This window comes from Williamsia sp. 1138 (genome assembly GCF_002095435.2).
GTDB lineage: Bacteria > Actinomycetota > Actinomycetes > Mycobacteriales > Mycobacteriaceae > Williamsia.
Genome location: NZ_MJEJ02000050.1, coordinates 1 through 57,671, shown reverse-complemented (window position 1 = coordinate 57,671; position 57,671 = coordinate 1). Strand labels below are relative to the sequence as shown.

The window sequence follows — 57,671 nt, the reverse complement described above, 5'->3', positions numbered from 1 at the left end:
TCGTGGTGAGATCGCGATTCGTGCGTTTCGTGCTGCGTATGAGTTGGGTGCGGGCACGGTGGCGGTGTTTCCGTATGAGGACCGTAATTCTGTTCATCGGTTGAAGGCTGATGAGGCGTATCAGATCGGTGAGCCGGGGCATCCGGTGCGGGCGTATCTGTCGGTGCCCGAGATCATCGCCGCCGCCGAGCGTGCGGGTGCGGATGCGATTTATCCGGGGTACGGCTTTTTGTCGGAGAACCCGGACCTGGCGGCGGCGTGCGCGGAGGCGGGGATCACCTTCGTCGGGCCCAGCTCGGACATCTTGGAGTTGACGGGTAACAAGGCTCGGGCGATCGCTGCGGCTCGCGAGGCCGGTCTGCCGGTACTCGCCTCGTCGGAGGCCTCAGCTGATGTGGACCAGTTGATGGCTGCGGCCGAGTCGATGACCTTCCCGGTGTTTGTCAAGGCGATCGCCGGTGGTGGTGGCCGGGGTATGCGGCGGGTGGAGACCATCGAGGGTCTGCGGGAGGCGATCGAGGCCGCCGCACGGGAGGCTGATTCGGCGTTCGGTGATCCGTCAGTGTTCCTCGAACAAGCCGTCATCGAACCCCGCCACATCGAGGTGCAGATCCTGGCCGATCAACACGGAAATGTGATGCACCTGTTCGAACGCGACTGTTCGGTGCAGCGTCGGCATCAGAAGGTGATCGAGTTGGCGCCGGCACCCAATTTGCCGCCGGGGTTGCGGGAGAAGATCTGCGCCGATGCCGTCGCGTTCGCGCGCAAGATCGGATATTCGTGTGCCGGGACGGTTGAGTTTTTGGTCGACCGTGAGGGCCGGCATGTGTTCATCGAGATGAACCCCCGGATCCAGGTCGAGCACACCGTGACCGAAGAGATCACCGATGTCGATTTGGTGCAGTCGCAGATGCGCATCGCCTCCGGCGAGAGCTTGTCGGATCTGGGGTTGTCGCAGGACGCCGTGCAGATCCGGGGTGCGGCGTTGCAGTGCCGGATCACCACCGAGGACCCGACCAACGGGTTCCGCCCCGATACCGGTCGGATCACCGCGTACCGCACCCCGGGTGGTGCGGGCGTGCGCCTCGATGGTGGCGCCACATTGGGTGCTGAAGTGTCGGCGCATTTCGATTCGATGCTGGTCAAACTCACCTGTCGTGGCCGCGATTTCGAGACCGCGGTCGCGCGAGCGAGGCGGGCGGTGGCCGAGTTCCGGATCCGCGGGGTCGCCACGAACATCCCGTTCCTGCAAGCAGTGCTCGATGACCCGGACTTCCGCGCCGGGCGGGTCACCACCTCGTTCATCGAAGAACGCCCCCAACTACTGACCTCACGGGTGTCGGCGGACCGCGGCACCAGGATTTTGAACTACTTGGCTGATGTGACGGTCAACAAGCCGCACGGTGAACGCCCGGCGACGGTGTATCCGCGCGACAAGCTGCCCGATGTCGACATCTCGACGCCGCCCGATGGCTCGCGGCAACGTTTGCTGAAACTCGGCCCCGCCGGTTTCGCTGCTGATCTGCGGGCATCGACAGCGTTGGGGGTCACCGACACCACGTTCCGCGATGCTCACCAATCCTTGTTGGCAACCCGGGTACGGACCAGCGGTTTGGTCGCGGTGGCGCCGTATGTGGCGGCGCTGACGCCGCAACTGTTGTCGGTGGAGTGCTGGGGCGGCGCGACCTACGATGTGGCGCTGCGGTTTTTGAAGGAAGACCCATGGGAGCGCCTAGCCGAGCTGCGTGAGGCGATGCCGAACATCAACCTGCAGATGCTGCTCCGCGGCCGGAACACGGTCGGGTACACCCCCTACCCGGAATCGGTCACGACCGCCTTCGTGAAAGAGGCTGCGGCGACCGGTATCGATATCTTCCGGATCTTCGACGCCCTCAACAATGTTGATCAGATGCGGCCGGCGATCGACGCGGTCCGCGAGACCGGCACGACGATCGCCGAAGTCGCCCTGTCCTACACCGGGGATCTGTCGAACCCGGCCGAGGACCTGTACACCCTCGATTACTATCTGCGGTTGGCCGAGCAGATCGTCGAGGCCGGCGCACACATTCTGGCGATCAAGGACATGGCCGGTCTGCTGCGCCCGCAGGCGGCGTCGATCCTGGTGTCGGCGTTGCGGAGTCGGTTTGACCTGCCGGTGCATGTGCATACCCACGACACCCCCGGCGGGCAGCTCGCGACGTATCTGGCGGCGTGGACTGCCGGTGCTGATGCTGTCGACGGTGCGTCGGCGGCGATGGCCGGGACCACATCGCAGCCGGCGTTGTCGGCGATCGTCGCGGCGACGGCGCATACCGAGTACGACACCGGTCTGGATCTGGCGGCGGTGTGCGATCTCGAGCCGTACTGGGAAGCACTGCGCAAGGTGTACGCCCCGTTCGAATCTGGCCTCCCCGCCCCGACCGGTCGGGTGTACACCCACGAAATCCCGGGCGGGCAGCTGTCGAACCTGCGCCAACAGGCCATCGGACTGGGGTTGGGGGACCGGTTCGAAGACGTCGAAGGCGCCTACGCCGACGCCGATCACATGCTGGGCAGGTTGATCAAGGTCACCCCGTCGTCGAAGGTCGTCGGGGACCTGGCATTGACGCTGGTCGGTCGAGGCATTTCTGCGACCGAGTTCGCCGAAGATCCCACCGCCTACGACATCCCTGATTCGGTCATCGGGTTCCTGCGCGGCGAACTCGGCGACCCGGCCGGTGGCTGGCCCGAACCCCTGCGCACCCGCGCCTTGGAAGGGAGGGCTGAGCCCAAACCGGTTGTCGCGCTCTCGGATGACGACACTGCGCAGTTGGAGTCGCCCGAGGAGAACGTGCGGCGGGCGGCATTGAACCGGTTGTTGTTCCCCGGGCCGACTCGCGAGTACGAAGAGCACCAGAAGGCCTACGGCGACACCTCCAGGCTCTCGGCGAACCAGTTCTTCTACGGCCTGCGTTACGGCGATGAGCACCGCGTCGAACTCGAACCCGGCGTGGAGTTGTTGATCGGGTTGGAGGCGATCAGTGAACCGGACAAACGCGGGATGCGGACGGTCATGTGCATCCTCAACGGACAACTCCGCCCCGTCCAAGTCCGCGACCGGTCGCTCGATGTCACCGAAGCCGTTGCCGAAAAGGCCGAGGCCGCCAACCCCAAACACATCGCCGCACCCTTCGGCGGCGTCGTGACCATCGTCGTCGAACCCGGCGAACAACTGGCCGCCGGAGCCGCGATCGGGTCCATCGAAGCGATGAAGATGGAAGCCGCGATCACAGCCCCGCAGGGTGGCACCGTCAAACGCGTTGCCATCAGCTCGGTTTCGAGCGTCGAAGGCGGCGACCTCCTCATCGAACTCGAGTAGACCGCGCGACCGTCGGCCTCTTTGAACGGATTCACCGACTCCCGAACTGTGCCCTTCTGGCGAACAAAACCCCAGGTCGCGTCCGCCAGAAGGGCACATCATCGGTTAAGCCAGTTCGGCCCGGACCGCAGCGGTGGCGGCCACCAAATTCTGCAGCGACTCCTTCACCTCGGCCTGCCCGCGGGTCTTGAGGCCGCAGTCGGGATTGACCCAGAGTCGCTGGGCGGGAACGGCCTCGAGTGCGCTGCGCAGCGACTCGATGATCTCCCCGGTCGACGGGACGCGTGGCGAGTGGATGTCGTAGACACCCGGTCCGACGCTGTTCGAGAAACCGATGCCATTGAGGTCTTCGAGTACCTCCATGTGTGACCGGGCGGCCTCGATCGATGTCACATCGGCGTCGAGATCTGCGATCGCACCGATGACCTCACCGAACTCCGAGTAGCACAGGTGCGTGTGGATCTGTGTCGAGTCGGCAACACCCGACGTCGACAAGCGGAATGCACCGACGGCCCAGGCCAGGTACTCCGTCTTGTCGGATGCGCGGAGCGGCAACAACTCTCGCAATGCTGGTTCATCCACCTGGATGATCGCCACCCCGGCCGACTGCAGGTCCACGGTCTCGTCACGGATCGCCAGCGCGATCTGATTCGCGGTCTCGGCCAGCGGCTGATCATCGCGGACGAACGACCACGCGAGGATGGTCACGGGGCCGGTCAGCATGCCTTTGACCGGCTTGCTGGTCAACGACTGTGCGTAGGTGATCCAGTCGACGGTCATCGGCGTCGGGCGCGCGACGTCGCCGTAGAGGATCGGTGGCCGCACGCAACGGGTTCCGTACGATTGCACCCATCCGTTTGCTGTTGCGAAGAACCCGTCCAGCTGCTCGGCGAAATACTGCACCATGTCGTTGCGTTCGGGTTCACCGTGGACCAGCACGTCCAGCCCCAGCTCCTCCTGCAACGTGATGACATTGGCGATTTCAGACTGCATGCGCCGCTCGTATTCGGCGTTGTCGATCTCGCCGGACCGGCGCTGCGCGCGGGCGACCCGGATCGCCGACGTCTGCGGGTACGAGCCGATCGTGGTGGTCGGTAGCGCAGGCAGGCCCAGGCGCTCGGTCTGTTCGATCAGGCGCTCCGCGGCCGGACCGCGGGTCAGTCCACCGGAGAGCACCGACGACAACCGCGCACGGATGTCGTTGTTGCGCAGCCGGGGATCGGCCTCACGTGAGGCACGTGCCGCGGCCGATGCGGCGAATGCGTCACGCACGGTGTCGCGTCCGTGGCGCAGCGCCCGCGACAGCGTCACCACCTCGGCTACTTTCTCCGCCGCGAATGCCAGCCAACTCCGCAGCTCCTCATCGAGTTCGTCCTCGGGATCGAGGCTGTAGGGCACGTGCAGGGTCGAGCACGATGTGGAGACGGCGAGTGAACCGACGGAGCCGAGAAGCGTGCCCAGGGTGGCAAGCGCCTTGTCGAGATCTGTGCGCCAGATGTTGCGGCCGTCCACCACTCCCGCGACGACGTGCTTGGTCCGGAGTTCAGGGACGGCGGCGATGGCGTCGGGATCGGCGCTGACGAGGTCGAGACCGAGGGCTTCCACGCTGGTCTTGGCCAACACCGGCAAGGCCTCACGCAGGTCGCCGAAGTAGCTCGTGACCATGATGGCCGGCCGGCTGTAGTCGGCGGCGATCGCCTTGTACACCCGGCTGACGGCGGCAAGAACCTCCGGACTCAGGTCGGTGCACAGCGCAGGCTCGTCGATCTGCACCCAGGAGGCGCCGGCCTCCTTGAGCTTGCCGAGGAGATCCACATACAGCGGCGTCAGCTCGTCGATCCTGCTCATGGGATTGGTCGAGCTCCGCTGCGCTTCGTCTCCTGTCGGGTCGGCAGCGCCTCCGGTGGCCTTGCTGAGCAGCAGGAACGTGATCGGCCCGATGACGACGGGCCGGGCCGGAACACGCTGAGCACGAGCTTCTTCGAGCTCGGAGAGAACCTTCTGCGGATGCAGGGTGAAGCTGATCTCGTCACTGATCTCGGGGACCAGATAGTGGTAGTTCGTGTCGAACCACTTGGTCATCTCCAATGGAGCGACGTTGCTGGTCCCGCGGGCGGCGGCGAAGTAGCGGTCGAGGTCGTCGTCGATCCCGGCATACCGCTTCGGCAGCGCGCCGAGGAGCTCAGCGGTGTCGAGGACCTGGTCGTAATACGAGAAGGTGTTGACCGGCACCGAGTCGAGTCCTGCCATGCTCAGTGCAGTCCAGGTGTCGCGGCGCAGGCCGGCGGCCACCTTGTCGAGCTCACTGCGGTCGATTCGTCCGGCCCAATAGGACTCGGTGGCGCGCTTGAGTTCCCGGTTCGGCCCGATCCGGGCGGCGCCGGTGATGGTGGTGGTGAAGAGTTCGGCAGTCACGATGGACGTCCTCCAAAATTGCGACGGAATGGTCGCCACCTGAAGACGGACAGCCGAAGAAGCCCCAAAAGCCGCCACGGGTGGGCACAGCTCCGCCCATGGCTTGTCTCCGGCAACCCGCCCATTCCACGAGGCAGCAAGCCGCCGGACACGGCGTGTCCGGCACAGCGGGCAGGTCTTCGGACTCACGGCACTCGGCCTGCGCCACGGTGGACGCACCTGCCGAACCTACTGACCGTCGCTTCCCAGGTATTCCCCAGTGCTCTGACGGCGGTCGTTTCCGTATACCGCTGCGGGACAGTCCCGGATTCTCACCGGGTTCCCTCTCACGCCGTTACTCGGCGCTTCTCTGACGACAGTCGGTCACCGCGGGGCTCCGCACCAGACCTGGTTGTCGTCAAACCAACTGCACCGGCGAGTCTAACCCTATCGGCCTCCGGCCGGTTCAGGCGTCCGGGAAGTTGCCTGCCCGACCCAGCAGTGCGGGCACGTCCTTGTCGAGCCGCGCGCCCAGCCAGGTGGCGGCGTCGGTGAGTGTCCCGAGGGCGACTCCCGTACTGACGCCGGACCGGTTCAGCGCATAGATGAGATCTTCGGAGGCGATGTTGCCTGTGGCCGCAGGCGCGAAGGGGCAGCCGCCGAAACCGCCGATACTGGCGTCGAGGGCGTCCGCTCCGGTCTCGAGTGCGGTGAGGGCATTGGCGTACCCGGTGTTGCGGGTGTTGTGAAAATGCCAGCGCTGGGGCACATCTGGCGCGACCCGCCCGACACCTGTCGCCAGGGTGCGGACCTGTGCGGGTACCCCCACACCGATGGTGTCTGCCAAGGCGATCTCGTCAGGGCCGGCTTGGGCCAGTCTGTCGGCGAGTTCGATCACCCACGCGGGATCGACCTCGCCGGAGAATGGACAGCCGAACGATGCCGCAACGGTCACCGTCGTGCGGACCCCGGCTGCCCGGGCGTCGGCTGCGATGTCCTCCCAGGCCGAAATGCCCTCAGCCACGGTGCAACCCTGATTTCTGGTGCTGAACTCGTCGGTTGCGACCACCACTGCGTTGACCTCATCGACCCCCGCCGCCAAGGCGCGCTCGAGACCCCGGCGGTTCAGGACGAGCCCGATGTACGACACGTCGGCCGATCGAGGTACCTGCGCCATCACCTCTTCGGCGCCCGCCATCTGCGGCACCCTCTTGGGATTGACGAAACTCACGGCCTCGATGCGCTTCACTCCTGCGGCGACGCTGCGAGCGATCAGCTCGACCTTCTCGTCCACCGAGAGCAGGGTCTGCTCATTCTGTAGCCCGTCGCGCGGGCTGACCTCCACCAGAGTTGTCGCAGTCATTGGTCCATCTTGCCCGCGGCCTATGTTGTATGCAATAGGTCCCGCGAAATAAACATTTAACACCCGAAACCGGGACAGAATCGATTTCTCAACTTAGATTGTGAACAATAGCGAGAAGCGGAGATATCAATGACTCGTGCTGTCGACCGGGTGTACGCGCACATCCGGGATGCCATCGTCGATGGCCGCTACCAGCCCGGCGCCCGGCTCGGTGAGGTCGAGATCGCAGAGCTGACCGATACGAGCCGGACGCCGGTGCGTGAAGCTCTGCGCCGGCTGGAGATGGAGGGGTTGGTCGAGGTCTTGCCCCACCGCGGGGCGAGGGTCTACGAGTGGACAGCCGATGACCTGGAGGAGATATACGACCTCCGGATGACCCTCGAGGCCATGGCCGCGGTCCGCGCAGCGAGCCGTATCGACGGCAAGGACCTCGATCGCATGACCGAACTGTGTGACCTGATGGAGGTCGCCGCAGTTCCCGGATCCGGGCAACGTCTCGACCTCGTCGCGCAGCTGAACGACGAGTTCCACGCCATCGTGCGGGCTGCCGCTGCCAGTAATCGGCTCACCACCATGCTCGGTGCCGTCATCCAGCTGCCGCTGGTCATGCGCACGTTCCACCGTTATGCCCCCGAAGATCTCGCCCGCAGCTGTGCTCACCACCGGGATCTGGTGGCGGCGTTACGCAATCGCGACGAGGTGTGGGCCGAGTCGGTCATGCGAGCACACGTACGAGCCGCCAAATCAGTGCTGTTACAAGCGCTCACAGTAGATCCCGAGCCGGTCGTCGATGCCCGGCCGAGTGAGGAGTTCATGCGATGACAACTGCAGACGTACCCGCCGGACCGCTGACCGACCTCAGGGTCGTCGAGATGGGACAGCTGTTGGCCGGGCCCTTTTGCGGTCAGCTGCTGGCCGACTTCGGTGCGGAGGTGATCAAACTCGAATCACCGGGGGTGGGCGACCCGATGAGACAGTGGGGCCGCGAGAAGGCACATGGCAAGTCGCTGTGGTGGCCGGTCGTCGCCCGTGGCAAGAAGTCGGTGACCTGCAACCTCCGAAGTCCTGAAGGCCAGGATCTGGCCCGTCAGATCATCGCCGAGGCCGACGTGGTCGTCGAGAACTTTCGGCCGGGGACACTCGAGCGATGGGGCCTCGGTGTCGAAGAACTGCACAAGATCAATCCGGGGCTGATCGTCGCCAGGGTCAGCGGTTATGGCCAGAGTGGTCCGTATTCCGCCCGGGCCGGGTTCGGTTCGATCGGCGAGGCGATGGGTGGGATTCGTTATGTGACAGGTGATCCGACGAATGCCCCGTCCCGCGCCGGGATCTCACTCGGTGATTCCCTGGCAGCGGTCTTCGCGACGATCGGTGTCCTGGCCGCCCTGCACCATCGAGAAAAGACAGGTGTCGGGCAGGTCGTCGACTCGGCCATTTACGAGGCCGTGCTCGCCATGATGGAGTCGCTCCTGCCTGAATGGGCCATCGGCGGATATCAGCGTGAGCGCACGGGTTCGGTGTTACCGAACATCGCCCCGAGCAACGTCTATCCGACCAAGGAAGACAGCATGATCCTGGTGGCGGCCAACCAGGACAGTGTGTTCGGGCGTCTGGCGACTGCCATGGACCGGACCGATCTGATCGACGATCCGCGGTACCGTGACCACGCCTCGCGCGGGCTCAACATGGACGAGTTGGACGAGTTGATCGCGTCGTGGACCGTCGAGCGCGGCACCGACGAACTGCTTGAGTTGCTCCACGAGGCGGGGGTCCCGGCCGGCCGGATCTACACCGCGAGTGACATGTTCGCCGATCCGCACTTCGCGGCGCGTGAGGCGATCGTGAAGCTGGCCCACCCGGATTTCGGGGAGTTCCCCATGCACGGAGTGTTCCCCAAGCTGAGCAAGACCCCCGGCGCCGTCAGGCACGCCGGCCCCGCACTCGGTGAGCACAACGCCGACATCTACGGCGCACTGCTCGGACTCACCGACTCCGACCAGGCCGCGCTCGCCGAGCGCGGCACCATCTGACACCAGCCCTTCACACCCCAACCATCATTGGCCACACCCCAACCATCACGGGAGATCCGCATGCGTTATCGGCTCGGAGTTGACGTCGGCGGCACATTCACCGACGTGCTGCTGCTAGAAGAGACCTCCGGAACCACGTTCCGGGCCAAGACCCCCTCGACCCCCGCTGATCAGTCGATCGGCGTGATGAACGGCGTCACCAAGGTGTGCGCCGAAGCAGGTATCGACTTCTCTGAAGTCGGTCAGGTGCTCCACGGCACCACGGTCGCCACCAACGCGATCCTGCAGCACAAGGGCGCCAAGGTGGGGCTGGTGACCACCGACGGATTCCGACAGGTGCTGCAGATCGCCAGGTCCTTCGTGCCGGGTGGACTGGCCGGCTGGATCATCTGGCCCAAACCCGAACCGTTGGCCAAGCTCGAGGACACCGTCGAGGTGGTCGGCCGGCTCGCCGCCGACGGATCGGAGGTGACGGCCCTCGACGAAGGTCAGGCCCGTGCGGCACTGAGCTCATTGTCGGGGGCGGGGATCGAGGCGCTCACGATCTCGTTGATCAACTCCTACGCCAACGATGCCCACGAGAAGCAGGTCGCCGCGTGGGCCGCCGAAGAGTTGCCCGGCATCCCGGTGTCGATCTCCAGTCACGTGCTGCCCGAGATGCGCGAGTACGAGCGGACCCTGACCACGGTTGCGAACAGCTACGTACAGCCGGAGGTGTCGCGATACGTCCGCAACCTCGACGCAACCCTGCGGGACAAGGGGATCGAGGCCCCGCTGTCGATCCTGCGCAGCGACGGTGGGCTCGTCCAGTCGGCCAAGGCCGCGGAGGATCCCGTCTCCCTGCTGCTCTCGGGGCCTGCGGGCGGCGTGACGGGCGCTGTCTGGTTCGCCGAGCAAGCGGGATTCACCGATTTCCTGACCTTCGACATGGGCGGCACCTCCACCGATGTGGCACTCGTACTCAAAGGCGAGCCCCGCATCGGCCGAGAGACCAAGGTGGGTGATCTCGCGGTGAGGGCCACCAGCGTGGACGTCCGCACGGTGGGAGCCGGCGGCGGCTCGATCGCCCATGTCCCCGAGTTGACCAAGGCCCTGAGGGTGGGTCCGCAGTCCGCTGGTGCCGATCCCGGACCGGCGGCCTACGGCAGCGGGGGCACGGAACCGACCGTCACCGACGCCAACGTCGTATTGGGTTACCTGCCCAGCGAATTGGCGGGCGGTGAGGTCACGCTCGACGTCGACGCCGCGCGTACCGCGGTCGCAGGGGTCGCGGACGCGATGGGGCTGGAGAGTCCCGAGGTCGCTGCGGCGGGCATCGTCGATATCGTCAACGAGAACATGTTCGGTGCACTGCGGTTGGTCAGCGTTCAGCAGGGTTTCGACCCCAGGGAATTCGCGCTGGTGTCGTTCGGTGGCGCCGGTCCGCTACACGCCAACGCGCTGGGCAAGCTCACCGGATCGTGGCCCGTCATCGTGCCGCCCTCGCCGGGCGTGCTGTGCGCTTACGGTGACGCCACAACCTGTCTGCGCGACGAGAGCGCCCGCACCCTGATCCGCGCCTTCTCCGAGACCACAGACGACGAATTGCGTTCGGCGCTGGCGGAGTTGGCCGAGTCCGCCGCCGCCAGACTTGCGGCCGAGGGGGTGCCCGCCGACCAGCAGACCGCCAAGTATCAGGTGGATCTGCGTTACCACGGCCAGGGATTCGAGATCCCCGTCGATCTGGACCCGGAGGTACTGGCAGGGGGCGAGGTCCTCGCCGGACTCGGTGAGGCCTTCGACGCCGAGCACCAGCGGCTGTTTTCCTTCCTGTTGAAAAACGAGCGCGAGGTGATCAATCTGCGCGTCACGGTGAGTGGTCCGCGACCCGAGGTGGCGTGGAAGGCGTTGCCGGAAGGCGACGCCGACGCGTCCGCTGCGCTCGCCCGGACGAGTGAGGTCTGGATGGACGGCGCGCATGTCTCCGCCGGGATCTACGACCGTTCAAAGCTGCTGGCAGGCAACGTGGTCACCGGACCCGCCGTGATCACCGAGATGGACTCGACGACCCTGGTCCTGCCCGGACACGCCGCCACCGTCCACACCAGCGCAAGCCTGCTGATCCGCCCGGTCTGAGCTGACACAGGCCCGAACCCCCCAACCCGACCTGATCGAGATACACCACCTTCGTAGGAGATCTGATGGCCACCATCATCGAAACCAGCACCACCGGAGTGAACAAGGTGCCGGTCGATCCGGTCACCCTCGACATCATCGAAAATGCCCTGCGCAACGCCCGGTACGAGATGGACGAGGTGCTGTTCCGAACGGCGCTGTCGCCGGGTATCCGTGAGCAGCACGACGAGTTCCCCCTGATCGCCGATCCGAGCGGAAAAATGGTCGTGGGTCAGTTCGGGCTCTCCGTCCCCGACTTTCTCGACAACTTCAACGGCACCGTCGGCGAAGGTGACATCCTGCTGACCTCCGATCCCTACGCCTGCGGCGCCGCGATCAGCCATGCCAACGACTGGCTCATCGTGCTCCCCATCTTTCACAGCGGGCGGGTGGTCGGCTGGTCGTCGATGTTCGGACACATGTCGGATGTCGGCGGCAGCACCCCGTCGTCGATGCCCGCCGACGCCCACACGATCTACGAAGAGGGCGTGATCATCCCGCCGTTCAAGCTCTACGACAAGGGCCAACTCAACGACACCGCGCTCGACATCATCCTGAACCAGGTGCGGATGCCCGACTGGAACCGCGCCGACCTCAACGGCCTGGTCGCAGCGTGTACCACCGCCTCCAGGCGGATCGTCGAACTGTGCGATCGTTTCGGTGTCGATGTCTATCTGTCCGCGCTCGACGCGTTGCTGGACAGGAACTACCAGGCCATGAAGGTGCTTCTCGCGACGCTGTTCGTCGATGGCGAGACCATCGAGTTCAGCGACTACATCTGCGACGACGGCTGTGGTTACGGCCCGTACAAGCTGACGATCAAACTGACCCGGCACGGCGAGAAGATCCATCTCGACTTCAGCGCCGACGCGGCGCAGGCGGTCGGGCCGATCAACTACTTCATCAACGAGAATCTCGTGCGGATGTTCTTCGGCATCTACGTGATCACCATCGCCGATCCCCAGATCCTCTGGAACGACGGGTTTTATCCGCTCATCGACGTGACCATTCCGGAGGACTCGTTCTGGAAACCGCGATTCCCGGCCGCGCTCAACGGTCGCAACCACGGTATCGGCCGGGTCTTCGACCTGTTCGGCGGGCTACTGGGCCAGGGAAACCCGGAGATCCTCAATGCCGCGGGGTTCTCGTCGTCGCCACACTTCATGTATTCCGGTCACTACGACGGTGGTTCGCGGGATGGCGAGTGGTTCCAGCTCTATTCCATCGGTTTCGGCGGGATTCCGGGCCGCCCGATCGGCGACGGACCGGACGGGCACTCGCTGTGGCCGTCGTTCGTGAACATCCCGTGCGAGTACCTCGAGTCGTATTACCCCCTGCGGGTCGAGCGCTGGGAGACCATCGCCGACACCGGCGGCGCCGGATTGCATCGTGGCGGTAACGGTGTCGACGTCGCGTACTACTTCGAGGAGCCGGGAACCATTGCGATACACGACGATCGCTGGCTCACCTATCCGTGGGGTGTCAACGGGGGCAAACCCGGTGCGCGCGGGACGAAATGGATCAAACGTGTCTCCGGTGAGACCGAGGTGCTGCCCAGCAAGATCCACGATGTCGAGGTCGCGCGCGGCGACGTACTGCACTTCATCACCTGGGGCGGCGGTGGCTGGGGTGATCCGCTCGATCGGGATCCCGAGATCGTGGCGCTGGAGGTGCGGCGTGGTCTGGTCAGTGTCGAGGGAGCGGCCGACGGCTACGGCGTCGTGTGCACCGCGAAGGGAGAGGTCGACGGCACGGCGACCGAGGCCCGCCGGAACGCCATCCGCTCCGAGCGCGGTGAACTCCAGACCTTCGACATGGGCCCGTCGATCCCCGAGATCCTCGAGCGGTGCGAGGCTGAGACCGGATTGCCGGCCCCGAGGCCGCCGGTGAACGTGCGGAAGGCGGTGCGGGCGTGAGCGATACGCTCGCGTCGTACCACGAGTCAGGGTTCGCCGGAGAACTCGGTCCGGGCCGTAGGCCGGCAGTGCTGGCCATCGATCTGGCGATGGCCTACCTGGACGACTCCTCGCCGTTGCGGGCGCCGGTCGACGATGCTGTGGCGGCATCGGCGGCACTGGTGGGCGCGGCTCGCGCGGCGGGGCTCCCGGTGATCTTCACTCGCGTCAGCTATCAGCCCGGCGGACTCGACGGCGGATTGTTCGTGCGGAAGATCCCCGCTCTGAAGGTGTTCGAAGAGGGATCGCCGCTGGCCGAGTTCGTTCCGGATCCTCGCCCCGAGCCAGGGGAGACGGTGATCACGAAGCAGTATGCCAGCGCTTTCTTCGGGACGTCACTGGCCGCGACCCTGACCGCGGCCGGCATCGACACGCTCTACATCTGTGGTCTGAGCACCTCCGGTTGCATCCGCGCCAGCGCCACCGACGCGTTGCAGCACGGATTTCGCCCCCTGGTGGTCTCGGATGCCTGCGGAGACCGAGAACCGCAGCTGCACGATGCCAATCTTCTCGACCTGCAAGCGAAGTACGCCGATGTGCTCACTCTCGCGGAGGCCCTGACCCAGCTGACGCCCCAATAATGGGTTGTTGTGGCGAACAAAACCGCAGGTGGGGTTCGCCACAACGACCCATCATGGGGAGGGGGTTAACCGAGCCAGGCCCTCTGCTGCGTCCATGACGGCCCGGCGTCAGGGGCATCGTCGCGGGTGACGGTGGCCTGGATCAAACCGTAGGGACGGTCGTCGGCGTTGAACACCTCTTTGTTGTTCTCCACGCCGAAGGGGGAGAGGTCGTAGACGAAGTGATGGATGTTCGGAGCGGACAACTTGACCTCGGCGATGTGGTCGTAGGTCTCGAGGATGGTCTTGCCCATCTGATAGAGCGTCTGCTGCAATGCCAGTGACTGCACGGTGGCGAACGTGTCGACGATGATCTGCTTGATGGCGGGATAAACCGCTTCCCAATCGACGTCGGTGGTGGTGAAGCGCCACTTCGCGACCAGGGATGTCGACATCACCCGGTCGGTGGTCGGTTGCAGGATGGTGTACTCGTCTTCGAGGAAGTCGTGGAACTCCGACCCCGTCGACTTCAGGACCACCAGATCCTTCAGACCTCCGATGACCCAGGTCTTTTGGGCATCGCCCTTGCCTTCGACGGTGATGTCAGCGGTACGGACCTCCTGGCCTTTGCGTACCCAGGTGTGGTCGTGTTCCTTGCCGTCGATCACCGCGCGTTCCCAGGCGTATTCCTCGATCTCGATACGTGCCCCGTCGACGGGGTCGTTGTCATTGACGAAGTGGTAGGCGAGGTCGAGCCCGTACTGCTCGATACTCGAGATGCCCTTTTCCTTGGCGTAGGCGTACGCGGTCTGCTTCTGGGTGTCGGTCGGCAGCACCTTACGCTGGTCGCCGTCGGTATGAGCCGCCGAGAAGTCGCCGCGGAGTGCACTGCCGACGTTGATGTCCTTTATCTGGTGCCGCGGGGTCTCGCGATAGATCCGAACGACGCGGTTCTCGGCTTTGCCGTACTGGTTCTCGCCCAGAATGATGCCCATGGTGCCTGTAGTCACTTTCTCTTTTGGTCAGCTGCCGCGGTAGGTGGAATATGCAAAGGGGCTCAGCAGCAGCGGTACATGGTGATGTCGCGTGGTGTCGGTGACGGCGAACGCGATCGTCACCTCTGGATAGAAGTTCTCGATCTCCCTCGCGCCGAACCAGGAACCGGTCTCGAACGTGAGGCGATAGGTGCCCTGTGGTAGCTCGCCGCCGGTGACGGAAGCTACGCGGCCGTCGGAATCGGTGATCGCCGAAGCCAATTCGGCTCCGGCATCGTCATGCAGTGTCACGGTCAACCCCGGCGCGGGCAGTCCGGTGACGGCGTCGAGGACGTGGGTGCTCAATCCGGTCACGGGTGAGCACCTTCCTCCTCGTCGACGTAGTGGACCGCGGGTTCGAGCATCACCCGCAAACGCCGACGGTTGATCTTGCCCAGTTCCATTCGCATGACTCGTCGTTCGGTCTGCGGGTCGTTGCCCATCCGTTCCTTGAGGATTGCAAGCAACTCGGCTGCCGGCCTGCCGTTGGCGAACACCAGATATACATGACCGAACTTGTTCTCGTACTCGGCGTTGCATTTCTTGAGCTCATCGATGATCGCGGCGTCGGCACCGGCGACTCCTGATTGCTCGCTGGCCGACGACGGGTTGTCGGCGCGATCGCCGATACGTGGGTGCCCGTCGAGGGCCTCGTCGAGATCGGATTCGGTGAGCTCGGCCAAGATCAGATCCGCACGTTCGAACAATGCTTCATCGTCGGGGAACGGACGCCCTGCCGCCACCCGGATCGCCCAGATCCTGGAGGTGCAGCACTCGTAGAGGGCGTGAATGGCCTGGCGGTCGCTCAGTTCGTTGAAACTCTCGACACCACGCCAATCGACTCGTCGCACGATTGTCCTGCCTCTCTCATCAGCCCATGACGTCTTGGAAACGGTTGAACCGCGCCGAGACAATGGGATTGGCGTCCGCCACGAGATCGTCGAACCGATAGTTGGCGATCTTCGCTATCTCGATCAGCGCAAACGACTTCTCGCTGCCTGCTGCATTGTCCATGCGAGTCCAGCCGTTTCGGAGTACGCGCTCGTATCGCTCGGTCTCTCTGGCGCAGATCACCAGCGGGAAACCGAATTGCTGACGATAGGCCCTTGCCATCTCGACGATGTTATCGTGCTCTTCCTCTTCGAGATTGGACAATGCGGTGTGATCTGAGGCGATCATGTCTCCGACCTCGTCTTCTGCGTCGAGATCCGGGAATGCCCTGATCAGTTCGAGCTGTTGCTCATCGCTACCTGTGAGCAGTGCGTCCTGGAAGGAAGCGCGCAGGTCATGCGCGTTCTCGAATGGCCGTTGCTCGTACGCGGCGTCGACAACCCACGTCACGTTCTGCACGAGGCCACCGAAGGTCTCGCGGAACTCCTCCAACGTCATCTTGTTGATCTCGGCAAGTCGGATGGAGCCGCCGCCCGCGATCGCCACGCCGCGACTGCCGGTGTGGAAGAACAGCAGATTCAGCAACAGTGCGGTGATGGCGCCCATGGTGATGCCTGCGCCGAACGGGATCTGCAGCAGAACACCGGGCACGGCCTGGTCGACACCTGACATGCCCGGCACCTCGACCACGTTGCCGTCGACGATGACCTCAGACGGCGCCGAGGACTGGCTGAACTCCACGTACAACCCCATGGCCAGCGATGTGCTGACGATGATCAGGTTCCGGTGGTCGGTGAAGTCGACCTTTCCCAGGGTGTGGATGCCGACCACCGCGACCGTGGCGAACAGGGTCATCGCGGCGCCGCCCAGTACCGGGGCCGGGATGGCTTCGACGATCTTGGCGGTCTTGGGCAGTAGTCCCAGCAGGATCATGATGCCACCGGCGGCGGCGACCACCCAGCGACTCTTCACCCCGGTGAGGCGGACGAGGCCCACGTTCTCCGAGAACGCGGTGTAGGGGAACGAGTTGAAGATGCCGCCGATCACGGTGGCCAGGCCGTCCGCGCGAACGGTGGCAGCGATGTCTTCCTTCTTGATGCGTTTGCCGACGATCTCACCGGTTGCGAACACCGAACCGGTGGACTCCACAGCGATGATCATCATGACCACGATCATCATCACGATGGCGATGAGGTCGAAGCGTGGCGCGCCGAAGGCGAAGGGCGGGGTGAATCCGACCCAGTCGGCCTCGCCGACAGCGCTGAAGTTCGTGTCGCCGAGGATCCAGGCCACGATGGTCCCGACCACCAGGCCGAGCAACACCGCAATGGTCGCCCAGAAGCCGCGGAAGAATCGCTGCATCAGGACGATCAGGAAGATCGTGCCCACCGCGTACAACAGCCAGCGGCCGTTGCCTGCGTCCGAGGTGTGGGTGGCGGGGTCGGTGGTCGCGTCACCGATGCCCACCGGCAACAGCGCGATACCGATGATCGTGATGATGGTCCCGGTCACGACGGGAGGGAAGAACCGGATCAGTTTGGCGAAGAACGGTGCGATCAGGAAGGTGAAGATTCCGGCACAGATGACGGCCCCGTAGACGGTCAGCAGTCCGACGCGTTCTCCTCCGTTGTCGTTGGCGATCTTGATGACAGGCGCGAGAGCAGCGAACGTGATGCCCTGCAGCAGTGGAAGCCGGACGCCGATCTTCCAGATGCCGACCGCTTGCAGGATTGAGGCGATGCCACAGGTGAAGAGGTCGGCGGTGATGAGCATCGTGAGGGCCTCGCCATCGAGGCCGATGGCGCCGGCGATGATGAGTGGCACCAGTACCGCTCCCGCGTAGAACGCGATGACGTGCTGGAACCCGAGAACAGCGAGCTTGCCGACCGGCGGGACCTCGTCGACGGGATGAACTCGCTTCTTCTTGACAGCCGGAACGGGGGGAGTGGCTGTGGGGTTTGCCTCGGGTTCGCTGCTCATCGTGATACCTCTTGGATGAAAGGGTCCTACAGGGCGCACAGCGGTCGACGTTTCTCGGATCGGCCGCATTGCTCAGAGAAAGGATCACCCCAACTCGACTCGTCCGCAGGATGAGAAAAACGAATATATCGTCGCGGACAGGCAGTGCGATGCGATGACTGCGCGGTTGCCGCTCGACGACGGAATGATGTCTGGGAGGTGACTGTGAAGGGTGCGTCCGGGGAAGATCTCTCGGGTGACGACGCTGCGACAGTCGTGGGGGTGCTGCTCGCCGCGGGTGCGGGAACCCGGTTCGGGATGCCGAAAATCCTTGCAGAACAAGGCGAATGGTTGCGCCTGTGCGTTTCCGCACTGATGGCAGGAGGCTGCCGAAGGGTGTTCGTCACGGTGGGTGCGGCCACGACGGCGATGCCCCAGGGGGCCGAGGCGGTGCAGGTCCCGACGTGGCGGGAAGGACTGAGTGAGTCGGTGCGTGCCGGGCTTGTTCGCGCCCGCGGCTGCGAGGGTGTGGTCGGCGTTGTTTTACACGTTGTTGACATTCCGGACGTCTCGGCACCGCAGGTCCAAAGATTGCTTGCCGCGGCAGGACCTGCGCCACAGGCACTTGCCCGCGCGACCCACTTCGGGCAAATCGGTCACCCGGCATACATCGGTGCCGATCACCTTGGCGCCGTGCTCGATTCACTGGCCGGCGATCGCGGGGCCGGGCCTTACCTCGCCGGACGGGATGACGTCATCGACGTCGAATGCGCCGACCTGGGAACCGGCATCGATCACGACTTCCCGGCACCCCGGCTCTAGCCGACGATCGTGTAACCCAGTGCGCCTTCGGCGAATCTGCGGACCACCGGGCGTGCTGCGGCGAGGGGTTCGTCGAAGCCGTCGCGCGCGTAACCGGTGAGCTGGGCCTCGCCTTCATCGCCCAGCGGTTCGATGGCGATCTCGGCCAGCATCTCACCGGTGGTGGGTTCACAGACGGCCCAGGTGAATCGGGTCTCCTCATCCCACCCGCGTTCGCAGGCGCGCACGTAATCAGGGTCGGTGACACCGGCCAGCGCGAGCGCCGGCCGGTCGGTCACCCGGTCGTCATCACGCAGGGCGCGTAGATACCACGCCCCTGCGTTGATCTCGACAGCCTCGATGGTGCGGTCCTACTTGAGCTCGAACAGGACCGTGCCCTGGGTGACCGCGGCACCGGCTTCGATGGACAGGCCCGTCACCACGCCGTCCTTGTGGGCGGTGACCGGATTCTCCATCTTCATGGCCTCGAGAACCACGACGAGTTCGCCCGCGGTGACTTCCTGGCCTTCAGTGACCGCGACCTTGACGACGGTGCCCTGCATGGGTGCGCTCACGGCATCACCCGATGCAGCGGCGGCGCCGCCCTTGGCGCGGGTGCGGGACTTCGGCTTCTTCTTGACGGCGCCGTTCGAACCGCCGCCCCCACCGAGAGCGAGATCGCCGGGGAGCGAAACCTCGAGGCGACGTCCGCCGACCTCGACCACGACAGTCTTGCGTGGCTCGGCGTCGTCTTCCTCGATCGGCTGGGCGCCGGTGTACGGCTCGATCGGGTTCTCCCAATCGGTTTCGATCCACTTGGTGTAGATGTCGAAGCCCTCGCCGTCGCCGATGAAGGCGGGGTTGGAGACGATGTGCCGGTGGAACGGGAGCACGGTGGCCAGGCCTTCGACCTGGAACTCGGCCAGAGCGCGACGTGAGCGCTCGAGCGCCTGCTCGCGGTTCTCGCCGGTGACGATCAGCTTCGCGAGCATCGAGTCGAACTGACCACCGATGACGTCACCCTCGACGACACCGGAGTCGACGCGGACGCCGGGGCCCGTCGGCTCCTTGTAGACACTGATGGGTCCGGGGGCGGGCAAGAAGCCGCGACCGGCGTCCTCGCCGTTGATCCGGAACTCGAAGGAGTGGCCGCGGGGAGTCGGGTCCTCGGTGAACTCGAGCTTCTCTCCTGCGGCGATCCGGAACTGCTGACGCACGAGGTCGATGCCCGCGGTCTCTTCCGTGACGGGGTGCTCGACCTGCAGGCGGGTGTTGACCTCGAGGAACGAGACCAGTCCGTCGGCGCCGACGAGGAACTCGACGGTACCGGCACCGTAGTAACCGGCTTCCTTGCAGATGGCTTTGGCCGAGGAGTGGATTCTTTCCCGCTGTTCAACCGTCAGGAAGGGGGCGGGTGCCTCTTCGACCAGCTTCTGGAAACGGCGCTGCAACGAGCAGTCGCGGGTGCCCGCGACGATGACGTTGCCGTGCTGGTCGGCGATGACCTGGGCCTCGACGTGACGGGCCTTGTCGAGGTAACGCTCGACGAAGCACTCGCCGCGGCCGAATGCGGAAACGGCCTCACGGGTCGCAGAGTCGAACAATTCAGGGATTTCTTCGATCGTGTACGCCACCTTCATGCCGCGACCGCCACCACCGAATGCTGCCTTGATCGCGACGGGCACACCGTGCTCCTGCGCGAATGCGACAACCTCACTGGCGTCCTTGGCGGGGTCCTTGGTGCCGGGTGCCATGGGGGCGTTCGCCTTCAGCGCGATATGACGCGCGGTGACCTTGTCGCCGAGGTCCCGGATCGACTGAGGCGACGGTCCGATCCAGGTGAGCCCGGCGTCGATGACGGCCTGGGCGAACTCGGCGTTCTCCGACAGGAAGCCGTATCCGGGGTGGATGGCGTCGGCGCCGGACTTGGCGGCGGCATCGAGGATCTTGTCGAAGACGAGGTACGACTCGGCCGAGGTCTGGCCACCCAGGGCGAAGGCCTCGTCGGCCAGCTTCACGAAGAGGGCGTCCGCATCGGGTTCTGCGTACACCGCGACGCTGGACAGACCGGCGTCCTTGGCGGCCCGGATCACTCGAACCGCGATTTCTCCGCGGTTGGCGATGAGGACTTTCGTGAGTGCTGTGCTGGCGTGACTTGGCACTTGATCTCCTGTTGGGCGCTGGTGGATGAGCGTCGGCGACATTGTCTCGGGTATCGATGTCTCGGTACGTGGGCCGCCGCGGCCACGGGTCGTGGTCGGCAGCACTCAATGGAGTCTAAGCACCTCGTTCTCCGGGCTCGACCCCAACCCACAGATCGCTCGCTCGGTGCGGTTTTCCTACTCGCGGGTAACTTTTCCGTACGTGCTCTGGTCGCCGATCGCGGTGAGGAAATCCCCGAATGCGCCGAGGAAACGGCCGACCTGATTGTGGGTTCGTCCGTGTGACGGGAAGCGGGCCGAGATGCGCAACCCCGACGCGGTGCGATTGACCCAGATGTACACCTCGTCGGCCGAATAGTTGTGGCTGCGCAGAACCCGCGCGCGGCCGGCGTCGGCCTCGGCATTGCCGGGAGCGAAACGCAGATCGATGAACGACACCACGAACTTCGGCTCCGGGAAGTCGAACTCTTTTCCGAGGATTTCCCCGACGCGAAGGAACGGCAGGCTCGATGCTTTGCGGACCCGCCGCAGCTCCTCGGTGGCACGTCCGATCGCCTGGCCGAAATCTGCTGCCTGGGAGCTGTCGAGCCGGAACGGGACCGTCGCCACGAACCAGCCGAGGGCCCCGAACCATTGCTGGTCCCCCCGCGTGTGGCGGGGGATGACGCACCGCATCACCGGGCCGCCGCCGAGATCGGCGTACACGGCGCCGAGGGCCGCCATGACACCGGCGAAGAGCGAGCCGCCCGCCGCTGAACACACGGCGGTGAATCTGTTGGTCTGCTCGTCGTCGAGAAGCTCGGCGGTGATCGACCCTTGCGGGGTGAGTTCGGGGGGTTCATCGGGCCCGGTCTCGTGGCCCGGTACGCCATCAGCCGGCTCGGCGTCACCGCCGAGTTCCAAGCCCGGCAGCTTCCCGCCGGTGTCGCGCAGGAAGTCCGACCACACGGCGATCGCCTCGTGATCACTGCCTGCCGCGTCCGCCTCACGGCGTTGGTACGCACTGAAATCGACGTACGAACCCACGGGGGGCAGGTCGGGTCGAACCTTGCGTCGGCTCGCTGCATACAGCGACACCAACTCGTGCTGGGCCATGATCAGCGAGTAACCGTCGACCAGAGAGTGGTCGGCAGCGAACAGCAACGTGAAGGAGCGTTCGCGGGCGACCGTTGCGAAAAGGTATGCGGGCCACTGCAATGGTGCCGTTGCCCGGTCGAAGGTGCCGCTGAGTTGGTCGAGGAGCGGTCCCGGTTCTCCGTACCAGCCGACCCTGCCCATCTTCAGTTTCACCGAGCCGGGGGGCGTCGTCATCCGGGCCAGGCGGTCGGCCCAGATCACCACGTGACTGCGCAGCACCTCGTGCCGGTCGATCCACATCGAGAAAGTGGATCGGATCGCAGGGATGGACAGCGGCTCGTCGAAATCGATGGCCAATCCGAGCCAGGATTCGCGTCCGCCCTCACGGCGGTGGCGTAGCCGGTACTCGAATGCCGAGCGCAGGTGCTGCTCGTGATTGTGGGACGTGGGCCGAGAATCGGCCTTCCAGTGTACCAATCCGCCATCGGTGTACGGCGACCACTCGACCAGCCCGCCCGGTTCGACGGGCTGGTCCATCATCTGGATGAACTTCATCGACCCGTCGGGCCCAGGTGTGCCTTGATACGGGCCAGCATGGCCGCCATCCCGCGAAGGCGCAGCGGGCTTATCGCGGAGTCGAGGCCGAGACTGGTGTAGAAGTCTCCGGGCACGGCCAGGATCTCCGCTGCGCTGGCCCCGTTGAGGCCCTGATGGAGAATCGAAGCGAATCCGCGGGTGGTCGGCGCCTGTGGTGGGGCGCTGAAGAAGAGCTGGACCGAGTCGGGATCGGTGTCATCCACCGAGAGGAACAACGGTGACTGGCACTCGGGCACCGGTTCCATCGCCGCCTCGGCGAGGTCGTCCGGCAATTCGGGGAGTTCGTCGGAGAACTCGAGTAGCAACTGGATCTTCTCTGAGTCAGAGAGGGCAGCGAAGTCCTCGATGATCTCGTCGAGAGCGGCCGTCACCGCGTGCCGCTCGCGGTGCCCGGTTCGTCGCCGGTGACGATCGGCGCCCGCACCGCGTTGCCCCATTCGGTCCACGAGCCGTCGTAGTTGCGAACCTTGTCGAAACCGAGGAGATGGGTGAGCACGAACCAGGTGTGCGACGAACGCTCCCCGATGCGGCAGTAGACGATCGTCGACTGGTCGGGGGCGAAGTCCGAGTACAGCTCGCGCAACTCTGCCGCCGGCTTGAACCGCCCGTCGGGGGCTGCCGCCTTTGCCCACGGGATCGACACCGCGGTGGGGATGTGGCCGCCGCGCAGCGCACCTTCCTGCGGATACTCCGGCATGTGCGTGCGCTCACCGGTGTATTCCTGCGGCGACCGGACATCGATGAGCGGTTCGGTCCCGATGCCGGCCTTCACCTCGTCGGCGAAGGCTCTGATCTGCGAGTCATCGCGCTCGACGACCGGATAGTCGGATTCGGGGTACTCGGGCACATCGAAGGTGATGTCGCGGTCCTCGGAGAACCAGGCGTCACGGCCACCGTCGAGCAGGCGGACGTCTTCGTGGCCGAACAGCGTGAACACCCACAGCGCGTAGGCGGCCCACCAGTTGCTCTTGTCGCCGTAGATGACCACGGTGTCATCGCGGCGAATGCCCTTGCTGCGCATCAGCTCTGCGAACTGCTCGCCGGAGATGTAGTCGCGGGTGACCGGGTCGTTGAGGTGCAGATGCCAGTCGACCTTCTGCGCGGTCGGGATGTGCCCGATGTCGAACAGCAGCACATCTTCGTCGGACTCGACGATCTTGAGACCGTCGGTGCCGAGATGGGCGCTGAGCCACTCGGTACTGACCAGGCGCTCGGGGTGAACGTACTCGGCAAAGCCGGGGTTGTTGTCGATCTCCACGGTCACGGGTTTGCTCCAAATCGGCTGGGCGTTGCGGGGGCGAATACCTCACGAGCGTAGTGCGCCGGAGGTGCTCGTGGAGCTACCAGGGTTGCCGCAGGAATCGGGAGAGTTCATCGAGGAAGGATGTGACGACCGTCGCGGCGGCGTCGGTGTCCGGATACCGGCTGCGCAGGGCGAGTCCGCGCTCGGTCCGCGATATCCAGAATTGCGCGTCGTCGGCCGTGGTCACGTTGGACACGTGGTGTGCCCCGATGTCCTCGTGCGCCGACGCGCCGGGGAGTCCGCGGTAGTCGACGAACGAGACCATGAAGATGTCGTTGCGCTGATGGTTGAGGCCTCCCATGGCGGCGAGTACGTGCGGCACGGGCACCTCACCGAGGGCTACCGCCGCGCGCAGTGCCGGACCGGCACGCTGAACGGACTCGCTGAAGTCCTCGGTCGCGGCCACCTTGATCGGCGCGTTGGTCGTGAACCAGCCGACCGCGCCGCGCCACTGTTCGGAGCGGCGGGTATGCAGTGGGAACAGTAGCGACATCTGGGGGCCGCCCCCGAGAACCCGGACGCACCGTGCCATCGCGGCGAGGATGCCCGCGAACACCGATGCTCCGTTGCTCCGGCAGAACACCTCGAAGGCGGCGGTGGTGTCCGCATCGAGCAGGTCGCGCAGGTCCACGGCCTGGGGTGCCGACTGCCCTGGCGGGAGTCCCAGGTCGAGCGGGAAGCCCGGAGGCGTGTTGTCGTGCTCGTCGAAGAACGTCAGCCAGGCGCGCATCCTCGGGTCCCGGGGGCCGATCACCGCGGCCTCCGCCTCGGCGGCGCAGTAATCGACGAAATTGCCCGCCATCGGCATCGTGTCGGCGACAAAGCCGCCGGGTTCGTCGAGGCAACCGCGATAGAGCTGATGGAGGTCGTCGATGATGATCGACATCGAGTACGCGTCCACATGAGCGTGGTCGAACCCGCAGAAGACGGTCGAGCGCTCGGCCCGGTCGATCGCCGCCAGCAGGTAGGCGGGGAATCCGAACGGGTGGCACGCCGTGTTCAGCGTGCTCCACAGCAGATCCCGCAATCCCTCGGGTGAGTCCGCCGCGGCGATCGGCTCCTGGTTCAGGATCAGCTCGGCTGGGTCGTAGAGTTCGCGTTCGATCTCGCCGTCGCGCCGCACGAACGCACTGTGCAACGTGCCGTGGCGTGCGATCAACAGTCGGTAGGCCCGCTCGAGCGCCTTGACGTCGACGCGCCCATCGATGTCAAAAGCTGCTGCAAGCCAGGTACTTTCGTCCGCAGACCCGCTCAGGTGGAATCCCTGGTTGAACGAGGGGGGTACCGACGAGGCGACAGGTCGGACGGCTCCGGAATCGACCGTCCACTGCATCAGGTTGCCGGGATCGGGCAGGTAGTGGTCAATGGTGGTGACGTGCAAGCGCGGTCACCTCGATCCGATGTTCATGGCAGACGCATCTCTTCCGTCGCAAATCCTGCGGGTCCCGGACTGGGGTACAGCGTAGTCTCCGGTGGTGACAACTCGATCGAACACCGACCACAGGTGTTCGTGGTATCGCTTGACCTGGAGCTGCGCCAGGGTGGTGTCCGGGGTCTGGCTGCCGAGGTAGAGACGCTCGTCGTCGCGGTTGAACCACATAGAGGCATTCGCGGTCCGGCCCTCTCCGGTGAAGAGCACGCCGCGGTCGTAGGCTTGGCCTCCATATCCGGGGAACCGGCGAAAGTCGATGTATGACAAGAGGTTGGGACTTGCCGCGACATCGGCGGGCGAGGCGCCCGACTTCAGCAGGGCGGCGATGACGCTCTGTGCGGGAACGGCAGCGAGACGCTTCGTTCGGGTGTAACCGGCCAACGCGACCGGCACCAGATCGGTGAACGATCGGGCACCTTCGACACCGAACGCGACCGGGGCGAAATTGCAGAACCAGCCCTGGGACATCCCGAAGTCGGCGAACAACCGCGTGGCGAGTACCGAGATACCGAAATAGTCGGCGCGGGCGGCCAGTTCGTATTCCGTGAGTGCAACCGCGGCATAGATCCCCGACAAGAAGGTGCCGCCGGCCTCCTTACAGATGCGCTCGAACCGGGCGATACCGTCGGCGTCGAGCACATTGAGTTCGACCGGTCGGACCGGGGCCGTCTCACCGGGCGCCAGGCCCATGTCGAGGGGAAATCCCGGCATGACTCCGCCATGTGATTCGAAGATGTCGCGCCACTCGATGATCTCTGCGGAGTCGGCGTCGAAACCGGCGGCGAGCTGATTCTCCAGCCGCGCGTACTCGAGGAAACTGCCGGCCGGTGTGCTCGCGAAGGGGGCCGGTTCATTTCCGGTGATCTCGGCGTCGTACAACTCCACGATCTCGGCGAGCGCCAGCGCCTGGGAGGCCCCGTCGCTCAGCGCGTGGTCGCACCCGTAGTAGAGGGTGAAGCTGCCGGTGCGGCTGATCGCGCCGAAGGCGAACCCCGGCCAGCTCGTTGCCACCGCCTCACTTCCGAAACGGCTGTGGAGGTAGGCCCGGAATTGCTCGTGATCGGTGAACTCTCCGGCCACCCTGGCCTCGAAGTCGACGTCCCCGGGATCGAGGAGGTGTCGGGTGATCTCCACCCCGTCGGTGTCGAACCAGGTCCGCAGGCCTTCATGGCGCAGGACGAAGTTGCGCAATGCCCGGGTCAGCGCATTGCGATCGAGATCACCGTCGATGTCGGTTCCTGAGCCGAGATAGGCCTTGTGATCATTGCCCACTTGCCGGGCGGCGTTGCAGGCCCTGATGTGGTTCTCCTGCAGAAACGACAGTGGGCCTGCGTCCTGGGCGGCCGCGGCCGCGCGCTCGCTCGCGGCCGCCGTCGGATGCCACTCGATCAGGGTGCCACCGGCCGGGGTCCACCAATCCATCGCGGTGATGATCACGTTGAGCGCCTCTCTGTACCGGGACGTCGTCCCGCTGGACCGGTCTAGGCCGGGAACTTGTCTTGCGAGTAAGGAATCGTGAGCGAGGTCAGCGAGCGGCCGGCGGTGGGATGGTCTCCGGCGCGAGCGAACCCGAGCAGCAGTTCTCCGAGGGCATCGACGTAGCGGCGTACTCCCGCCTCGGCGATCTCGGTGGCAGGAAAGCGAGCTGACACCGTCATTCCGATCGGGGTCCGGGCTATCCACAGGTACACCTCGTCGTCCGAGAATGTGCCGCTGCGCAGGGTGCGTCCGCGCCACCGCTCCCATTCCGCCGCGCCGGGAACGAATCTCACGTCGAGATAGGAGATCACGAACTGTGGGACGGCGCGTTTTCCGAGCAATTGTGCGATCCGAGGGTACGGAAAGCGGGCAAAGCTCTTGGTGGCGGCAACCGCTTCGGCGCCCGCGTTCATGCAGTCACCGAAAGTCTCGGCGGCGGTGACGTCCACCTCGACCGGGATGATGCCGACGTACCAGCCGACGGATTCGACGTACTGCGACTCGTGGCGGGTGTGCATCGGCATCACGAACCGGAGTGTGGTGCCGCCGACCAGCTCGCGGTGCGCCAGCGCCAGTGAGGCGAGTACGGCCGACTGCATGTTGTGGCCGAGTTCGCGGCAGTGGGCGTTGACCTGAGCGACCTGCTCGGTCGACAGCAGCCACGTGGACATCCCGTTCTGCTGGTGGCCCGCGTGTGGATTGATGCCCTCGGGTTTGACCGGCAATCCGAAACGTGGGAACTGCCCGCCGCCGGCGTCGAGAAATTGCTGCCACGTCTCGACCGCGTGGTGCTCAGGGGTGAGCCCGCCACCGATGACGCGATCGTTCGCGCTGAAGTCGACGTGACTGCCGATCTCCGACAGCGCCGGATCGATTCCGAGGAGCTCGTACGCGTACAGGCGCTGGATCTCGCTGATCGCCAGCAGCATCGAATACGCGTCCATCACCGAGTGATCGGCGCCGAAGACGACGAGAAAGCCGTTGCCGGCAATCGGGGCGTCGGTGTCCGAGACGGTTGCCACCAGGCAGTGTGGCCACGTCAGCGGAGAGATCTGGGTGTCCAACAGATCGATGAGGTGTGCGCGTACGCGAGACCCGTTGCCGAGGTGGCCGACGGGGTGGGGAGCCATGTCGAGCACTTCGCCTGTGCTGGTGAGCCGGGTGAGGCAGGTACTTCCCTGTGCGTCAACAGTTTTGGTCACGGTGGTTCGGAAGGCCTCGTGCCGTAGCATCCAGGCCCGGAGTGTTCGCCTGACGGCGTCGGCATCAAACCGCAGGTGGATCTCGAAAGCCGCACCGAGCCAGGCGGATTGACCGTCGGATGGTTCGCCCGACAACCCGCGTGTGTAGTGGTCTTCGTGGTCGTAGGTCAGTGGACGGGAGTCCACAGACCAGCACGCGCCGTCGGCTCCGGTGGTGGGTATCCACTCGGTGAGGCTGCCCGAAGGCAGCGGATAATCTGCAAGTTCAGTGAATTCCATAGTCCCGCATCCGGTTTCCGGTGATGACGTGCAATTGCGATCGCTGATGGTCGGAGAGGTTCTGACTGCGCTTTCCAATCGTATGGCCGGACTCTCACGATTTCGTCCCGAGGATAAAGTGTTGTTCATCACGTTTAGCGTTGCAAACAGTCGGACAACACAGTTTGCCGAAAGCGCACGAGAAGGTTGCGGAAACGCTGAAAACAATCTTCTAACAGCCATTTTGCCGGGCGCGGTGAATGTCGGGGCGACGCGTCTGCGCGGCGAGGTCGAGCACATTTTGCGAGTTGGTGTCGGTCATGTGACATCGGTGTGAAATAAGTTGGCTTACAGTAATTTTGACAGCTTGTGGAGCGCGATCGATCCGGAGCCGACTCTTGCGGGGATTCGTTGGCAGGGACTAACCTTCGGCTGTGGGGTGAACGCTCGGCGGAATGCCTTGGTGGTTCGACATTTCTTCTGCATTATCAGTTGGCGCCGTGGCCACATAGCGAAATGTGATCAAGAAAAGGGCGACCAGAATCGGTGTCCACTAGGAGGAGAACACGATGGGCAACCGATCACCGCTGGCGATCGAGGCGACCGGACTCGTGAAGGCCTATGGAAGTTTTCGCGCTGTCGACGGCATCGATCTCGCAGTACCTGCGGGAATCGTCTACGCCGTGCTCGGACCAAACGGGGCCGGCAAGACCACCACCGTGCGCATGCTGGCCACACTGCTGCGGCCCGACGCCGGACATGCTTCGGTGTTCGGATACGACGTCGTCCGCGATGTCACGGCGGTGCGCTCCCTGATCGGGGTGACGGGCCAATATGCCTCCGTGGACGAAGATCTGACGGCGGCCGAGAACCTGATGATCTTCGGTAAGCTCCTCGGCTTGTCGCGGGCCGCGGCGAAATCCAAGGCGGCGCAATTGCTCGAGGAGTTCGGCCTCGAAGCCGCGGCCGACAGGTCTCTTCGGCACTTCTCCGGCGGTATGCGCCGGCGCCTCGACCTCGCGGCCAGCCTGATCTCGCGCCCGCCGTTGTTGTTTCTCGACGAGCCGACCACCGGACTCGATCCGCGGACGCGCGCGCAGATGTGGACCACGATCCGGGCGCTGGTCGCAGCAGGTTCCACTGTTCTGCTGACCACGCAGTATCTCGAGGAGGCCGACCAACTGGCCGACCGCATCGCGGTGATCGACAACGGCCGGCTTGTCGCGGACGGAACCGCGGACGACCTGAAGGCGGCCGTCGGGGACTCGACCCTCGTGTTGTCCCTGAGTGATCCAGGGCTGGCGGCGGAAGCGGCGGGCATTGTCGCCGGCTACACGCGCACGGAGGTGACCGTGTCAGGCAACGGAGGAGTCGCCGCACCATTGGGCGATCTCTCGCTCATGCCGGAGCTCCTGTTCGCGCTGCGGGCGGCGGGCATCGAGCTCCGGGAGATCAATGTGCAGAAGCCCAGCCTCGACGAGGTGTTCTTCACCATCACCGGGCAGCCCAGCAAGGTACCCGAGATCCGGGAGGATGCCGCATGACCGCCGGAACCGAGATCCCGTTCAATCCCGAAGTCGCGGCGGTGCTTGCCGATCGGCACATCCCGAAGCACGTCTCGATGGGCAGATCGGTCTCGCAGGCACTGACCATGGCAGAGCGCGGGTTGCTCAAGATCAAACACAATCCGCAGCAGCTGTTCGACGTGGTCATCCTGCCGATCGTGTTCACGGTGTTGTTCTCCAGCATCTTCGGCGGAGCCATCGCCGGCAATGTCAACGCATATCTTCCGCTGCTCATCCCGGGCGTGCTGGTCCAGGTCGCCGTCGCCGCGTCGGTGACCACAGGTGTGCAACTGCGCGAAGATCTCGACAAAGGAGTCTTCGATCGCTTCAAATCCCTTCCCATCGCTCGGATCTCGCCCTTGGCCGGTTCGCTGCTGGCGGATGTGGTGCGGTATGTGGTGGCGACCGGGGTGACCGTCCTTGTCGGATTCGCGATGGGGTACCGGCCAGGAAGCATCGCCGGGCTCCTCGCCGGCTGTCTTCTCGTCATCGTCGTGGCCTTCGCGTTGAGCTGGATCTTCGCGCTGATGGGTGTCCTGATGAACAAGGCGTCCACAGTGCAGGGGGTCTCGATGCTGATCTTGATGCCGCTGACCTTCGTGTCCAACGCATTGGTGCCCGTCACGACGTTGCCCGGGTGGATGCAGTCCTTCGCCTCGGTGAATCCCGTCTCGCATCTTGTCTCCGCGGTGCGAGAACTGGCCGTCGACGGACATTTTGGTCCGCAGATCGCGTGGTCGCTGATCGGAGCCCTGGTGGTGCTCGCCATCTTTGCGCCGCTGACCCTGCGGGTGTACATGCGCAAGACCTGACCGATCTGCCAGGTGGCGAACAGACCTGTGCGGATGCCTGACATCGGAGGAGTGTGATGGATTCAAAGTGTTTGTCGGTGGTGGTCCCCACCTTCAACGAAGAGGAAGTGATCGGCGAATGCCTCGAGCGCTTGAGCCGGCAACTCGATCACATCCTTGAAATCGTGGTCGTCGACAACAACTCGACCGACAAGACAGCCGACATCGTCGCCACGTTCACAGAGCGGTATCCCGAGATCAGGATGATCTCCGAGACTCGGCAGGGATTGGTCTTCGCCCGCAATGCCGGTCTCGACGCCAGCGTCGGCCCAGCGGTGGCGAGGATCGATTCCGACACACTCGTGCCGCCACACTGGGCTCGGACGATAGTCGCGTTCCTGCAGGAGGACACCGCGCACGATTGGGCGGCCCTGTGCGGATGGGGTGAGGCGTATGGACTGCCTTACGGGAACGCGTTGAGCGATCTCAAGGAGCGGTTCATGCCACTGCGATCGAGAAGGAAGAAGCACCGCGTCAAGGATGTACCGGTGTTGTATGGGTCGAACATGGTGCTCCGCCGCGAGACGTGGTTGCAGGTGCGGGACCGGGTAAGTTCGCGACGTGACCTCTTCGAGGACGTGGACACTGGGCTTTGTGTGAAGGAGACCGGCGGACGCAACGCATTGCTTGCCGATCTCACCGTCGGTGTCTCGCCGCGGCGGATGGAGACCAGCCCGCTCGGCTTTGTCACCTACATGCTATGTCTTCCTAGGACTCTGATGCTCCACAAGCGGTTCGTTTGGGCTGCGCTTGCTGCGCTCGTGTATCTGCCGATGGTCACAGTCCTGCATGTCGGACGACTGATGGTCATCCGCGCCTACGACAAGGAGACGGGAGAGTTCGCTGTCCGCAACGTGCTTCGCCCGACAAGCGATCGGATCATGCCGTGACCGCTCGAGGTGTCACGCGCGCACCGCCTTCTCGGCGATCTCGGCCGCGGCGGTGACTGCCTTCCGAGGTGAGACCAGTTGCGCCGCAACGTTGTGGGCTGCACGGGTGTGATCGGGTGTCAGTACGGCCGCCAGCGCACTGCGCAGCCCATGGGCATCGATCTTCGCGAGTGGACTGCTGTATCCGGCGCCGATACGGGTGACCTGCCGTCCCCACATCGGCTGGTCGGCGCCCAGCCAGTAGATGAGGGTGGGCAGGCCAGATCGAAGCGATGCAGCCGTCGAGCCGGCTCCGCCATGGTGAACTGCCGCGACACAACGCGGCAGGATCGTGTCGTGATCCACTGTGGGCACCGCGTGAATCCGGTCTCCCCACTGGGTGGGACGGAGGCCGCTCCATCCCGTTGCCAGCAGGACACGCAAGCCCAATGCCTCGGTGGCGGAGGCGATCACGGTTGTCAGTGCGTCGGGGTCAGCAACGCTCATACTGCCGAATCCGACGTACAGGGGTGGCGGGCCGGCGTCGAGCCACATCAGTAATTCCTCATCGGATTGACCGTCACCCATCTTTTTTCTCGTCGACGGCGTGAGGTTGAGGAATCCGACGAGTGGCCTGTCGCAACCCCATTCAGACCTGAGCCCGGGAAACAACGCCTGGTCATAGGCCTGGATCTCGGGTACGCCCTGGCGGCCGATACGGGTTGCCGCAGGTGCATCGGTCGCTCCTAGTCCAAGTTCTCGCAGGAGTGTGTCTTCGGCCGATCTGGTTGCCCGCCAGAGGACTTGCTCCAGGATCGTCCAGCTGGCGCGGGTCAGTGACTTCGGCGGATCGATGCCGAACTGCGTGAGCAGTGACACCTCGCCGTTGCGACGAATCGGGCAGAGGTGGACAGGAAGGTAGGGAATGCTTCGCGCAAGCGCGACGTTAAGCGCGCGTTCTTGCCCTGCGCTGCCGCCGATGATGGCGTCAGCATCTTCGGTGAGGTCTAGCAGTTCCTGTTGCATCGCTCTGCCACCACGCAGCGTGATCTGCGACACCGCACGCAATTTCGTGATCGGATTCGAAGACTTGAGGTCGCGGGAGACGACCTCCGATTCAAGGAGATCTCGGGTGTCGAGTCCGTAGGCGTAGGTGTTGAGTCCAGAGGTGGCGGCGAAACCGACAAGATTGGGTGGTACGGCGAGCTTGACATCGTGTCCACGAACGGACAATTCGCTGCCGAGCGCGATCGCGGGTTGTACATCGCCGCGACTTCCGTTGAACGCCAGTACAAACTTCACTGCGCCTCCATTCGGTTCAGGCATGGGTCGTTATTGCCGGCGGTCGACGCCTGTCTTCCCGGCGGCATCTCGCCACACTGCACGACCCTAACGTCTCGCCTAAGATCGGTGTGAATGACGCGGTCGGGGCCATGACATTGCCGGGAGGCGAAAATGCGGTTTGTCCTCGCGTTCAACGGAACGCGTGGCGATATTCAGCCCGCGGTTGTACTCGGTGCCGAATTGCTACGACGTGGGCATGAGGTGGTGTTCGGAGCGCCGCCCAATCTCGTCCAATTCGCGTCCAGGGCCGGCCTCGACGCCCGTCCGTTCGGATACGACACGAGGGCGCACATCAACTCGGAGGTGGTTCGAGAAGGCGTGCGCACCGGCGGACCGCTCAAGAGGCTACGTGCGTTGGCCGAGATCCGCGATCACGGTTGGAGCCAGATGGTCGATGAGATGTTCGGACTGGCCGCCGGTGCGGACGCCATCGTGACCGGATTTACCACGGCACAGATCGCATTCGGTTTCGCTGAGCGAGACAAGATACCCATCGTTGTGGTGCACCATGCGCCGATCACGGAGAACCCCTATGTCTCACCGTTTCCGGGGGCGCCCCTGACTCTTCCGGCCCGGGTGAACTCCGCGAGCTGGGCTGCGGTGACCACGGCATTCTGGTGGCTGACCAAGGGACGGGAGAATCGGCTACGCAAACGTATCGGACTCCTGCCGGCGAAAAGTCCGCTGCCGCAGCGGATGGATGCCTCGGGTGCCATTGAGATCCAGGCATACGATCCGGTGTTCTGCCCCGACCTCCCACTGGTGTGGGGTGCGCGCCGCCCACTCGTCGGGTTCGTGGACCTTCCGGTTGAGCTTCGACGCAGAATCGGCGCGGATCGGCTGGATCAGGACACCGACGATTGGATTGATCGTGGTGATCCGCCCGTCTACTTCGGCTTCGGGAGCATGCCCGTTCGTGATCCGGAGGCCCTGTTGGTCGCCATCGATGAGTCTTGTCTGTCATTGGGCGTGCGAGCCCTGGTGTCCGCGGGCTGGAATGACATCGAGCAGAGATCTTCCGAGCGGTTACGCGTGGTTGGTGCCATCGATCATCACCGGGCATTTGCCCGTTGCCGTGCGGTGGTGCATCACGGGGGAGCAGGTACCACGTCCGCAGCGATTCGGGCAGGCAGGCCGGCACTCGTGTGCTGGCTCGGATCGGACCAGCCCTTCTGGGGCATGCAGCTCGAGCGGATGGGCGCCGGTGTGTCGACGCGGCTCACAACGCTCGACGCCGAGATCCTCCGTGACAATCTCGAGGTGATCCTCGGCCAGGCGTATGCGGAGCGAGCAGGCGACGTGGCGTCGTGTCTCATCCCGCCGGAGCAGGCGATGCGTACGGCCGTCGATCTGATCGAGGACGCAGCCGTGGAGGGCAGGACGATCAGGGTGCCGGCATGATGATGAAAAGGCTGGCGCCGGAGGACTTCACATACTGGTTCGTGCGCAAGGCCTTCGGCTGGTCGGTGGTGTTGCAGGTGCTGTGGACGTTCGATCGCCCGCCGTCGGCCCATGCCATCGCCGCCGTCAATGACCAGCTGGGCCGCAGTCCACTGAATCGGCGAGTGATCGGGTCCCGATTCCCCTTTGCCCGTCCGCACTGGGTGCATTCAGAGCAGACACCGGCGCTGGTCATCGACGACGGGGTGATCAGCGCCGGCGCAGTGGAAGAATGGGCGGCCGGCGAGCTGTACGACACGCCCCTCGATCCCGAACACGGGCAACAATGGCGACTGCGGGGGTCCGCGACCACCGAGGGCGGCTTCGTGCTGTCGTTGACCGCACTGCATCTCGTCGCCGACGGTAAGGCGACGGTGTCGGCGGCCGCCGACGCCTTCGGCGGCTCCGCTGCCGACAGTCTCGGCACCCGGAGCATGGGCCGCGTCCGTGCGCTGCTCGCCGATGCAGGTGACTCGATCGCCCAGATGGGTTCTGCGGGAATCGGTGCCGTCCGTGCGACAGTCGCGACGTTGGTCTCGGACAACGCTCCGTCGCCGCCGACAAGGGCGCCGCGGCCAGCGATGAACGTCACGGCTCCCGCGGCACGCGGACCGTGGGCAGTCGTCAGTGTGAACGTCGACGACTGGACCAAGGTCGCGGACGACCACGGTGGCACCGCCAACAGCCTTTTCGTGGCGGTGATCTCGGGGCTGCTGCGTACGAGCGGCTACGCGCCGACCGGGCATCCGATCAAGGTCGGGATCCCGGTGAGCAGTCGGACGCCCGATGACGAAGGCGGAAACGCGACCGCGGGTGTCTCGGTCCATCTGGTCGACGAACCGATCGCGGGGGGAGACCTTGGCCCGATCCGGCGCAAGTGTAAGGCCGCGTTCGCCGCCCTGGCGGAGGGCAGACGTCCGGCGATGATTCATCTCCTGCCGCTGATGTGGCTGCTGCCGACTTCCCTGATCGTGAAGGCGGTCAGTTCCGGCGGGGGGATGCCCGATGCGGTGGCGTCCAATCTGGGGGCCTTCTCCGAGACGCTGTCCGAGCTCGGCGGGGTGCCCGCGTCGGGCGTCGCGTTTCGCGGTATCGCCCAAGGCGTGGACCCGGCGCAGCGGTATCGGTTTGGGGAAGGGGTGCAAGCCTGGATGCTCGAGGTCGGCGACCAGTTGACGTTCTCGGTGGCGGCGTTTGACGAAGTGCGATTTGCCGATCGGGCGCACTTGCACCGCTTGCTCGCCGCCGAACTCGACGCCTGGGGCGTACCACACAGCATCTGGTGATGCATCGACTGGAGGGATGACAAGCGATGACTCTCAACGTAGCAAAGACAGACCGTGTCACCGGCGCGGATGAATCGTATCTGTTGGCGGAGGACCTTTTCGGGCTCGGCGCACCCATCCAGTTCCTGTGGGTTTTCGACCGCGATCCGGGAGAGCCGGCCCTGCGAATGCTGCGTGACGAGTTGGCATCGGGCCCCCTGAACCGGCGGGTGCGCCGCACCTGGTTGCCGATGGCCCGCGATCGTTGGATCCGCTCCGAAGAAATCGGTGAGCTTGCGCTTGCCACAGCACCGATCGCGGATGACGACATCGGTGAATGGATGGACGGTTGCGTTCGTCATTCTGCGTTGCGGCCGGCCGCGGGCCGCGGTTGGCAGCTAGACGGTGTACCCACAGAATCTGGTAAGTACGCACTGTCGCTGCTGGTCTCGCACATGATCTCGGACGGGCAGGGGGTGTACGTGGCGCTGGCAGCGGCACACGCAAGGGCCTCGGTCAACACGCTGCCCACCTGGGAGGAGACCCGTGGCTGGTCTGGAATCCGGAGCGATCTCGTCGACGCCGGGGGACAAGTCGTTGCGGCGGCCAGAGCTGCCGCGGTCCTGGTCACCGCGCTTCTCAGGCAACGCGGCGCCGGAGGTGGTGCTGGCCCCTCTCCGAAGACTTTCGTCACTACGGGACGCGAGGGTCCCGAAACCACGCTCGCCACAGTCGATGTCGACAAAGAGCACTGGCTTGCGCGCGCGGCCGAACACGGTGGCACATCGAACAGTCTGTTCACCGCGCTGCTTGGCGGCCTGGTCCAACGCTCGGGTTACCCGGTCCCTGCCCCGGCGATGCGCTTGTGCATCGCAGTGAGCAGGCGGGGCGAGGACGATGACCGCGCGAATGCCTCAGGTGGGGTGTGGATCCGAGTTTCTGGCGAGATCAGCCCGGAACGGGGCCTCGGCGAGATCAGGGCGTTGAGCAAGCAGGCGTTCATCGACTACGCGAACAATGGTGCGGCCCAGGTGGCCGACAATCTGCAGCCGGTGGTTCGTCTGCTGCCGAGACGTCTGATCGGGAAGATGATGCAGTCGATTCCGGGTCCGGATACCACCGTCTCAAACCTGGGGGTCGTACCGCAGACTGTACTCGAACTCGGCGGTGAGACTGCGACATCATTCGGGATCCGGGCGATCATGCAGGGTCGCCCGGCGGAGCATCGGCGGACGCTCGGGCCGGCGGTGGCGGCTTGGGCAGTCGAGTACGGCGACAAGGTCACGATCACATTCTTCGGGATCCATCCGGACCACTTCGGAGACGCTGCGCTGCTGCGCACCCAGATCGCCGAGGAGTTGACCGCGTGGGACATCGATCACCGGATTTGGTGACCGGCGCGCGCGACCGCGATCACCGACCTCGCGAGTTCGATCAACGTCTGCAGTACCGTCGGTACGGTCGTCCGGGCGATCGTGGTCGCCGGGTATCGCGCACGAAGATGCAGCCCGCTCTCATCACGCCAGAACCACAGCTGGAGCGTGTCGGTTTTGCCGGAGCTCGACACATGTTTGGGCGAGACGGATTCGGGCAGGTCGAAGCGTCGGTAGTCGACGTACGACACCATGAAGATGTCGCTCCGCCTGGTGTGGATGCGGTCACCGAATGCACCGTATACCGACGATATCCCGACGTCCGCAGCCAACACAGCTGCTGTGAGCGATTCGATGGCCTTGTGCGAAGCGCAGAACAGGTCGGATTCGGCTCCGTCGACGAGAAGTGGGCCGTTAGAGACAAACCAACCGACAGCTCGTTCTCGATCCGGGTGTCGACGAGTGTGTACGGGAATTATCATGGCTGTCTTGTCGGGCCCACCGGATCGCTGGATAGCGATGGCGAGGCACGCCAGCATCGTTGGATAGGTACGCAATCCGTGCTCGCGCGCGGCGACGTCGAAGAGATGCGCGGTTGCCGCATCGAAGACTTCACGGACGTCGATGTGGGACGGCACCTTGTCTCCCTCGGCTACACCGAGATCGAGGGGAAACTCCGGAACCGACCAATCGGTGGCGGACAGGAGTGTGTGCCACGGCGTCAGGCGAGGGTCGTCGACACGAGACGGCTGCGGGACCCTTGCGCCGCCACTGGACAAGAAGGATCCCGCGGCGGGCACAGCAATCCCGCGAAAGTGGTGCAACAGGTCCTCGGCGACGATCGCCACAGATATCGCGTCGACGAAGCAGTGATCGAATGCGCAGACGACAGTGGTCGATTCGCGGTGCTCAACGGTGGCAAAGAAGTGGGGATACGGCTGGAAGGGTGTGCACGTCGTGTCGATGGCCGACCTGAACGCCGGAGCTCCCGCGATAGTACTGTCGTTGAAAAATGTGCGAGACACGTTCTCCAACAGCGAAGTTCCGGGCTCGTAGATGAACCGCTGGTAGTCGACGGCCTCTGCATCGTCTGAACCGTCGGTGACGGCAAAGTGCCCACGAAGCACCTCGTGGCGCTCGAGGAGCGCGCCGAACGCGTCGGTGAAGGCTTCAGGTGGATGATGGCCGGGCAGTTCGATGGTCAGCGCCAGCCAGCCGATGCCGCCGCCGCGGACCGAATCAAGATGAAATCGTTCGTTCTCAGACGGCCCGATCGGGCTTGGTTGGGCCGCACCGCGGGCTGAGATCGTCCAGGTGTCGACATATCCGGAGGCGATGACCAGGTTGTCAATCGTGGTGAGTAACATATGCGAGCTACTCGGCCAGTCCTCGCCGTACTGTTCGGTCGTCACCGTCGGCGAAGCCTCGCAAGAAGTCGGAGAATATCGAGAAGTATTCCGCGGTGTTCTTGCGGGCCGTGTCGTTGTCAGGGAATTGGTACAGCAGACGTATGCCGAAATCGCCGCGGTTAATCCACATGTTCGCGTTCCGGGTGCGTCCGCGCCCGGGGAGGATGAGTGCAGCTTTCTTCGCCGGATCGTCTGCTCGGGGTAGCCGCCGTAGGTCGAAGAACGAGACCATCTGCGGAGACCCGCTCTCGAGGTCTATCGACCCCTCGGCCGCGAGGTACGCCAATGCGGCGTGTACGGGAACTGTGCCGATCTCTCGCGCCTTTCGGGTCGCGACAGTCGCAATTCGGACAAGGTCGTCGAACTTGTCGCCGTGGTTGACAGGGAATGCGATCGGCGCGAAATTGCACAACCAGCCCTGGGTACCGAGGTGTTCCGTGGAACGGATGGCGAGAATGGTGGTGGTGAAGAAGTTCTCGTTGCCGGTGAGCACGTTCTCGGCGGCGGCGAGTGCCGCAAACGTGCAGCCCTGCAGCGAACCCGAATGATTCATGGACCGGAGGCGCTCGTCGAGCCGATCGGCCTGGGAACCGTTGATCACCAACTGTTCTGCGACGGCCGTCGCCATCGTCTCGCCGTCCCGCAGCCCGAGATCCAGGGGGAATCGGGGAATCTTGCCTTTGTGGGTCTTGAGGATTCGCCGCCAGTCATCCAACAACGGGTCGTCGATTCGGACCTGGCCTGCGCGGTTAATCTCGTCGGCGACATAGTCGACGTAGTTCCCGGCCGGTAGCAGCTCGAGCTCGCCCCCATGGAGTTCGTGTCGGTAGATCTCCAAGATCTCGTCGAGGGCAAGTGCCTGCGACACCCCATCGGTGTGAGAGTGATCAGCGACAAAGTAGAAGCTGAAGGTGTCCCCGGCATCGATGGCCCCGAACGCGTACCCGGGGAGATGGTCGAAGACTGCTTCGGAGTCGATACGGGAACTCACGTACTGGCGCAGCTGGTCGTGGTCACCGGAGGGGCCGATCGCGGCTGCAGTGAACTCGATGGCCTTGTCGGGGATGAGGTATCGGGTCGGCGCCCCGTCGTCGACCTGATACCAGCACCGGAGTTCGTCGTGTCGCCGGACGAAGGTCGTCAGGGTGCGCGACATCGCTTCGCGGTGCAACCGTCCGTCGACTGTCGTGGCGATCATGGCTATGGCCTGGTTGGTCTCGCCGATCTCACGTTTGGCGACGGCGGCCATCAGGTGGTCGCGCTGAAGGAACGATGGCCCTGTCGCGGCTGCCGCAGACAGATCTTTGGCGGCGCTGCGATCACGAAGATGCCACTCCACCAACTCACCGAGCGGGGGCGACCACCAGCTCAGTGTTGACCCTCTCACCGGCGTGCGTCCGGAAGAGAGGCACCTTTGCGAACCTTTTCTCTGATTGCTTGGGTGTCGAACAGGACGTCGCCGTCCTCGACTACCGCGCGGAGCACCTCGTGGAACGTCGAGATGTAACGGTGAACGGATTCGCTAGCTTGCCGGTCGGTGGAGAATCGCGCAGAGATGTTGGTTCCGTTGGGGATTCGGTTGATCCAGAGGTAGACCTCGTCCGAATTGCGAGTGGAACTGCGCAGTACCCGAGCCCGCTGGGTGTCCCAGTCCTGCGACCCCTCGGCAAAGCGGAGGTCGATGTACGAGATGACGAACTGGGGTGGGGTCTTGTCGCCGATCAGATCGGCGATCGGGTAGTACGGCGACGTTCCCAGTTCTTTGTATTCGCTGACGTTGGGACCGATGTTTGCGATCGCTTCGGAGAAGCTCTGCGCCGAACCGGGTCGAAGGTGGACCGGTATGATTCCCACAAACCAGCCGGCCGATCCACCCCACCGGGCTTCCGTTCGCGTGTGAACAGGACTGATGAACCTGAGATCGCCGGTCCCCGTGAGTCTCCAAGTGGTGATTGCCAACGCTGCGTAGATGCCGGCCTGCATGTTGGCCCCGAGGTCCTTGCACACCTGGTGAAAGCGCTCTGTTTCCTCTGTGTTCAACAACCAGGAGGAGAGGCTGGACTGGTACCGGCTGTCACCGGGCGCCGCGATCGCTCCGTACGGACGCGCCGCGTTGTCTGGCAACGGCCGCTGTACCGGGAACTGTGGCATCGGTCGCGGCTGCGTGTCCGGCGTCGAATCATGGTGGCCGCGAAAGAATGATGTCCATCTCGACACCACAGCGTCGTCGGCCGTGATCTGCGCTCCGAGTTCGCGCTCGGTGTGGCTGTAGTCGACGTAACTCCCGAAGCTGTGGAGCTCGTCGGGAACACCGTGGAGTTCTGACTCGTAGATCGTGGTCAATTCCTTGATGGCGAAGACCTGGGTGTAGGCGTCCATGACGGTGTGATCCGCTGCGAAGATCACCAGAAACGACTCGGGATCGGTGGTCGGTTCAATCGTGACCGCGATGCACGGCGGCCAGTGCAGTGGATTCACCCTGGTGTTGAACAGTTCGTTGACCCGCCCGAAGATGTCGGTACTCGGCACGACATCGGACGTCCCCGCCGACTCGATCGAGATCGTTTCGATGGGAACGGTACGGCGATGGAAGTCGATCGTGCCGTGTGCTTCTGACGGCACCACAGACGCACGGAAGGCTTCATGACGTCCGTACCACCGATGCATCGTTCGCGCGAAGACGTCCGCGTCGAGCCGGTGGTTGATGGCGAAGGCCGTTCCGATCCATTCGCTGTACCAGGCGGCACCCTCTGAATACGCGCGGCGCGCGTGTTCGAGATGCATGTACGAGAGTTGCCGATCGTCGTCACGCCACGCATCGTCGGGGACCAATGGAAACCATTCGGTCAGCACTCCACTCGGGAGTGCGTAGTCGGCCAATTCTGTGTATTCCATCGGATGTCCCCGTCCGTTGTTGTCGACTGCAGCGCGATCCGCACTGGTCCAAATCTGAGTCGTTCGTCGAATGTCCGTGGTTGAGCAGCGGTCAGGGCGTGACGCCCAGGCCGCCAGCCAGCACGGGCCAGCTCTTGTGAAGCTGATCGATCCAGTAAGGCCACGCGTGCGTTCCGACCTTCTCGAAATCGAACGTGGCAGGGATGTTGCGGTTGGCGAGTTCGGTCGCCAGGCGCTGCGTGCACCACAGGGAGCCTGCTTCGATCGCCCCACCGACCACGATCCGGTCCACCGGATCTTTGTTGCCGGGGTACTCGGGGGCGTCGTAGGGTCCTGGTAGTCCGGACCCGACCGAGACGTACACGGCGGTGTTTCGTAAACCGTTGGCGTGCAATAGCACATCGTGGGCAGCCCAGTCCGGATCGCCCGGCTGCCCCCACATGTTGTCGGCATTGCCGCCGAAAGCGGCCACGATACCGCGGGATACGCCCTGGGTGAGGGGATCAGTGGTGGAGTAACACCCACTGTACGAACCCACGGACCGGTAGAAGCCCGGGTTTCGAGAGGCCAGAGTCAGCGCCGAGCCGGCACCCATCGACAGCCCGGCGATCCCTCGGACTCCGTTTCCGTTGAACTGAGTATCGACCAGCGGAGGAAGCTCCTCGGTGAGGAATGTCTCCCAGCGATTTCGCCCGAGAGCCGGGTCATCCTGTTGCCAATCCGTGTAAAAACTGCCATTTCCTGCCAATGGCAAAACAACATTCACATTCTTTGATTTGAAGAAGTCAACCGCGTCCGTCTTTATCAACCAGATGCTGTGCTCGGGGTTCTCCTCGCCGAGTCCGCTCAGCATGTACTGGGATGGACGGGGGGTCGACGATGCAGCGGGCGTGAGCACCTGTACCTTGACCGTTTTGTCCATTGCGGCCGAGTGCACGTACATCGCCCATTGTGTCGGGCCCTCCTTGACGACCCGTTCGATCGTCGAGATGTCCGAGGGCGCGGCCGTGGCGGGCGTGGCCATGGCCAGCACGGACGTCGTGAGAGCAGCGAGCACAACCAGTCGCGGGACAAGCCTGCGGCGAGTCGAGGTGCCTACGACAGTGGCCATACGGGCACGGGGCATCTAGTGAATCCTTCGGTCGAAGTAACAAAGTCTTGCCGAGAATTAATGCTGGTTCGTTAGCCAAACGGCACAATTGCGTCATCATAATATGACCGGCTCATGACGTGCGCTTCAGATCGGAATCATTTATGATCCAGCGCGTCACCACAACGTTGGCTGGAGCGACCATCTGGCGCACTCGTCGACGACTAGCCGCCCGAGCGCTGAAGAGTCGGGGATGGCGACGGGATCCAGTCCCGTCACCATGATGGTCGTCGTTGCGCCTGATTGGTTGATGCCTGCCACGATGCCGCCCCGAAGCGCGATCATGCGTTGCCTGCCGGCACTGGGGGTGGTCGATCGCATGGTGACGACACCGGTCCGGGTCTCGCTTCCGAGTCCGGTGAAGGTGGGATCGAGTACGCCCATGTTCGACGCCAATGCGAGCGGCGTGGAGGCCTTGCGATTGAGACGCATCAGCATGCCATCACTCATGCCCTGCACGAGTGTTTGCAACAGCGTGAAAGTGCTTACCCTGCTTGCAGATTCGGTGTACATCCGTTTCGCGTCCGCTTTGATCCCGGCAAGATCGTGGTCTCGGCTCAGGGTGCCCCGCAGATCGAGGGAACGGCCGGTGGTCACATTGGACCGGATGTCGTCGTCCGTGGTCCGTGCCGTCATCGGGATGGACACACGGATCGTGTCTTCCCAGTCCGCGCGCCCGGCCCCGACAATCACGCCGACGATGATAGCGATGAAGAGAGAGTTCGCGGAGCCGCCGTGCCGTTGAGCGGTGTCGAGCCACAGCTGGGTCGGGATACTGGCCGATACGAGTGGTTGCACGTATGCAACGTCTGAGTCGGAGTTCGATTCACCCGGGAACGGTGTCGTCTGCGACGTGATCGGCGGCACGCCGCGGACAGCGGGGGGTCGTAGTGACCGGACTCCCACACCTGCCAGAGACGCCGCGCTGCGACACATGCGAAGCATCTGCCCGAGGGCGTCGGTGAGGTCTTCAGACAAACGCGCAGGACGCAACGGTTCGATCTCGGGCCGGTGATCGGAGAGGGCGGCACGGACGTTCTTCATCATGAAAGCCCCATCGGCGACCGCGTGGGGGTACGTGAGCGACACGAGCATTCCGCCCCCGTGAACCGGGGCGGAGCGCAGTTCCCACGCCGGTCCGTCGACGAGATCGAGCCTCACCTCGGTCGCGGCGGCGTCGATCCAGGCGTGAACCCGCTCCGCCGACAGCTCGTCGCTGTCGGTGATGGTCTGGCCGGGTGCACCGCCGCTGACCCAATAGTCCCGGGCCAAGGGAACTCGACCGCGCCGCAGGACTCGGCTGAAGTGACTAGACGCGAGACCACGAGCGAATCGTTCCAATTCCCCGGGGTCCAGCTGTGTTTCGAGTTTCCAGACGACCTGGCAGACGACCCCGAGCCCGGCCGCGCGGTCCATCCGGATGAACAGGTCGTCGTCAGCCGTGACTCGCTGAACCGGATTTGTATCGCCCACCGGGACTCCTTCGTACGTCGTCGCTCACAGCCGTCGGAGGTATGTCCTGACGGTCAGTGGGGCGATCACCGCGATCACCAGGGTGGACCCTAGCAACGACCAGACGATGTGCATGTCCGCCTGACCTTCATTTGCCAGGGAACGTACCGCCGACACCAGGTGAGAAATCGGATTGACCTCGGCAATCGTCCGCATCCAATCAGGCATGCTCTCGGGCGGTACGAAAGCGTTCGACATGAACCCGATGGTCGTTAGAGTCAGCGCCGAGATGCCCTGGATCGAGGAGGCCTTGCTCATCAGGACGCCGATGAAGGCGAACACCCAGCTCAACGAGAACGCGGCATAGACCACGAGCGCCACTGCTGCCATCGTGCCGAGCGCGCTTGCCGGGTGATATCCCATGGCCAATCCGACCGCCAGCGTGATGGCGATCGCGATCACGTAACGGACGATCGCTGCGACCAATGATCCAGATAGGGGGGCGATGCGCGAGATCGGCAACGACACAAAGCGATCGAAAACACCCTTGTCGATGTCGACGCGCAGCTGGACTCCGACGACGACGGTACTGGTGATCACGATGTTCACCAGTACCCCTGGAATGAGGACGGGGAGATAGGCATCCACGGTCCCTGCGATCGCCCCGCCGAAGATGTTGGCGAACATCACGGTGAAGACGACGGGTACGGCGATCACGTCGAGCAATTGTTGCGGCGTGTGTTTGAACTTGAGCAGGCCACGTCGAGCCATCGTCGCGGTGTCGAGCAACGCTTTTCGCGCGGTGATGTGCCCGAGCGTGCGGTCGTCTTCGGAGATCGTCCGGATGGTCATGCCGGACTCTGTTCTTCGGTCAGCGCGAAGAAGACGTCGTCTAGCGACGGCTTGTGCACGCTGAGCTCTTGTACCTCGATCGATTCCTCCGCGAGGGCAGCGATCACCTGCGCCGACGTGGCCGAGGCCGACACCGAGACCGTGAGCTGACGGGTGCGCTCGTCGTATTCTACGGGACCGTCGAGGACGAGCGCGATGATCTCGGTCGCACGGCCACGATCTGCCGCCGTCGCAAGGGTGACCGACAGGGCGTAGTTCCCGACGGAGCGCTTGAGGGATTCTGGTGTGCCGTCGGCGACCACACGACCGTGGTCGATCACCACAAGATGATCGGCGAGCGCATCTGCTTCGTCCAAGTACTGGGTGGTCAGCAGGACCGTGGTTCCCTGTCTCACCACGCCTCGGACCATCTCCCACAACTGATATCGCGTGCGCGGATCGAGTCCGGTGGTGGGCTCGTCGAGAAAGAGCAGCTCTGGTCTGCGAATCATGCTCGCTGCCAGGTCGAGACGTCGGCGCATGCCACCCGAGTACGTGCGGACCGGCCGACTGGCCGCGGCGGTGAGTCCGTACTCCTCCACGAGATCTCGCGCTCGCGAACGAGAGGCGGCTCCCCGGAGTCCGAGAAGCCTGCCGAAGATATCGAGATTCTCCACCGCCGTGAGGTCGTCGTCGACCGACGCATATTGGCCGGTCAAGGAAATTAGCGCCCGAATGGCAGGCGCATCGCGCACCAGGTCCCGACCGAGGATGCGCGCGGTACCCGAGTCCGGCCGCAGCAGCGTCGTGAGCATCCGGACGAGGGTGGTCTTGCCCGCGCCGTTGGGACCGAGCACTCCGCAGACCGTGCCCCGGGCGACCGTCAGGTCGACGTGGTCCAACGCGCGGTGGGTCCCGAAACTCTTGCCAAGACCGTGCACGACTATAGCCGAGTCGACCGCTCCGGCCGGTGGTTGGTTGATCACGCGTACAGGCTAGCGGTGGTGAGGTGAGGGCCGCTCTGTCAGCCCGCTGTCCACAGATCGGTGATACTCACTCCCACATCGTCGAGCAAACTGCGTACCAGCGGGAGACTGATGCCGATCACCGAGGACGGGTCGCCGTCGATCCCATCGACGAACCAGCCGCCGCGGCCATCGAGAGTGAATGCCCCGGCGACGGCCAACGGCTCCTCGGTGGCGACATAAGCGTCGATCTGCGCATCCGTCGGACTACTGAAACGTATTGTGGTAGCGACGGTTCGGCTCGCGGTGGCGGCAATCTCCCCGGCGATCAGCCGCACCAGGCAATGGCCCGTCAACAGCTCGGCCTCCGTGCCGCGCATCGCGTGCCACTGGGCTCGGGCGGCGGCAGCGGTATGCGGTTTGCCCGTGAGCGCACCGCCATGATGGAGCATCGAATCGCACCCTACGAGCACCGCGTCTTCGCGGAGTCCGGGATCGAGCGCGGCCACCACGCTGTCGGCCTTCGCCCTGGCGAGAGCGGCAACGATGTCCGCGGGTGGTGCGCTCGAACCGATGTCGGCGATGAGGGCATCCTCGTCCACGTCGGACACGTGAACCGCCGGATCGAGTCCGGCTGCCTGCAGGATCCGCAGCCGCGCCGGTGAGGCCGATGCCAAGATGAACCGGGTCATCGAGACCTCACCGCGCGTCCACCGGGTATCAGTAGCCGAACGCGAGGTTCGGGAACACGCTCGGAGCCAGGCCGGTTGCGGCCCGCAGGCGATCGGACGGAGTGCCCCAGAGGTTCCGCGGTCCGGTGTCGACCGGTCCATCCGAGCCGCCGGCGGACGCGAAAACACCTACGAGCGCTGCGACCTCGGCGTCGGACGGGTTGCCTTTCACGACGGTGAGAAATGGCTTCGCCGGTGCGGTATCCGTGGCCTCTGCCACCGTGTCGTCGCTCATAGGGGGATGTTCCCGTGCTTCTTCGGCGGCATGTTGACCAGCTTGCGCTCCAGCAGCTTGAGTGCAGTGGCTATCTGGCCGCGGGTGTGCGACGGCGGGATGACCGCGTCGACATAACCCCGCTCTGCGGCGACGTACGGATTGACGAGGGTGTCCTCGTACTCCTGCTGCAGTTGCAGACGCAGCGCGTCGACGTCTTCGCCGTTGGCTGCAGCATCCTTGAGCTTGCCGCGGTAGACGAATCCGACGGCACCCGAGGCGCCCATGACCGCGATCTGCGCGGTCGGCCATGCCAGGTTGACGTCGGCGCCCATGTGCTTGGACCCCATGACGTCATAGGCACCGCCGTACGCCTTGCGCGTGATGACGGTGATCTTGCCGACGGTTGCCTCGCCGTATGCGTAGAGCAATTTGGCGCCGCGTCGGATGATGCCGTTGAATTCCTGATCGGTGCCGGGCAGGAAGCCGGGCACGTCGACGAGGGTGATGATCGGGATGTTGAACGCATCGCAGGTGCGGACGAATCGCGCGGCCTTTTCGGAGGCGTTGATGTCGAGGCAACCGGCGAACTGGGTCGGCTGGTTGGCCACCAGGCCGACGCTGCGACCGTCCACGCGACCGAAGCCGACGATGATGTTGGTCGCTCGCCCGGCCTGGACCTCGAGGAACTCGTCGTCGTCGAGGATGCGGCGGATGACCTCGTGCATGTCGTACGGCTGGTTCGGAGAGTCCGGGATGAGGGTGTCGAGTTCGAGATCCTCCTCGGTGAGGGTGTCCTCGATCGATCCTGCGGCCGGCTCGGCGACAGGCCGGCGCGGCGGGTCGGCCCGGTTGTTGCTCGGCAGGTAGCCCAGCAGCTCCTTGACGTAATCCAGGGCGTCTTCCTCATCGCTGGCGACGTAGTGCGCCACACCGGATTTCGCCATGTGTGTCTGTGCGCCACCGAGGTCTTCCATCGTCACGTCCTCGCCGGTGACGGTCTTGATCACGTCGGGGCCGGTGACGAACATCTGGCTGGTCTTGTCGACCATGACGACGAAGTCGGTCAGTGCGGGGGAGTAGACGTGCCCGCCGGCCGCTGCGCCCATGATCAGCGAGATCTGCGGGATCACACCGGAGGCGCGGACGTTGCGGTGGAAGATCTCGCCGTAGAGACCCAGGGAGACGACACCCTCCTGGATACGGGCGCCTGCGCCCTCGTTGATCCCGACCAGGGGCCGGCCGGTCTTGATGGCCAGATCCATCACCTTGACGATCTTCTCGCCGTAGACCTCACCGAGGCTGCCACCGAAGACGGTGACGTCCTGGCTGAAGACGCAGACCTCGCGGCCGTCGATGGTGCCGTACCCGGTGACGACACCGTCTCCGAGTGGCCGTCGTTCGGCAAGCCCGAAATTGGTGCTGCGATGACGCGCGAGGGCGTCGAGTTCGACGAACGAGCCGTCGTCGAGCAGGTGGGTGATTCGCTCGCGCGCGGTGAGCTTGCCTTTTTCGTGGGTCTTCTCGACCGCTGCCTCACCGACCGGGTGCTTCGCCTCGGAAAGGCGATTGTGCAGGTCAGCGAGCTTTCCTGCGGTCGTGTGGATGTCCGGCGTCGGTTCCGCGTCCTGGGGGGCACTCGTCATGGCCTTGATGCTATCCACAGCGCCTGGCGGGGGTGCAGACCGGGCTAACCTGAGGTTTATCTCATGTTTGATCCGGTACTCTTCGACACAGATAAATCCGCCGTCGCCGCTCTAGGCTGTGACCTCATGACAGACACGCGGCCACCACTGGACCCCGACGCACTCATCGCCAAGGTGGCGGGCACCAGATGGCGGTCGATCCGGGTGGTCGAGGACACCGGTTCGACCAACGCCGACCTGGTTGCCCTGTCGGGGTCGGGTGACAGCACGGGTTCGGTCCTCATCGCCGAGCACCAGAGCGCCGGCCGCGGCAGGCACTCGCGGTCGTGGACGAGTCCACCCCGCTCGCAGGTTGCCTTGTCGGTGGCCGCAGCGGCCGACACGTCGGATCAGCCGAGCGCGCTGGGGTGGCTTCCGCTCCTGACCGGGCTGGCGGTCGTCGAGGCGATCGAGGCGGTGAGTGATCTGACACCGGAACTCAAGTGGCCCAATGACGTCCTGCTCCCGGGTGACGGAGACAGCCGCAAGGTCGCAGGCATCCTGGCGGAACTCACACACGGACCTGCAGGGCCGGTCGTCGTGATCGGGATCGGCATCAATGTCAGCTTGTCGGAGGACGAACTGCCCGTGCCCACCGCGACGTCACTGAGCCTGGCAGGCGCGGAGGTCGACAGAGCTGATCTCGCCGCAGCCCTGCTCATCGCACTCTCGCGCAGGCTCGATCAGTGGCCTGCCGATCTCGGAACCGTCGCCGACGACTATCGCGCTGCGTCCGCGACGCTCGGGCACCGGGTCCGGGTGCAACTACCGATCGGCGACGAGATCGTCGGGGTGGCCACCGCGATCGACAGCACCGGCCGGGTGGTGGTCGACGTCGCCGGCGGTGAGCACGTCGCCGTCGCCGCCGGCGACGTCACCCACCTGCGATTGGCCGACTGAGGATCTGCGCTAACGCCGTTCCATGCTCTTCGTGCCCATCGCGGGAACGAGGAACAGGATCGGCAGGCCGATCACCGCATGGATGATCGCGGTCGAGATACCTGTCGTCCAATCCCGCGAGAGCAGCAGCGGTATCAGGACGGCTGCGATGATCAGCAAGCCGACGATCCACGAGAAGAACTGGTTGGGTGAGGGCGTCGCCAACTGCAGGACATACCAGAGAGCTCCGGCGAAGAGCGCGCACAGGAAGGCCACCACGGCGAACCAGTACTCGTCGTTGGCCATCGGGTTCCAGACACCCAACTTGCCGGTCTCGTTCACGCGCTCGATGACCAATCGGATCAGCCAGGCGACCAGCCACGCCGCGAGACCGGTGACGATCGCGGTGGCCAGGACGCCGCCGATGAACATGGTCGGATTGACCTGGGGCCGATTCGACTTGGGGCGGCGTGGCGGCTGCGCCGGCGCGGCCGCGTAGTACTGGTCCGCGGGCGGTTGCTGCCCGTAGCCCTGGTCATAGCCCGGCTGCTGTGGGTACGACTGGCTGTACGCCTGTGGGTCCGGGTCATAGCCCCGGTCGTAACGCGCGGTACGCGGTTTGTTCGGGTCGTTCGGATACATCTCGCACCTCCCTATGCGCGTGAGTCTACTGATCAGCGGCGCCGTGGCGCGCGAATCCTCGCCGAAGCCCACCGGGACCCCGGCATCTGGTTTGATTGCGGTGCAGTGGAACCGCCCGCACGGTCGTCGGGAGGCGTGGCGCGAGTCGGAGGGGGTTGGTAGATGGGGTATCCCGAGAGCATCCTGGCCCAGGGTGAGCGGGTGGTGCTGCATCACCATCCGCACTGGAAGTGTCTACTGGTCCCGACCTTTGTGTTCATCGTCGGTACGGCCCTCGCCGGTGTCGCCGGTGGCTACCTGTCGACCTCGGACATCAACTCCACGGCGAGACTCGTGCTGGGGATAGTCATCGGGGTGATCTGGCTGGTGATCGTCATCTGGTTCTTCATCCGTCCGTTCATCAGCTGGCGCACAACCCATTTCGTGCTGACCGATCGGCGGGTGACCTACCGGAACGGGATCATCACCCGTTCGGGTATCGACATCCCGGTGCAGCGCATCAACTCGGTCGAGTTCCGGCACGGACTGGTCGACCGAGTGCTGCGCACCGGCACCCTGATCATCGAATCAGCGTCCGAGGATCCATTGGAGTTCAACGACATCCCACACGTCGAACGGGTACATTCGCTGCTCTACCACGAGGTGTTCGACACCCGGGACGGCGACGACCTCCGCCGCTGATCGGGTCGGAGGCGGCCCGTTTCCCCATCGTTCCCCTGTATTGCCTGTTCAACTGGCGTACGGTCAGCTGGACCCGAGGCCGAGGGTTCCGGTCTCCGCACGTGCGAGTCCGCAGCAACCGCTCATCTGCTCAGGCGATCGAACAGTGCGAATGAGGAGATCAGATGTCCAGCAGAAGTCGTCGGAGCCGGGTGACGTGTTTGATCGCCGCCGGCACCATCAGCGCTCTGGTACTCGCCGGCTGCGGCGAGTCAGCCGAACCGAGCACCGGGCAGGCCGAATCCGGCACTGAGTCAGCCGAACCGAACACGGGGGCGTCGCCGCGGATCGTGTTGGGTTCGAAACCACAGGCGTCGCAGGTCCCGCTGGTCTACGGCGTGGGCGAAGACGCAGGTGACTTCGGGCTCGACATGAGCGTCGAGCAGAACATCACGATCTTCGATGACCACATCGATCCGGTGAAGACCTTGCTCAGTGGCGACGCCGAGGTCATGGCGACGTCGGTCTCCGCGATCTTGGATGCGCGTGAGCAGGGCGAGGACGTCAAGATGTTCTGCCCGTACGTGAGCATGGACGACTTCGTCCTTGCCGGTGCGGGCGGTGTGGACACCGTCGGTCAGTTGTTCGAACCGTCGACCAGAGTGGGCATCGACAGCCCGGGCGGCGCCGGTGCCATCGTCCTCAATGCGATGTTGAGCGGCGTCGGCGAGCCCCGTGACATCGACGAGATTCCCAATCAGCAGATCATCGAAAGCTCCAGCGCCCGAACGGAAGCGTGGGCGACCGGGCAGCTGGATGCGACAGTGATCCATGACACGCAGTACGACGGCGCCGCGCAAACGGTGAACCAACCGGTACTGATCGCCACTCTGTACGAGAACGCCCCCGGATTCATCAAGGTGGCTCAGGCCGCCCCGGCCCAGTGGCTCGAACAGAACCGTGAACTGGCCGCCAGGTACTGCGCCACCACGCTGCGTGCCATGAAGGAACTGAAAGCCGACTTCGGCGTGTTCCGGGCAGCGGTCGACGAATACGTCGAAGAACCGCCCTCGGAAGAATCGCTCAGAGAGTTGTTCGACCTCATCCAGAAGTATCCGTTCTGGACCGAAGACGGCGGGCTGTCCGACGACAGCATCAAGTTCATGATCGACATTGCGAGCGAGTCGGGTGTCCTTACCCAGCCGATGAATGCTGCTGACGTGGTCGATCGCGAGACGCTGAACCGGGCCGTCGAACTCGCGAACATGCCGGAGTGATGGTCGGACGATCTGCACGTGGACAACCGCGCGGGGCGGTTGCCACCGCCTCAGGACCCGATGCGCCTAAGTTGGCAGAGTGACCGAAGTTCTGCTGGCCGAAGATGACGAAGCCATCGCCGCGCCGCTCGCCCGCGCCCTGAGCCGCGAGGGGTACGGCTGCGAGGTCGTCACCACCGGCACCGAAGCCCTTGAAATGGCCCGCAGCGGGCGATTCGAACTCCTCGTCCTCGATCTCGGGCTGCCCGAGATGGACGGACTGGAGGTCTGTCGACGCATCCGGGCCGTGCGTCCCCAGCTCGCTGTGCTGATGCTGACCGCACGGACCGATGAGGTCGACTTCGTCGTCGGTCTCGACGCCGGAGCCGACGACTACGTCGGCAAGCCGTTCCGGCTGGCCGAGTTGCTCGCCCGAGTTCGCGCTCTGCTGCGACGTAAGCAGAGCGCCGACGTGGTGATCGAGGCGGGCGACATCCATCTCGATGCCCGCGGGCGTCGGGTGCTCGTGGCCGGGGAGGATGCGACCCTGGCCAACCGCGAGTTCGATCTGCTGCGGTATCTGATGGAACGCGGCGGTGAGGTGGTGAGCCGCGAGGAGATCCTCACCGAGGTGTGGGGTACGCCCGACCTGCTCTCGTCCAAGACCCTGGACATGCACATCTCCTGGCTGCGGCGGAAGATCGGCGACGACCGGCCCGGCCGCAAGAAGCGGATCGTCACCGTGCGCGGTGTCGGATTCCGTTTTGATCCCGACTAGACATGCGCCGCCGGATTCTGCGGTCCATGATGGCCATGGTCATGGGCATCGGGCTGCTGCTGGGTGTTCCGTTGATGTTCACGGCCTGGTGGTGGGTCGATGACACCGCGCACCAGGACCTCGACGACCGTCTCAAGCGGATCTCCGCCGAACTCCTCGAACAGGAGGGGCCGGACGGCTCGATCACCGGGGACCTCGATCGCGACAAATTTCGGCTGCTCGTCCCCGACGGCGGCCGCCTCGAGATCTTTTTTCCGGTGAGTTCCACCGACGGGATGGAACAGGCCCAGGTCGACATCGGCGTCGCCTTCGATGACGAACCGGTCACCGAGTCACTGACCCTCGGCGAAGCGGGTTCCCTCACGTTGTCGGTGCCGTACTCGCAGGTCCGCAGCCGGCAGTGGGCGGCTGTCGGTGTGGTGTCACTGGTGGTGACGACCTCGGTCATCGCCGGCCTCGTCGTGGCGGCGGTGACCGCCGGCCGTCTGGCGGACCCGTTGGAGGATGTTGCGGCGCGCGCGGCGCGGATGGCCCAGGGGGACTTCGCGACCGAGGGCAGGCACTACGACATCGAGGAACTCGACCGGGTGTCGTCGGCGCTCGACACGGCCAATCGCGAGATCACCGTCCGTCTCGAGCGTGAGGGCCGGATCGTAGGCGAGGTCTCCCATCAGCTGCGGAGCAGACTGACCGCCATCCGATTGCGACTCGACGAGTTGTCCATCCATCCCGATCAGGACGTGGTGGACGAGGCTGATGCAGCGCTCGCCCAGGTCGAGCGGCTCACCAGCGAGCTCGACGAACTGATCACCGCCGCGCGCGGCGAGCAGGTGGCGCGGCTCGATCCGGTGGCCGTGCCCGAACAGGTGGATCAGGTGGTGGCCGACTACGGGCAGGCGTTCGCCGTGCACAACCGCACGCTCTCCGCCGTGGCGTCGGGAGAGTGCGCCGCGCGCGTCACCCCGACGCGCCTGCGCGAGGCCCTGAGCGTGCTCGTGGACAACGCGTTGCGCCATGGTGAGGGTGACTGCCTGATCGAGACCCGAGAGCTGCCCGGGAGCGGCATGATCCGGATCTCGGTGTCGGATCAGGGCGCGGGCGTCAGCGACAAGAGCGCCCCGCACGTCTTCCAGCGCGGGTACTCCGAGGGCGGGTCCAGCGGTGTGGGTCTGCCGCTGGCGCGTGCGCTGATCGAGGCCGACGGGGGACGGCTCGACCTGTTGCAGCGACGACCACCGACCTTTGCGATCGTGGTGCCGAGACACGAAGTCGAGTCGGATGTCGATCAGGTGCTTCCCAAGGGCCCCGAACCCCGTTAGTCAGACCCGATGATGGGTTGTTCTGGCGGGGTCGACCTGCGCTTTTGTTCGCCAGAACGACCCATTCCCCCTATGGCGGGGGATTCAGCTGTGGCCGAGTTCCTCGTCCGCGAGCTCGTCGGCGGTGGTGGGTAGGTCCGTGGAACCGGCCGCGGCACCGCGAAGGTCGGATTCCGGGAACGCGAAGCGCCGCAGAGCCCAGAACCGGAAGGCCATCTGCAGCAGGTTGCCGATGATGTATCCGAGGACGAAGTCGATGACGACGAGCTTCGTGACGTCGACGGAACTGCGGATGTCGAAGATGTTGTTGGCAACGAACAGGGGCGCGGCCTGCAAGATCACACCGACGCCGCTGATCGCGAAGAACAGCAGGGCCTCGTGGTGGGTCTCGCGTCCTCCGCGATTCTTGAACGCCCATTCGCGGTTGAGGATGTAGCTGACGATGGTGGCGAGAACACCCGAGATGATCTTGGCGACCACGGGCTTGTTCTCGAGGATCGTCAGACTCAGCGAATAGAAGATCGCCATGTCGAAAAGCATCATCGAACCACCGATGATGGCGAACTTGATGAGCTCGTGGTGCTTCATCGCCAGGCCCCTGATGGGCGCCGGGGTACGGGCCATCAGCCCGTCGATGAATGACACAAGGATGCAGTCTACGAAAAAACATCGCCGGTGAACTAATCCGGCGCGTTCTCGGCCGGTCCCGTGTCATTCGAACACCTCAGATCGTGACAACATGGATAGCCGTGACGAGTGATTCGACCGCGGTACCCGCGCCGACCGCGACGACGGTGCCACCGGCACCTGATTCGCCGGGCGGCAGCCGGGATGCCGCCGCATCAGGTATGCCCGTGGTGACGATGATCGGTGGGGGTCAGCTCGCCAGGATGACGCATCAGGCGGCCATCGCCATGGGTCAGCGCCTCCGGGTTCTCGCCGCGTCGGCCGACGAACCTGCAGCTCAGGTGACCCCTGACGTGGTGTTCGGTTCGCATACCGACCTCGACGACCTCCGCGCAGCCGCCCGGGGAGCACACGCGCTGACGTTCGACCACGAGCACGTTCCGGTCGGGCACCTCGAGGTATTGGTCGCCGAGGGCGTCAAGGTGCTCCCTCCGCCGACCGCCCTGATCTACGCACAGGACAAGCTCCGGATGCGTCGCAAGCTCGCCGAGCTGGGTGCTCCGGTGCCCGATTACGTCGAGTTGGGATCCACCTCACCGCGCGAGTCGCTCATCGAGTTCGGTGAGCGACATCACTGGGACATCGTCCTCAAAACGGTCACCGGTGGCTACGACGGACGGGGTGTGTGGCTGATCGACGACCGGGAGCAGGCGCTGGCGGTGCTCGATGAGGCACCGGCCGGCACAGCCCTGATGGCCGAGGAGAAGGTCGCGCTGCGACGGGAGTTGTCGGCGATGGTCGGCCGCTCGCCGTTCGGGCAGGGTGCTGTCTGGCCGGTGGTCGAGACGGTTCAGCGCAAGGGGCAATGCGCGGTGGTCATCGCACCCGCGCCGGGGCTGGACACCGAACTCGCCGAGAGCGCCCAGCGGCTGGCGCTGTTCCTGGCCGGAGAACTCGGCGTGGTGGGCGTCATGGCCGTGGAACTGTTCGAGACGACCGACGGGGGTCTGCTCGTCAACGAGCTGGCGATGCGTCCGCACAACAGTGGGCACTGGAGCATGGACGGCGCGGTCACGGGCCAGTTCGAGCAGCATCTGCGGGCGGTGCTCGACTACCCGCTCGGCGACACCTCGGTGCTCGCACCCGCGACCGTGATGGCCAACATCCTCGGGGCAGAGCAGGCGCCGTCCATGTCCATGGACGAACGCCTGCATCACCTGTTCGCGAGGATCCCGCAGGCGAAGGTGCACCTGTACGGGAAGGGCGAACGGCCCGACCGCAAGATCGGCCACGTCAACATCGTGGGCGCGCCGGGAGGCGACGTCGACGACCCGGACTACGTCGCGCAGTTGCGGGAAGTCGCGGAACGGGCTGCACATTGGATGTCGCACGGAATCTGGACCGACGGATGGGATGTGCACGGTGGGTGAGAACACGAACGGTCCGCTTGTCGGATTGATCATGGGCAGCGATTCCGACTGGCCGACGATGGAGGCGGCCGCCGTTGCGCTGGCCGAGTTCGGGGTTCGTTTCGAGGTGGGGGTCGTCTCGGCGCACCGTACTCCGCAGCGCATGCTCGACTACGCGCGAGATGCCGCCGGACGGGGCCTCTCGGTGATCATCGCCGGTGCGGGTGGCGCCGCGCATCTGCCCGGAATGGTGGCGTCGGCAACGCCGCTGCCGGTGATCGGGGTCCCTGTCCCGCTGAAATACCTCGACGGCATGGACTCGCTGCTGTCGATAGTCCAGATGCCCGCCGGGGTTCCTGTCGCAACGGTGTCGGTCGGCGGGGCCCGCAACGCCGGGCTGCTCGCGGTCAGGATCCTGGCCTCCTCCGACCCCGCCCTGCGTATCCGGATGGAGCAGTTCCAGGCCGATCTGGCCGACATGGTTCTCGCCAAAGATCAAGCGTTGCAAGACAAGCTGCTCGGAGGCTGACCGCGGATCTGCGCGAGGTCAGGCCGGTTCGGTCAGCAGCCTCCGCCGGAACAGATCGAGTACGTCGTCGAGCGCCGCTCTGGTGGGCGTCCCGGGTTCGTCGATGAGGTGCTCGGTCAGCGCGGAGTGGGGCGGTAGCGGAGACGGCGCGGCATCGCTGTCGTCGAGTTCGATGGCCACGAAGGCCTCGCCGAGCTGTTCGCGCAGGAACTCGAACCGCTTCGGCGGGGACAGCTTGTCGCCCTTGAACCGGACCCCGAGCACCTGCAGGCCCTTGGCGCACCGGCCCTTCACCGTCTCGAGCTCCTCCGCAGAGATGTCGATGTTGCCCGCAAGTGCGTTCAGCGGCCGGAACGGCAGCGACGGTTGGGCGACGACCGGCGCGAGGAGGCGCTCGTCGGTCGCCATGGCCAGTGCGAAACCCCCGGTGAAGCACATTCCGATCGCCCCGACCCCCGGGCCGCCGCACCGCTCGTGTTCGGACGCGGCAAGCGCCCGCAACCAGTTGACGACCGGCGACGACTTCCCGGTCGCGAGCACCGTGAAATCGCTGCTGATACACCGCGGTACCAGTGACGAGGCCATCCTGCGGGCGTCACCCGCGCCGGCGTGCAACGGATCGAGGCCGTCGACACCGAAGAGACTCGGCAGCACCGCGGTGCAGCCGATCTCGGCGACCTTGCGCGCGAACCGGAGGACTTTGGGGGTGATGCCGGGTATCTCGGCGATGATGATCACCGCGGGACCGCTGCCGAGCCGGTAGATCGTGCGTGTCTGGCCGTAGTGGGTGAAATCTGATTTCTCGAAGTCGGCGAGTGCTTCGGCCGGCGACGTTTTCGGGCTCATGGGCGATCACCTTTCGGGCAGAATGGGATGTCTGCGGCCAAGGCTAGCTTCCACGTTCTCCGGTGGTGGGAAGGTACGCGATCTTCAGTTACCCGCCAGTAACTAAGTTTGGCCGCGGTATTACGATCGTGGGTGTAGAGCCCGACTTTCCACTCGGGCGAGCAGTCCGATTTTTCACTGGCGCATATGAGGAGTGTTCTGATGGCCGGCAACCCCGATTTCGATCTGTTCAAGCTCGGTGAGGAGCACGACGAGTTGCGTGCGGCGATTCGGGCGCTCTCGGAGAAGGAGATCGAGCCGTACGCGGCTGATGTCGACGAGAACTCGCGATTCCCGGAGGAAGCACTGACGGCTCTGACCGCGTCGGGGTTCAACGCGATCCATGTGCCCGAGGAGTTCGACGGGCAGGGTGGTGACTCGGTCGCGGCGTGCATCGTGATCGAGGAGGTCGCGCGGGTCGATGCGTCGGCGTCGCTGATCCCGGCGGTGAACAAGCTGGGCACGATGGGCCTGATCTTGAAGGGTTCGGACGAGCTGAAGCAGCAGGTGTTGCCGTCGATCGCCTCGGGTGAGGCGATGGCCTCGTATGCGTTGTCCGAGCGGGAGGCCGGTTCGGATGCGGCGTCGATGAAGACCCGCGCGAAGGAGGACGGCGACACCTGGGTGCTCAACGGCAGC

Annotated in this window: 50 protein-coding genes and 1 riboswitch (1 of these 51 running past the window's edge); of the genes, 22 read left to right on the top strand and 28 right to left on the bottom strand. The window is 64.7% G+C overall.

What is annotated here, in order from left to right; genetic code table 11:
• A protein-coding gene (locus BH683_RS21200; RefSeq protein ID WP_084838271.1) for a pyruvate carboxylase crosses the window boundary here: on the top strand, positions 1-3,358 show its 3' portion. It extends 26 nt beyond the left edge of the window; only the last 3,358 of its 3,384 coding nucleotides appear in the window; the start codon falls outside the window, past its left edge; its stop codon occupies positions 3,356-3,358.
• A 105-nt stretch (positions 3,359-3,463) separates the two neighbouring features.
• On the opposite strand, the gene metE is transcribed toward BH683_RS21200, so the two are convergent.
• The gene (gene metE, locus BH683_RS21195; protein ID WP_084838270.1) at positions 3,464-5,773 is read right to left on the bottom strand and encodes a 5-methyltetrahydropteroyltriglutamate--homocysteine S-methyltransferase; all 2,310 of its coding nucleotides are present in this window, start codon (positions 5,771-5,773) and stop codon (positions 3,464-3,466) included.
• Between the two features lie 152 nt (positions 5,774-5,925).
• Positions 5,926-6,137: riboswitch (cobalamin riboswitch) on the bottom strand.
• 81 nt (positions 6,138-6,218) lie between these two features.
• A complete protein-coding gene (locus BH683_RS21190; RefSeq protein WP_084838269.1) occupies positions 6,219-7,115 on the bottom strand; it encodes a hydroxymethylglutaryl-CoA lyase in 897 nt (298 codons plus the stop codon).
• A 129-nt stretch (positions 7,116-7,244) separates the two neighbouring features.
• On the opposite strand from BH683_RS21190, the gene BH683_RS21185 reads away from it, so the two are divergent.
• From BH683_RS21185 to BH683_RS21165, 5 genes are all read left to right on the top strand, one after another.
• Positions 7,245-7,937 carry a GntR family transcriptional regulator gene (locus BH683_RS21185; RefSeq protein ID WP_084838268.1) on the top strand — a complete coding sequence of 231 codons (693 nt, stop codon included), beginning with the start codon at positions 7,245-7,247 and terminating at the stop codon, positions 7,935-7,937.
• Entirely contained in the window at positions 7,934-9,145 is a 1,212-nt protein-coding gene (locus BH683_RS21180; RefSeq protein WP_084838267.1) for a CoA transferase, read from the top strand. Before BH683_RS21185 ends, BH683_RS21180 begins: the two co-directional genes overlap by 4 nt.
• Positions 9,146-9,205: 60 nt before the next feature.
• Positions 9,206-11,260 (top strand): hydantoinase/oxoprolinase family protein, encoded by a 2,055-nt coding sequence (locus BH683_RS21175; RefSeq protein WP_084838266.1) that lies wholly within the window; start codon positions 9,206-9,208, stop codon positions 11,258-11,260.
• 65 nt (positions 11,261-11,325) lie between these two features.
• Positions 11,326-13,215 carry a hydantoinase B/oxoprolinase family protein gene (locus tag BH683_RS21170; protein WP_084838265.1) on the top strand — a complete coding sequence of 630 codons (1,890 nt, stop codon included), beginning with the start codon at positions 11,326-11,328 and terminating at the stop codon, positions 13,213-13,215.
• Positions 13,212-13,835, top strand: a complete 624-nt coding sequence (locus BH683_RS21165) for an isochorismatase family protein (RefSeq protein ID WP_084838264.1) — start codon at positions 13,212-13,214, stop codon at positions 13,833-13,835. Before BH683_RS21170 ends, BH683_RS21165 begins: the two co-directional genes overlap by 4 nt.
• Positions 13,836-13,900: 65 nt before the next feature.
• Here BH683_RS21165 and pucL read toward each other — a convergent pair whose 3' ends face one another.
• The 4 genes from pucL to BH683_RS21145 are packed head-to-tail and all read right to left on the bottom strand — an operon-like array spanning position 13,901 to position 17,719.
• Positions 13,901-14,809: a factor-independent urate hydroxylase gene (pucL, locus tag BH683_RS21160; protein WP_084838263.1), complete on the bottom strand. Its 909-nt coding sequence runs from the start codon at positions 14,807-14,809 to the stop codon at positions 13,901-13,903.
• A gap of 27 nt (positions 14,810-14,836) precedes the next feature.
• Positions 14,837-15,163, bottom strand: a complete 327-nt coding sequence (gene uraH / locus BH683_RS21155; RefSeq protein WP_084838262.1) for a hydroxyisourate hydrolase — start codon at positions 15,161-15,163, stop codon at positions 14,837-14,839.
• Complete coding sequence (uraD, locus tag BH683_RS21150) at positions 15,160-15,699, bottom strand: 2-oxo-4-hydroxy-4-carboxy-5-ureidoimidazoline decarboxylase (protein ID WP_084838261.1); 540 nt, start codon at positions 15,697-15,699, stop codon at positions 15,160-15,162. Before uraD ends, uraH begins: the two co-directional genes overlap by 4 nt.
• Positions 15,700-15,718: 19 nt before the next feature.
• The gene (locus tag BH683_RS21145) at positions 15,719-17,719 is read right to left on the bottom strand and encodes a solute carrier family 23 protein (protein ID WP_084838260.1); all 2,001 of its coding nucleotides are present in this window, start codon (positions 17,717-17,719) and stop codon (positions 15,719-15,721) included.
• Between the two features lie 204 nt (positions 17,720-17,923).
• Here BH683_RS21145 and BH683_RS21140 point away from each other — a divergent pair, with 204 nt between their 5' ends.
• Positions 17,924-18,520 carry an NTP transferase domain-containing protein gene (locus BH683_RS21140; RefSeq protein WP_281492330.1) on the top strand — a complete coding sequence of 199 codons (597 nt, stop codon included), beginning with the start codon at positions 17,924-17,926 and terminating at the stop codon, positions 18,518-18,520.
• On the opposite strand, the gene BH683_RS21135 is transcribed toward BH683_RS21140, so the two are convergent.
• From BH683_RS21135 to BH683_RS21100, 8 genes are all read right to left on the bottom strand, one after another.
• Positions 18,517-18,861, bottom strand: coding sequence for a hypothetical protein (locus BH683_RS21135; protein WP_084838258.1), 345 nt, complete (start codon positions 18,859-18,861; stop codon positions 18,517-18,519). The genes BH683_RS21140 and BH683_RS21135 overlap by 4 nt on opposite strands.
• Before the next feature lie 9 nt (positions 18,862-18,870).
• The gene (locus tag BH683_RS21130; RefSeq protein ID WP_084838257.1) at positions 18,871-20,661 is read right to left on the bottom strand and encodes an acetyl/propionyl/methylcrotonyl-CoA carboxylase subunit alpha; all 1,791 of its coding nucleotides are present in this window, start codon (positions 20,659-20,661) and stop codon (positions 18,871-18,873) included.
• Positions 20,662-20,838: 177 nt separating this feature from the next.
• Positions 20,839-22,293 (bottom strand): condensation domain-containing protein, encoded by a 1,455-nt coding sequence (locus BH683_RS21125; protein WP_084838256.1) that lies wholly within the window; start codon positions 22,291-22,293, stop codon positions 20,839-20,841.
• Complete coding sequence (locus BH683_RS21120) at positions 22,290-22,706, bottom strand: SufE family protein (RefSeq protein WP_246833510.1); 417 nt, start codon at positions 22,704-22,706, stop codon at positions 22,290-22,292. Before BH683_RS21120 ends, BH683_RS21125 begins: the two co-directional genes overlap by 4 nt.
• Positions 22,703-23,599: a sulfurtransferase gene (locus tag BH683_RS21115; RefSeq protein ID WP_084838254.1), complete on the bottom strand. Its 897-nt coding sequence runs from the start codon at positions 23,597-23,599 to the stop codon at positions 22,703-22,705. The genes BH683_RS21120 and BH683_RS21115 overlap by 4 nt, the downstream gene beginning before the upstream one ends.
• 76 nt (positions 23,600-23,675) lie before the next feature.
• Entirely contained in the window at positions 23,676-25,019 is a 1,344-nt protein-coding gene (locus BH683_RS21110; RefSeq protein WP_094647640.1) for a condensation domain-containing protein, read from the bottom strand.
• Between the two features lie 6 nt (positions 25,020-25,025).
• A complete protein-coding gene (locus BH683_RS21105; RefSeq protein WP_084838253.1) occupies positions 25,026-26,507 on the bottom strand; it encodes a condensation domain-containing protein in 1,482 nt (493 codons plus the stop codon).
• Between the two features lie 44 nt (positions 26,508-26,551).
• Positions 26,552-28,030: a condensation domain-containing protein gene (locus BH683_RS21100; protein ID WP_168187091.1), complete on the bottom strand. Its 1,479-nt coding sequence runs from the start codon at positions 28,028-28,030 to the stop codon at positions 26,552-26,554.
• Here BH683_RS21100 and BH683_RS28755 point away from each other — a divergent pair.
• From BH683_RS28755 to BH683_RS21085, 4 genes are all read left to right on the top strand, one after another.
• Positions 28,020-28,346 (top strand): hypothetical protein, encoded by a 327-nt coding sequence (locus BH683_RS28755; protein WP_168187090.1) that lies wholly within the window; start codon positions 28,020-28,022, stop codon positions 28,344-28,346. The genes BH683_RS21100 and BH683_RS28755 overlap by 11 nt on opposite strands.
• 232 nt (positions 28,347-28,578) lie before the next feature.
• The gene (locus tag BH683_RS21095) at positions 28,579-29,553 is read left to right on the top strand and encodes an ATP-binding cassette domain-containing protein (protein ID WP_084838251.1); all 975 of its coding nucleotides are present in this window, start codon (positions 28,579-28,581) and stop codon (positions 29,551-29,553) included.
• Complete coding sequence (locus BH683_RS21090; protein ID WP_084838250.1) at positions 29,550-30,386, top strand: ABC transporter permease; 837 nt, start codon at positions 29,550-29,552, stop codon at positions 30,384-30,386. The genes BH683_RS21095 and BH683_RS21090 overlap by 4 nt, the downstream gene beginning before the upstream one ends.
• 56 nt (positions 30,387-30,442) lie before the next feature.
• Complete coding sequence (locus BH683_RS21085; protein WP_084838249.1) at positions 30,443-31,315, top strand: glycosyltransferase family 2 protein; 873 nt, start codon at positions 30,443-30,445, stop codon at positions 31,313-31,315.
• A gap of 12 nt (positions 31,316-31,327) precedes the next feature.
• Here the strand turns inward: BH683_RS21085 and BH683_RS21080 are convergent, their stop codons facing one another.
• Positions 31,328-32,596 carry a glycosyltransferase gene (locus BH683_RS21080; RefSeq protein WP_084838432.1) on the bottom strand — a complete coding sequence of 423 codons (1,269 nt, stop codon included), beginning with the start codon at positions 32,594-32,596 and terminating at the stop codon, positions 31,328-31,330.
• A 153-nt stretch (positions 32,597-32,749) separates the two neighbouring features.
• Here BH683_RS21080 and BH683_RS21075 point away from each other — a divergent pair, with 153 nt between their 5' ends.
• The 3 genes from BH683_RS21075 to BH683_RS21065 are packed head-to-tail and all read left to right on the top strand — an operon-like array spanning position 32,750 to position 36,737.
• Entirely contained in the window at positions 32,750-34,039 is a 1,290-nt protein-coding gene (locus tag BH683_RS21075; RefSeq protein ID WP_084838248.1) for a glycosyltransferase, read from the top strand.
• The gene (locus BH683_RS21070) at positions 34,036-35,364 is read left to right on the top strand and encodes a hypothetical protein (protein WP_084838247.1); all 1,329 of its coding nucleotides are present in this window, start codon (positions 34,036-34,038) and stop codon (positions 35,362-35,364) included. Before BH683_RS21075 ends, BH683_RS21070 begins: the two co-directional genes overlap by 4 nt.
• 26 nt (positions 35,365-35,390) lie before the next feature.
• Complete coding sequence (locus tag BH683_RS21065) at positions 35,391-36,737, top strand: hypothetical protein (RefSeq protein ID WP_084838246.1); 1,347 nt, start codon at positions 35,391-35,393, stop codon at positions 36,735-36,737.
• On the opposite strand, the gene BH683_RS21060 is transcribed toward BH683_RS21065, so the two are convergent.
• The 10 genes from BH683_RS21060 to BH683_RS21015 all read right to left on the bottom strand — a co-directional run bounded on the left by BH683_RS21060 (position 36,722) and on the right by BH683_RS21015 (position 48,009).
• On the bottom strand, positions 36,722-38,128 hold the full coding sequence (locus BH683_RS21060) for a condensation domain-containing protein (protein WP_084838245.1): 1,407 nt from the start codon (positions 38,126-38,128) through the stop codon (positions 36,722-36,724). The two genes, BH683_RS21065 and BH683_RS21060, sit on opposite strands and share 16 nt — an antisense overlap.
• Complete coding sequence (locus BH683_RS21055; RefSeq protein ID WP_143696108.1) at positions 38,091-39,512, bottom strand: condensation domain-containing protein; 1,422 nt, start codon at positions 39,510-39,512, stop codon at positions 38,091-38,093. Before BH683_RS21055 ends, BH683_RS21060 begins: the two co-directional genes overlap by 38 nt.
• Positions 39,509-41,020, bottom strand: coding sequence for a condensation domain-containing protein (locus tag BH683_RS21050; protein WP_084838243.1), 1,512 nt, complete (start codon positions 41,018-41,020; stop codon positions 39,509-39,511). The genes BH683_RS21055 and BH683_RS21050 overlap by 4 nt, the downstream gene beginning before the upstream one ends.
• 91 nt (positions 41,021-41,111) lie before the next feature.
• Entirely contained in the window at positions 41,112-42,044 is a 933-nt protein-coding gene (locus tag BH683_RS21045) for an alpha/beta hydrolase family protein (RefSeq protein WP_094647652.1), read from the bottom strand.
• A 243-nt stretch (positions 42,045-42,287) separates the two neighbouring features.
• Positions 42,288-43,643, bottom strand: coding sequence for a hypothetical protein (locus BH683_RS21040; RefSeq protein WP_084838241.1), 1,356 nt, complete (start codon positions 43,641-43,643; stop codon positions 42,288-42,290).
• A 24-nt stretch (positions 43,644-43,667) separates the two neighbouring features.
• Positions 43,668-44,474: an ABC transporter permease gene (locus tag BH683_RS21035; RefSeq protein WP_084838240.1), complete on the bottom strand. Its 807-nt coding sequence runs from the start codon at positions 44,472-44,474 to the stop codon at positions 43,668-43,670.
• Positions 44,471-45,439 (bottom strand): ATP-binding cassette domain-containing protein, encoded by a 969-nt coding sequence (locus BH683_RS21030; RefSeq protein WP_210405251.1) that lies wholly within the window; start codon positions 45,437-45,439, stop codon positions 44,471-44,473. Before BH683_RS21030 ends, BH683_RS21035 begins: the two co-directional genes overlap by 4 nt.
• A gap of 38 nt (positions 45,440-45,477) precedes the next feature.
• On the bottom strand, positions 45,478-46,110 hold the full coding sequence (locus BH683_RS21025; RefSeq protein ID WP_084838239.1) for a Maf family protein: 633 nt from the start codon (positions 46,108-46,110) through the stop codon (positions 45,478-45,480).
• 28 nt (positions 46,111-46,138) lie between these two features.
• Complete coding sequence (locus BH683_RS21020) at positions 46,139-46,384, bottom strand: acyl-CoA carboxylase subunit epsilon (RefSeq protein WP_084838238.1); 246 nt, start codon at positions 46,382-46,384, stop codon at positions 46,139-46,141.
• Positions 46,381-48,009 carry an acyl-CoA carboxylase subunit beta gene (locus tag BH683_RS21015; RefSeq protein ID WP_084838430.1) on the bottom strand — a complete coding sequence of 543 codons (1,629 nt, stop codon included), beginning with the start codon at positions 48,007-48,009 and terminating at the stop codon, positions 46,381-46,383. Before BH683_RS21015 ends, BH683_RS21020 begins: the two co-directional genes overlap by 4 nt.
• 126 nt (positions 48,010-48,135) lie before the next feature.
• On the opposite strand from BH683_RS21015, the gene BH683_RS21010 reads away from it, so the two are divergent.
• Positions 48,136-48,948, top strand: coding sequence for a biotin--[acetyl-CoA-carboxylase] ligase (locus tag BH683_RS21010; RefSeq protein ID WP_084838429.1), 813 nt, complete (start codon positions 48,136-48,138; stop codon positions 48,946-48,948).
• A gap of 9 nt (positions 48,949-48,957) precedes the next feature.
• Here BH683_RS21010 and BH683_RS21005 read toward each other — a convergent pair whose 3' ends face one another.
• The gene (locus tag BH683_RS21005; RefSeq protein ID WP_084838237.1) at positions 48,958-49,569 is read right to left on the bottom strand and encodes a hypothetical protein; all 612 of its coding nucleotides are present in this window, start codon (positions 49,567-49,569) and stop codon (positions 48,958-48,960) included.
• A gap of 162 nt (positions 49,570-49,731) precedes the next feature.
• Between BH683_RS21005 and BH683_RS21000 the strand changes: the two genes are divergently transcribed.
• The 4 genes from BH683_RS21000 to BH683_RS20985 all read left to right on the top strand — a co-directional run bounded on the left by BH683_RS21000 (position 49,732) and on the right by BH683_RS20985 (position 53,582).
• On the top strand, positions 49,732-50,250 hold the full coding sequence (locus BH683_RS21000) for a PH domain-containing protein (RefSeq protein ID WP_084838236.1): 519 nt from the start codon (positions 49,732-49,734) through the stop codon (positions 50,248-50,250).
• A 164-nt stretch (positions 50,251-50,414) separates the two neighbouring features.
• Positions 50,415-51,506 carry a hypothetical protein gene (locus tag BH683_RS29055; protein WP_246833509.1) on the top strand — a complete coding sequence of 364 codons (1,092 nt, stop codon included), beginning with the start codon at positions 50,415-50,417 and terminating at the stop codon, positions 51,504-51,506.
• 79 nt (positions 51,507-51,585) lie between these two features.
• Positions 51,586-52,263, top strand: a complete 678-nt coding sequence (locus BH683_RS20990) for a response regulator transcription factor (protein WP_084838235.1) — start codon at positions 51,586-51,588, stop codon at positions 52,261-52,263.
• A gap of 26 nt (positions 52,264-52,289) precedes the next feature.
• The gene (locus BH683_RS20985; RefSeq protein WP_246833508.1) at positions 52,290-53,582 is read left to right on the top strand and encodes a HAMP domain-containing sensor histidine kinase; all 1,293 of its coding nucleotides are present in this window, start codon (positions 52,290-52,292) and stop codon (positions 53,580-53,582) included.
• An 84-nt stretch (positions 53,583-53,666) separates the two neighbouring features.
• Here the strand turns inward: BH683_RS20985 and BH683_RS20980 are convergent, their stop codons facing one another.
• A complete protein-coding gene (locus BH683_RS20980; RefSeq protein ID WP_094647638.1) occupies positions 53,667-54,227 on the bottom strand; it encodes a GtrA family protein in 561 nt (186 codons plus the stop codon).
• Between the two features lie 149 nt (positions 54,228-54,376).
• Between BH683_RS20980 and BH683_RS20975 the strand changes: the two genes are divergently transcribed.
• Both BH683_RS20975 and purE read left to right on the top strand, forming a co-directional pair.
• On the top strand, positions 54,377-55,639 hold the full coding sequence (locus tag BH683_RS20975) for a 5-(carboxyamino)imidazole ribonucleotide synthase (protein ID WP_281492329.1): 1,263 nt from the start codon (positions 54,377-54,379) through the stop codon (positions 55,637-55,639).
• A gap of 31 nt (positions 55,640-55,670) precedes the next feature.
• Positions 55,671-56,147 carry a 5-(carboxyamino)imidazole ribonucleotide mutase gene (purE, locus tag BH683_RS20970; RefSeq protein WP_084838427.1) on the top strand — a complete coding sequence of 159 codons (477 nt, stop codon included), beginning with the start codon at positions 55,671-55,673 and terminating at the stop codon, positions 56,145-56,147.
• A gap of 18 nt (positions 56,148-56,165) precedes the next feature.
• Here purE and BH683_RS20965 read toward each other — a convergent pair whose 3' ends face one another.
• Complete coding sequence (locus BH683_RS20965; protein WP_084838232.1) at positions 56,166-56,993, bottom strand: dienelactone hydrolase family protein; 828 nt, start codon at positions 56,991-56,993, stop codon at positions 56,166-56,168.
• Between the two features lie 201 nt (positions 56,994-57,194).
• Between BH683_RS20965 and BH683_RS20960 the strand changes: the two genes are divergently transcribed.
• A partial coding sequence (locus tag BH683_RS20960; protein ID WP_210405250.1) for an acyl-CoA dehydrogenase family protein occupies positions 57,195-57,671 on the top strand: 477 nt, incomplete at its 3' end.

Coding starts and splice junctions, on each gene's coding strand:
- BH683_RS21190 (WP_084838269.1), bottom strand. CDS start 7,115: ATGACTGCGACAACTCTGGTGGAGGTCAGCCCGCGCGACGGGCTACAG.
- BH683_RS21185 (WP_084838268.1), top strand. CDS start 7,245: ATGACTCGTGCTGTCGACCGGGTGTACGCGCACATCCGGGATGCCATC.
- BH683_RS21180 (WP_084838267.1), top strand. CDS start 7,934: ATGACAACTGCAGACGTACCCGCCGGACCGCTGACCGACCTCAGGGTC.
- BH683_RS21175 (WP_084838266.1), top strand. CDS start 9,206: ATGCGTTATCGGCTCGGAGTTGACGTCGGCGGCACATTCACCGACGTG.
- BH683_RS21170 (WP_084838265.1), top strand. CDS start 11,326: ATGGCCACCATCATCGAAACCAGCACCACCGGAGTGAACAAGGTGCCG.
- pucL (WP_084838263.1), bottom strand. CDS start 14,809: ATGGGCATCATTCTGGGCGAGAACCAGTACGGCAAAGCCGAGAACCGC.
- BH683_RS21145 (WP_084838260.1), bottom strand. CDS start 17,719: ATGAGCAGCGAACCCGAGGCAAACCCCACAGCCACTCCCCCCGTTCCG.
- BH683_RS21125 (WP_084838256.1), bottom strand. CDS start 22,293: ATGAAGTTCATCCAGATGATGGACCAGCCCGTCGAACCGGGCGGGCTG.
- BH683_RS21100 (WP_168187091.1), bottom strand. CDS start 28,030: ATGGAATTCACTGAACTTGCAGATTATCCGCTGCCTTCGGGCAGCCTC.
- BH683_RS21095 (WP_084838251.1), top strand. CDS start 28,579: ATGGGCAACCGATCACCGCTGGCGATCGAGGCGACCGGACTCGTGAAG.
- BH683_RS21090 (WP_084838250.1), top strand. CDS start 29,550: ATGACCGCCGGAACCGAGATCCCGTTCAATCCCGAAGTCGCGGCGGTG.
- BH683_RS21085 (WP_084838249.1), top strand. CDS start 30,443: ATGGATTCAAAGTGTTTGTCGGTGGTGGTCCCCACCTTCAACGAAGAG.
- BH683_RS21075 (WP_084838248.1), top strand. CDS start 32,750: ATGCGGTTTGTCCTCGCGTTCAACGGAACGCGTGGCGATATTCAGCCC.
- BH683_RS21070 (WP_084838247.1), top strand. CDS start 34,036: ATGATGATGAAAAGGCTGGCGCCGGAGGACTTCACATACTGGTTCGTG.
- BH683_RS21065 (WP_084838246.1), top strand. CDS start 35,391: ATGACTCTCAACGTAGCAAAGACAGACCGTGTCACCGGCGCGGATGAA.
- BH683_RS21050 (WP_084838243.1), bottom strand. CDS start 41,020: ATGGAATACACAGAATTGGCCGACTACGCACTCCCGAGTGGAGTGCTG.
- BH683_RS21045 (WP_094647652.1), bottom strand. CDS start 42,044: ATGGCCACGCCCGCCACGGCCGCGCCCTCGGACATCTCGACGATCGAA.
- BH683_RS21035 (WP_084838240.1), bottom strand. CDS start 44,474: ATGACCATCCGGACGATCTCCGAAGACGACCGCACGCTCGGGCACATC.
- BH683_RS21025 (WP_084838239.1), bottom strand. CDS start 46,110: ATGACCCGGTTCATCTTGGCATCGGCCTCACCGGCGCGGCTGCGGATC.
- BH683_RS21020 (WP_084838238.1), bottom strand. CDS start 46,384: ATGAGCGACGACACGGTGGCAGAGGCCACGGATACCGCACCGGCGAAG.
- BH683_RS21015 (WP_084838430.1), bottom strand. CDS start 48,009: ATGACGAGTGCCCCCCAGGACGCGGAACCGACGCCGGACATCCACACG.
- BH683_RS21010 (WP_084838429.1), top strand. CDS start 48,136: ATGACAGACACGCGGCCACCACTGGACCCCGACGCACTCATCGCCAAG.
- BH683_RS21005 (WP_084838237.1), bottom strand. CDS start 49,569: ATGTATCCGAACGACCCGAACAAACCGCGTACCGCGCGTTACGACCGG.
- BH683_RS21000 (WP_084838236.1), top strand. CDS start 49,732: ATGGGGTATCCCGAGAGCATCCTGGCCCAGGGTGAGCGGGTGGTGCTG.
- BH683_RS29055 (WP_246833509.1), top strand. CDS start 50,415: ATGTCCAGCAGAAGTCGTCGGAGCCGGGTGACGTGTTTGATCGCCGCC.
- BH683_RS20985 (WP_246833508.1), top strand. CDS start 52,290: ATGATGGCCATGGTCATGGGCATCGGGCTGCTGCTGGGTGTTCCGTTG.
- purE (WP_084838427.1), top strand. CDS start 55,671: ATGGGCAGCGATTCCGACTGGCCGACGATGGAGGCGGCCGCCGTTGCG.
- BH683_RS20965 (WP_084838232.1), bottom strand. CDS start 56,993: ATGAGCCCGAAAACGTCGCCGGCCGAAGCACTCGCCGACTTCGAGAAA.